The organism is Rothia sp. ZJ1223 (assembly GCF_016900985.1).
Classification (GTDB): Bacteria; Actinomycetota; Actinomycetes; order Actinomycetales; family Micrococcaceae; genus Rothia.
On the sequence record NZ_JAFEUT010000005.1, the window covers coordinates 114,367 to 172,037 of the forward strand.

The 57,671-nt window shown below is 55.4% G+C and carries 52 protein-coding genes and 1 tRNA gene (2 of these 53 only partly in view); 16 read left to right on the forward strand and 37 right to left on the reverse strand.

The annotated features are described in order from the left end of the window. The 12 genes from JTP09_RS07970 to JTP09_RS08025 all read right to left on the reverse strand — a co-directional run. Window positions 1-941 carry the 5' portion of a hypothetical protein gene (locus JTP09_RS07970; protein ID WP_204877924.1) on the reverse strand. Its footprint begins 121 nt before the window's first position, so the window shows 941 of its 1,062 coding nt (coding positions 1-941); the start codon lies at window positions 939-941; the stop codon falls past the left edge of the window. A 60-nt stretch (window positions 942-1,001) separates the two neighbouring features. Continuing rightward, window positions 1,002-1,598 (reverse strand): hypothetical protein, encoded by a 597-nt coding sequence (locus JTP09_RS07975; RefSeq protein WP_204877925.1) that lies wholly within the window; start codon window positions 1,596-1,598, stop codon window positions 1,002-1,004. Between the two features lie 299 nt (window positions 1,599-1,897). Continuing rightward, a complete protein-coding gene (gene ccsB, locus JTP09_RS07980; protein ID WP_239479080.1) occupies window positions 1,898-2,947 on the reverse strand; it encodes a c-type cytochrome biogenesis protein CcsB in 1,050 nt (349 codons plus the stop codon). A gap of 23 nt (window positions 2,948-2,970) precedes the next feature. After that, the gene (locus tag JTP09_RS07985) at window positions 2,971-4,581 is read right to left on the reverse strand and encodes a cytochrome c biogenesis protein ResB (protein ID WP_204877926.1); all 1,611 of its coding nucleotides are present in this window, start codon (window positions 4,579-4,581) and stop codon (window positions 2,971-2,973) included. Between the two features lie 10 nt (window positions 4,582-4,591). Continuing rightward, window positions 4,592-5,338, reverse strand: a complete 747-nt coding sequence (locus tag JTP09_RS07990) for a cytochrome c biogenesis CcdA family protein (RefSeq protein WP_204877927.1) — start codon at window positions 5,336-5,338, stop codon at window positions 4,592-4,594. After that, window positions 5,331-5,933 carry a TlpA disulfide reductase family protein gene (locus JTP09_RS07995; protein ID WP_204877928.1) on the reverse strand — a complete coding sequence of 201 codons (603 nt, stop codon included), beginning with the start codon at window positions 5,931-5,933 and terminating at the stop codon, window positions 5,331-5,333. Before JTP09_RS07995 ends, JTP09_RS07990 begins: the two co-directional genes overlap by 8 nt. Window positions 5,934-5,993: 60 nt before the next feature. Beyond that, window positions 5,994-6,665 (reverse strand): histidine phosphatase family protein, encoded by a 672-nt coding sequence (locus JTP09_RS08000; RefSeq protein ID WP_204877929.1) that lies wholly within the window; start codon window positions 6,663-6,665, stop codon window positions 5,994-5,996. A 20-nt stretch (window positions 6,666-6,685) separates the two neighbouring features. Further along, on the reverse strand, window positions 6,686-6,952 hold the full coding sequence (locus JTP09_RS08005) for a glutaredoxin family protein (protein WP_204877930.1): 267 nt from the start codon (window positions 6,950-6,952) through the stop codon (window positions 6,686-6,688). Window positions 6,953-7,078: 126 nt separating this feature from the next. Beyond that, window positions 7,079-7,177: a 30S ribosomal protein bS22 gene (locus tag JTP09_RS08010; protein ID WP_005504750.1), complete on the reverse strand. Its 99-nt coding sequence runs from the start codon at window positions 7,175-7,177 to the stop codon at window positions 7,079-7,081. A 403-nt stretch (window positions 7,178-7,580) separates the two neighbouring features. Then, complete coding sequence (locus JTP09_RS08015; protein WP_204877931.1) at window positions 7,581-9,566, reverse strand: FadR/GntR family transcriptional regulator; 1,986 nt, start codon at window positions 9,564-9,566, stop codon at window positions 7,581-7,583. A gap of 36 nt (window positions 9,567-9,602) precedes the next feature. After that, window positions 9,603-10,904, reverse strand: coding sequence for a helix-turn-helix transcriptional regulator (locus JTP09_RS08020; RefSeq protein WP_204877932.1), 1,302 nt, complete (start codon window positions 10,902-10,904; stop codon window positions 9,603-9,605). A gap of 249 nt (window positions 10,905-11,153) precedes the next feature. Beyond that, on the reverse strand, window positions 11,154-12,347 hold the full coding sequence (locus JTP09_RS08025; protein WP_239479081.1) for an acetoin utilization protein AcuC: 1,194 nt from the start codon (window positions 12,345-12,347) through the stop codon (window positions 11,154-11,156). 143 nt (window positions 12,348-12,490) lie between these two features. Here JTP09_RS08025 and JTP09_RS08030 point away from each other — a divergent pair, with 143 nt between their 5' ends. Further along, on the forward strand, window positions 12,491-13,885 hold the full coding sequence (locus JTP09_RS08030) for a TrkH family potassium uptake protein (RefSeq protein ID WP_204877933.1): 1,395 nt from the start codon (window positions 12,491-12,493) through the stop codon (window positions 13,883-13,885). Next, window positions 13,878-14,549, forward strand: coding sequence for a TrkA family potassium uptake protein (locus JTP09_RS08035; protein ID WP_204877934.1), 672 nt, complete (start codon window positions 13,878-13,880; stop codon window positions 14,547-14,549). Before JTP09_RS08030 ends, JTP09_RS08035 begins: the two co-directional genes overlap by 8 nt. Window positions 14,550-14,632: 83 nt before the next feature. Here JTP09_RS08035 and proC read toward each other — a convergent pair whose 3' ends face one another. The 5 genes from proC to JTP09_RS08060 all read right to left on the reverse strand — a co-directional run bounded on the left by proC (window position 14,633) and on the right by JTP09_RS08060 (window position 21,476). Next, window positions 14,633-15,466: a pyrroline-5-carboxylate reductase gene (gene proC / locus JTP09_RS08040; protein ID WP_204877935.1), complete on the reverse strand. Its 834-nt coding sequence runs from the start codon at window positions 15,464-15,466 to the stop codon at window positions 14,633-14,635. 42 nt (window positions 15,467-15,508) lie between these two features. After that, window positions 15,509-16,318: a sugar phosphate isomerase/epimerase gene (locus tag JTP09_RS08045; protein ID WP_204877936.1), complete on the reverse strand. Its 810-nt coding sequence runs from the start codon at window positions 16,316-16,318 to the stop codon at window positions 15,509-15,511. A 108-nt stretch (window positions 16,319-16,426) separates the two neighbouring features. Then, window positions 16,427-19,216, reverse strand: coding sequence for a type I DNA topoisomerase (topA, locus tag JTP09_RS08050; RefSeq protein WP_204877937.1), 2,790 nt, complete (start codon window positions 19,214-19,216; stop codon window positions 16,427-16,429). Between the two features lie 143 nt (window positions 19,217-19,359). Further along, window positions 19,360-19,803 carry a pyridoxamine 5'-phosphate oxidase family protein gene (locus JTP09_RS08055; protein ID WP_204877938.1) on the reverse strand — a complete coding sequence of 148 codons (444 nt, stop codon included), beginning with the start codon at window positions 19,801-19,803 and terminating at the stop codon, window positions 19,360-19,362. A 5-nt stretch (window positions 19,804-19,808) separates the two neighbouring features. Next, window positions 19,809-21,476, reverse strand: coding sequence for a methyltransferase (locus JTP09_RS08060; RefSeq protein WP_370592538.1), 1,668 nt, complete (start codon window positions 21,474-21,476; stop codon window positions 19,809-19,811). A 234-nt stretch (window positions 21,477-21,710) separates the two neighbouring features. On the opposite strand from JTP09_RS08060, the gene JTP09_RS08065 reads away from it, so the two are divergent. Continuing rightward, window positions 21,711-21,851: a hypothetical protein gene (locus JTP09_RS08065; protein WP_204877940.1), complete on the forward strand. Its 141-nt coding sequence runs from the start codon at window positions 21,711-21,713 to the stop codon at window positions 21,849-21,851. A 73-nt stretch (window positions 21,852-21,924) separates the two neighbouring features. On the opposite strand, the gene JTP09_RS08070 is transcribed toward JTP09_RS08065, so the two are convergent. The 3 genes from JTP09_RS08070 to JTP09_RS08080 form a co-directional block, all read right to left on the reverse strand. Continuing rightward, window positions 21,925-22,821, reverse strand: a complete 897-nt coding sequence (locus tag JTP09_RS08070; RefSeq protein WP_204877941.1) for a rhodanese-related sulfurtransferase — start codon at window positions 22,819-22,821, stop codon at window positions 21,925-21,927. A gap of 202 nt (window positions 22,822-23,023) precedes the next feature. Beyond that, window positions 23,024-23,512, reverse strand: coding sequence for a GyrI-like domain-containing protein (locus JTP09_RS08075; protein WP_204877942.1), 489 nt, complete (start codon window positions 23,510-23,512; stop codon window positions 23,024-23,026). Window positions 23,513-23,636: 124 nt separating this feature from the next. Next, a complete protein-coding gene (locus tag JTP09_RS08080) occupies window positions 23,637-24,092 on the reverse strand; it encodes a pyridoxamine 5'-phosphate oxidase family protein (protein WP_204877943.1) in 456 nt (151 codons plus the stop codon). Between the two features lie 137 nt (window positions 24,093-24,229). On the opposite strand from JTP09_RS08080, the gene JTP09_RS08085 reads away from it, so the two are divergent. After that, window positions 24,230-26,686, forward strand: coding sequence for a DEAD/DEAH box helicase (locus JTP09_RS08085; RefSeq protein ID WP_204877944.1), 2,457 nt, complete (start codon window positions 24,230-24,232; stop codon window positions 26,684-26,686). Window positions 26,687-26,735: 49 nt separating this feature from the next. Here JTP09_RS08085 and JTP09_RS08090 read toward each other — a convergent pair whose 3' ends face one another. From JTP09_RS08090 to JTP09_RS08120, 7 genes are all read right to left on the reverse strand, one after another. Continuing rightward, entirely contained in the window at window positions 26,736-27,101 is a 366-nt protein-coding gene (locus tag JTP09_RS08090; protein WP_204877945.1) for an Rv3654c family TadE-like protein, read from the reverse strand. Further along, window positions 27,091-27,399, reverse strand: coding sequence for a hypothetical protein (locus JTP09_RS08095; RefSeq protein ID WP_204877946.1), 309 nt, complete (start codon window positions 27,397-27,399; stop codon window positions 27,091-27,093). The genes JTP09_RS08090 and JTP09_RS08095 overlap by 11 nt, the downstream gene beginning before the upstream one ends. Before the next feature lie 35 nt (window positions 27,400-27,434). Then, window positions 27,435-27,863, reverse strand: coding sequence for a TadE family type IV pilus minor pilin (locus tag JTP09_RS08100; protein WP_240333985.1), 429 nt, complete (start codon window positions 27,861-27,863; stop codon window positions 27,435-27,437). A gap of 107 nt (window positions 27,864-27,970) precedes the next feature. Then, the gene (locus JTP09_RS08105; protein WP_370592539.1) at window positions 27,971-28,219 is read right to left on the reverse strand and encodes a DUF4244 domain-containing protein; all 249 of its coding nucleotides are present in this window, start codon (window positions 28,217-28,219) and stop codon (window positions 27,971-27,973) included. A 269-nt stretch (window positions 28,220-28,488) separates the two neighbouring features. Next, on the reverse strand, window positions 28,489-29,040 hold the full coding sequence (locus JTP09_RS08110; RefSeq protein WP_204877947.1) for a type II secretion system F family protein: 552 nt from the start codon (window positions 29,038-29,040) through the stop codon (window positions 28,489-28,491). A gap of 13 nt (window positions 29,041-29,053) precedes the next feature. Further along, window positions 29,054-29,764: a hypothetical protein gene (locus JTP09_RS08115; RefSeq protein ID WP_204877948.1), complete on the reverse strand. Its 711-nt coding sequence runs from the start codon at window positions 29,762-29,764 to the stop codon at window positions 29,054-29,056. Then, a complete protein-coding gene (locus tag JTP09_RS08120) occupies window positions 29,758-31,182 on the reverse strand; it encodes a CpaF family protein (protein ID WP_204877949.1) in 1,425 nt (474 codons plus the stop codon). The genes JTP09_RS08115 and JTP09_RS08120 overlap by 7 nt, the downstream gene beginning before the upstream one ends. A gap of 153 nt (window positions 31,183-31,335) precedes the next feature. Between JTP09_RS08120 and JTP09_RS08125 the strand changes: the two genes are divergently transcribed. After that, window positions 31,336-33,108 (forward strand): bifunctional 3'-5' exonuclease/DNA polymerase, encoded by a 1,773-nt coding sequence (locus tag JTP09_RS08125; RefSeq protein ID WP_204877950.1) that lies wholly within the window; start codon window positions 31,336-31,338, stop codon window positions 33,106-33,108. Window positions 33,109-33,143: 35 nt separating this feature from the next. Here JTP09_RS08125 and JTP09_RS08130 read toward each other — a convergent pair whose 3' ends face one another. Both JTP09_RS08130 and nth read right to left on the reverse strand, forming a co-directional pair. Further along, window positions 33,144-33,962, reverse strand: coding sequence for a CoA pyrophosphatase (locus JTP09_RS08130; protein WP_239479082.1), 819 nt, complete (start codon window positions 33,960-33,962; stop codon window positions 33,144-33,146). Next, window positions 33,952-34,878 (reverse strand): endonuclease III, encoded by a 927-nt coding sequence (gene nth / locus JTP09_RS08135; RefSeq protein WP_204877951.1) that lies wholly within the window; start codon window positions 34,876-34,878, stop codon window positions 33,952-33,954. The genes JTP09_RS08130 and nth overlap by 11 nt, the downstream gene beginning before the upstream one ends. 156 nt (window positions 34,879-35,034) lie before the next feature. On the opposite strand from nth, the gene acs reads away from it, so the two are divergent. Both acs and aroQ read left to right on the forward strand, forming a co-directional pair. Continuing rightward, window positions 35,035-36,978 (forward strand): acetate--CoA ligase, encoded by a 1,944-nt coding sequence (acs, locus tag JTP09_RS08140; protein ID WP_204877952.1) that lies wholly within the window; start codon window positions 35,035-35,037, stop codon window positions 36,976-36,978. Between the two features lie 173 nt (window positions 36,979-37,151). Further along, window positions 37,152-37,589, forward strand: coding sequence for a type II 3-dehydroquinate dehydratase (gene aroQ, locus JTP09_RS08145; protein ID WP_204877953.1), 438 nt, complete (start codon window positions 37,152-37,154; stop codon window positions 37,587-37,589). 29 nt (window positions 37,590-37,618) lie between these two features. Here the strand turns inward: aroQ and JTP09_RS08150 are convergent, their stop codons facing one another. After that, complete coding sequence (locus JTP09_RS08150; RefSeq protein WP_204877954.1) at window positions 37,619-38,806, reverse strand: MarP family serine protease; 1,188 nt, start codon at window positions 38,804-38,806, stop codon at window positions 37,619-37,621. Window positions 38,807-39,077: 271 nt separating this feature from the next. Between JTP09_RS08150 and JTP09_RS08155 the strand changes: the two genes are divergently transcribed. After that, window positions 39,078-39,755: a Crp/Fnr family transcriptional regulator gene (locus tag JTP09_RS08155; protein ID WP_168614842.1), complete on the forward strand. Its 678-nt coding sequence runs from the start codon at window positions 39,078-39,080 to the stop codon at window positions 39,753-39,755. Between the two features lie 91 nt (window positions 39,756-39,846). On the opposite strand, the gene JTP09_RS08160 is transcribed toward JTP09_RS08155, so the two are convergent. The 3 genes from JTP09_RS08160 to JTP09_RS08170 form a co-directional block, all read right to left on the reverse strand. Beyond that, on the reverse strand, window positions 39,847-40,836 hold the full coding sequence (locus JTP09_RS08160) for an NUDIX hydrolase (protein ID WP_204877955.1): 990 nt from the start codon (window positions 40,834-40,836) through the stop codon (window positions 39,847-39,849). Continuing rightward, window positions 40,829-41,308 (reverse strand): RidA family protein, encoded by a 480-nt coding sequence (locus JTP09_RS08165; RefSeq protein ID WP_204877956.1) that lies wholly within the window; start codon window positions 41,306-41,308, stop codon window positions 40,829-40,831. The genes JTP09_RS08160 and JTP09_RS08165 overlap by 8 nt, the downstream gene beginning before the upstream one ends. 99 nt (window positions 41,309-41,407) lie before the next feature. After that, complete coding sequence (locus JTP09_RS08170; protein WP_204877957.1) at window positions 41,408-41,605, reverse strand: hypothetical protein; 198 nt, start codon at window positions 41,603-41,605, stop codon at window positions 41,408-41,410. A 171-nt stretch (window positions 41,606-41,776) separates the two neighbouring features. Between JTP09_RS08170 and JTP09_RS08175 the strand changes: the two genes are divergently transcribed. The 6 genes from JTP09_RS08175 to JTP09_RS08200 all read left to right on the forward strand — a co-directional run bounded on the left by JTP09_RS08175 (window position 41,777) and on the right by JTP09_RS08200 (window position 51,898). Further along, the gene (locus tag JTP09_RS08175; protein WP_204877958.1) at window positions 41,777-43,900 is read left to right on the forward strand and encodes a transglycosylase domain-containing protein; all 2,124 of its coding nucleotides are present in this window, start codon (window positions 41,777-41,779) and stop codon (window positions 43,898-43,900) included. 2 nt (window positions 43,901-43,902) lie between these two features. After that, window positions 43,903-44,850 (forward strand): metallophosphoesterase, encoded by a 948-nt coding sequence (locus JTP09_RS08180; RefSeq protein ID WP_204877959.1) that lies wholly within the window; start codon window positions 43,903-43,905, stop codon window positions 44,848-44,850. A 189-nt stretch (window positions 44,851-45,039) separates the two neighbouring features. Next, window positions 45,040-46,878, forward strand: coding sequence for an ABC transporter ATP-binding protein (locus tag JTP09_RS08185; RefSeq protein WP_204877960.1), 1,839 nt, complete (start codon window positions 45,040-45,042; stop codon window positions 46,876-46,878). Window positions 46,879-46,884: 6 nt separating this feature from the next. Continuing rightward, window positions 46,885-48,690 (forward strand): ABC transporter ATP-binding protein, encoded by a 1,806-nt coding sequence (locus JTP09_RS08190; protein WP_370592540.1) that lies wholly within the window; start codon window positions 46,885-46,887, stop codon window positions 48,688-48,690. Between the two features lie 89 nt (window positions 48,691-48,779). Continuing rightward, entirely contained in the window at window positions 48,780-51,686 is a 2,907-nt protein-coding gene (locus JTP09_RS08195) for an FAD-binding and (Fe-S)-binding domain-containing protein (RefSeq protein WP_204877961.1), read from the forward strand. 135 nt (window positions 51,687-51,821) lie between these two features. After that, window positions 51,822-51,898 (forward strand) — tRNA-Pro (locus tag JTP09_RS08200). An 84-nt stretch (window positions 51,899-51,982) separates the two neighbouring features. On the opposite strand, the gene JTP09_RS08205 is transcribed toward JTP09_RS08200, so the two are convergent. Both JTP09_RS08205 and JTP09_RS08210 read right to left on the reverse strand, forming a co-directional pair. Next, entirely contained in the window at window positions 51,983-52,393 is a 411-nt protein-coding gene (locus JTP09_RS08205; protein WP_204877962.1) for a low molecular weight phosphatase family protein, read from the reverse strand. Further along, window positions 52,390-52,692 carry a metalloregulator ArsR/SmtB family transcription factor gene (locus JTP09_RS08210; protein ID WP_239479083.1) on the reverse strand — a complete coding sequence of 101 codons (303 nt, stop codon included), beginning with the start codon at window positions 52,690-52,692 and terminating at the stop codon, window positions 52,390-52,392. Before JTP09_RS08210 ends, JTP09_RS08205 begins: the two co-directional genes overlap by 4 nt. Window positions 52,693-52,839: 147 nt before the next feature. On the opposite strand from JTP09_RS08210, the gene arsB reads away from it, so the two are divergent. Beyond that, window positions 52,840-53,916, forward strand: coding sequence for an ACR3 family arsenite efflux transporter (gene arsB / locus JTP09_RS08215; RefSeq protein WP_370592541.1), 1,077 nt, complete (start codon window positions 52,840-52,842; stop codon window positions 53,914-53,916). An 87-nt stretch (window positions 53,917-54,003) separates the two neighbouring features. Here the strand turns inward: arsB and JTP09_RS08220 are convergent, their stop codons facing one another. Then, window positions 54,004-56,136 (reverse strand): MMPL family transporter, encoded by a 2,133-nt coding sequence (locus tag JTP09_RS08220; protein ID WP_204877964.1) that lies wholly within the window; start codon window positions 56,134-56,136, stop codon window positions 54,004-54,006. Window positions 56,137-56,230: 94 nt separating this feature from the next. Then, window positions 56,231-57,238, reverse strand: coding sequence for a hypothetical protein (locus JTP09_RS08225; RefSeq protein WP_204877965.1), 1,008 nt, complete (start codon window positions 57,236-57,238; stop codon window positions 56,231-56,233). 312 nt (window positions 57,239-57,550) lie between these two features. Between JTP09_RS08225 and JTP09_RS08230 the strand changes: the two genes are divergently transcribed. After that, window positions 57,551-57,671, forward strand: the 5' portion of a protein-coding gene (locus tag JTP09_RS08230) for a hypothetical protein (RefSeq protein ID WP_204877966.1). It continues 65 nt past the right edge of the window; 121 of the gene's 186 nt are visible here — the first part of the coding sequence; its start codon is at window positions 57,551-57,553; its stop codon lies beyond the right edge, outside the window.

Consider the following 57,671-nt stretch of genomic DNA (forward strand, 5'->3'; position numbering starts at 1 on the left):
AGCACTGCAAATCCGTAAACAACGGTGCAAAGCAGTAACTGCCAGAAGTTTCGGAAAGGTTTGACCGTCGCATCTGCGGGCACTACTCTAGCAGCAGAGTAGGGGCTACCCATGAGTTCGTGGAGGGTCATCTTCTCACTGCGCGCATTCTGGGTGTACTGCGCAACGAGGGCACGGGCGTCCTTAAAGCTTTTCTTGTGGTGGAAGCTAAGGTAAGCAGTAAAATCTTCTGCCCAGCGCTTATCGTCGGGTTCTCCCCCACTGGCGCCGCGGTGGAAGATGCTGAGGCGGACGCGACGCGTACCGATGGATAAGCCTAGAGCAAGTATTCCTACGCCCAGCCATAGAAGAGGGTTAACACCGTCCCCCGCGAAGACTTTTTGCACCGAGGCATTCAAAAGAAGCAGAGCAAGAGGTAACCCTAGGGTCATGAAGGCAAAGACCAAACCCACGAGACCTGCAAGTGGGTAAGCAATATAGCGCAGCAACCGCTCATACACGGTAGCTGCCCCATGAGTTGCAAGGGCAATATACACAGGGATAGCGAGAACAAGGGGTGAGGTAGCTGTGAAGTACACGGCGTCACCATCGATCAAGCCTATGACGAACAAACCCACATATAACAGTGCCGTACAAAAGAAAAGAGTACTCAGTACATTATCGGTGTATCCTGGTGCCCGTTCACGTAAGTAGTTTTCTTTGGTCTTACCTTGACTGAGCTGATAATGTGCCCAGGACACGGGGTCTCCCGCCTCTTGCGCGACGACACCACCGCGATCTCGGACGTCATCGATAACCTCTCGGCACAACCGCTGAGCGACAGAGATGCGAACATTGTAGGCACTCAAAATCCCGAAGGCTTCTTTAACCCACTGCTGCCCGGTGGTGCCACCGCCAGCTTCTTTCATCTCGTTCATCAACACAGTACCAGGGGTTTTCATTTTTGATCCTTCCTGTACGTTCTGGTGAATACTATCGGGGCGATTGCCGGTCGCAGCGTGTTAGAAACTGCGCTGGGCTTCTACTGCCTGGAGCATTTGCCGGTTCTTGTCAGCTTCTGAGGTGTCGGGGTATTTCTTCGAAAAAAGATAAAGGCCGATTGCGGCAGTCACGGCAAGTACGATATTCCACACGAGGATGCTACCGGGAAGGTTAATCTGCTGAAACAGCTTCATCCACAGCGCGAAAAGGACGATTCCTACCGCTAACATACCGATGAACGCGCCTACTCCTGCGACAAAACCGTGGCGGTGCCCTACCCGGTGCATTGCGGAGATGACGCCGGTGGTCACCGCTCCAGCAATAAAGGGTAGACCGATGAAAGAGGTCGGCAACCCTTCCTCACCGACGAGAAACCCCAAAAGGGCGAAACACAGGGTCAGGGCAATACCCATGGTCAGGCTCATTTGTATAAAGTGCCGGGCGTTGTAGGTCTCTGCGGGGGGTTCAAAAGCGCCAAGATCGTTTTCTCGTAGTTCGCGCACCTTACGCGCGGCAAAGTCTTCAGCAGAGCCGTGCAACTCTTGAGCGCTCTGATGGGTACGGGAAATATCATGAGCCACATCGACCAGTTCCAGGGCTTCCCGCTGGGGTTTCACTTTGGCATCGACCGCCAAGAGCCACAGCACCCTATCGGCCTACGCTTGATCGGCAACTCCGCCGCCTGCGTCCTCGAAAAGACGGTGGATGACCTACCCCGGTGCTTCTACTACGCTACTCATCTCTGCCTCTCTTCAGACCACTCCATTGAATTCTGCGTCACACTATTCTATCAAGCGCCCCCCCTGTCTGCAACCTGTCCACTTTTTGTGCGGGCACAGAGTGCCTTCAAAGACAACAAAAAAGCGGGGTTTTCAAGACTTTAGAAACTAAAGCTTGAGAACCCCGCTCAGAACTTTTACAGACCCGAGTAGGAATGCAAACCGTCAAAGAAAGTGTTAACAATCGTGAAGTTGAAAATCACGCAGAGATAACCCGCAATGGAGAGCCAGGCTGAAGGGTTACCCGTCCACCCGCGCGTACCACGAGCATGCAAGTAGGCGGCATAGACTACCCAGATAATGAAGCTCCACACCTCTTTAGTGTCCCAGCCCCAGTAGCGTCCCCAGGCAACCTCAGCCCAGATAGCCCCGGCAGCCACGGTGAAGGTCCACATCACAAAGCCCACCGCATTGAGCCTAAACGAGAAGTTCTCCAGTGCCTGGGCGCTGGGCACCAGACGCATAAATGCCCAACCGGTCTGCCCGGTTTCAAGAATCTGACGTTCACGGCGATCCTGAATCAACTGCAAAATCGCCATCGCAAAAGTCAGCGTAAAAATAGCTGATGCCAGCACGGCAATAGACACGTGAATAACCAGCCAGTAGGTGCGCAGGGCAGGAATCAAGTGACCAACCGGCGTCGGGTACACCACAGCGGCAACGGTCATCATCAAAGTGGTCAGACCAGCCACGAGAGTACCCACAAAACGCAGGTCACGGAAAATCAAAACGCCCAAAAAAATCACGGACACCAAAAAAGCACCGGTGGTCAAGAATTCATACATATTACCCCAGGGCACGCGGTTTGCCGCAAACGCACGGGAAAGAACACCACCTGCGTGAATGAGTGCGGCAAGGGTCATCAGCGCCACCGCTACACGAGCAGCAGGTCGGCGTTCACCGGTGTAACGCATCTCAGAATCAGCAACATGATGCTTGAGTTTCTGCGCGTCTTTGCCCCGGTAGCCAGCGCCGCGAGCGCCAGTACCCTGCTCCACGCCAGAAACGCGAGCGACCTTAGGTGCGTTACCGGCAGCTACAAGCTCCGGCTCCTGCTCTGCTGTCTGAGACCCGCGGGAATTAACCGCAAGATCCCAGGCAAAAGCAACAAAAGCTAAGGTGTAGGCAAATGCCGCGACCACCATAAGAATGTCGCTCCATTGAGCGAGCGTCTGGTTAATTTCCATTGTGACTCGTTTCCATCAACGTCTTAGTGAGCGGTATCCGCAAATTCTAGGTTCCAGGTCTCAGCGAAGAGCTCTGTCAGTTTGTCGGCTTCAGTGGCAAGACGCGGGTCTTCGCCTCGCGCCAGCAAACCGTATTCAATGGTGAGACCATCGGCGGTGTCTTGGGCACGTACCCACACGCGGCGGCGGGGTATGAACAGTGACGCGATGAGGCTGAAGAATACCACGATCACTGAGCCTAGCACTATCATCTTGCCCGGATCATAGTGGATGTCCATACCAACATACCGTTTGACGCCTTGGAAGGTGACCGTGCCGCGCCCGTCGGGTAGGGTAGCCTGGGTATTCTGTGAATCCAGAATGATGCCGTTGCCCATTGCCATCGTGTTGAGCGGTTTCATTTGGGTGGTATCTACTACGTACACGTTCTGTGGGGTGCCGTCGTCCAGCCCTAGATCACCGTAGTAGCTCTGCAAGACCAGCATGGGGTTAGCCGGGGCTGGGTCGGCTGAGTAGGGTGGCGCTCCTTCTTCTTGAACGCCGGTGGGCAAGAACATGCCAATGAAGGCAAGCTGGTCTGGCTTCGTATCCGGCACCTTAAGAACGATGGACGAGGTGTAGTTACGGTCGCCGCCGAACAACCCCACAACCGGTCCTTCAAAGGTAATGTTGCCGTCGCCGTCCCTGACGGTGATGATGGGCGCGTACCCGTTACCGATTAGGTAGTGGCTGGCACCGTTGAAGCGCACGGGCTCATTGACCTTCAGCACCTGCTCGTAGGGTTCTTCCCCGTTGCCGGGGTTGATGGTCATGGATGCCGAGTAGTCGTAGTCCTGACCGTAGGTTGCACTATCAACCTGGCGGTCGTAGGTGACATCGAGTTCGTTGAGAGTCATCGAGTAGGGAGTGAGCCAGTCAGGGTTGTAGTTCGTGCCGGGGGTAAACAGGTCGTAGCTAATCAGCGAGTTCACGTGGGTGTCGCCCTCTACCATGATGCGCTGACCGTAGTAGCCAAAGAGTGACCCCACGGCGACGCCCACAAGCACACCGATCATCGCGGTGTGGAAGAGAATGTTGCCGACCTCGCGCAGGTAGCCACGTTCAGCGCCCACAGATGCATTTTCACCTGCGGTGGCGGGGCGTTCTTCAACCCGGTAGCCGCGCTTTTTGAGGATCTGTGCTGCATCCTGAATTGCTTGGTGTGCCGTCAGCTCGCTGTGCCCCTGAGGTAGCACAATCGTGCGGTACTGCGGCATGCGCGAAAGATTCTTGGGAGTTCGGGCGGGCGGACGCTTCATCGCCGCATAATGCTGAACAGCACGCGGCAGCACACAGCCTACCAAAGAAATAAACAGCAAAATGTAAATAGCCGAGAACCACGCCGATGAGAACACATCAAAAAGCTGAATTTTATCGGCAATCGGGCCCCAGGTGGGGTGCGCCTTGATGTAGTCGTTAACAGCACCGGGGTTCTGAATGCGCTGAGGAAAAACTGACCCGGGCACAGCGGCAACAGCCACCATGAGCAGCAAGAACATGGCGGTGTTCATTTTAGTGAGCTGGGCCCACGCCCAGCGCAGCATGCCGCTAACTCCGAGGGCAGCTGGCTCCGAGCGTTTTTCTTCGGTAGACATGGGTTCCTTACTAGATGGGCAGTTCATAGACGGGCAGTACGGATTGGGTCCACGAGATGAATGCCGTCCAGGCACCGGTGGCAATCAACAAACCAATGATAAGAAGCATAATACCGCCGCCGCGTTGGAGCGCTAACCTGTGCTTTTTAGCCCATCCCATCGTGTTGACGCCGCGGCTAAGACCCAGCGCAACCACCATAAATGGAATACCCAGTCCCAGGCAGTAAGCAAGGGTCAGCGCTATAGCTTTAGCGTTTCCGGCACCGGTGGTGTACACCAGGGTTTGCACTGCGGCAAAGGTCGGGCCAATACACGGTGCCCAGCCCAGCCCGAAAGTCACGCCCAAGATGGGTGCGCCCCATAAACCTGCCGGTGGTTTGCGGTGAATCTTGCGTTCGGTCTGAAAGGGGGCAAAGCGTCCCATAAAGACCAGACCCATCAGCATAACCAGCCCACCGAGCACCAGATTAACCCAGCCTTGCCCGCGCAACCAGGCGGCGGTGCCCAACTGCGCTAAAACGGCGGAAAGAAGCACAAAAATCAGTGAGAAACCCAGAATAAACAGACCAATACCGGCGACTACTCGCCAGGTACGGCTGCGTCCCCCGGCACCGGTTAGACCTGCGACGTACCCCAGATAGCCGGGCACCAAAGGCAACACGCACGGGGAGGCAAAAGAAACCAACCCCGCGAGCGCTGCCAGCGGAAGGGCGACCCACAAAGAGCCGTCCAAAATAATGCTTCCGAAACTATTCACTCAGCAGATCCTGCATCATGGTCTTCATAATGGAAGGGTCAATTTCGCCCAGGACGCGCGCGGCGACTCTCCCTTCAGCATCAAGTAACAAGGTGGTGGGTACTGCCTGGGCGGGAACAGTCTTGCTCAGTGCTAGCAGAACCTTGCCATTGAGATCTTTCATGGAGGAGTAGGGCACCTCGAAGTTACGTTCAAAAGCCTCAGCGGTGCCTTTTTCGTCGCGAACGTTCACCCCCCAGAACTCGATATCTTCACCGAAGGTTTTGTGAAGGTCATTGAGGTGGGGCGCTTCAGCGCGACAGGGGGCGCATCCTGCGTACCAGAAGTTCAACAGAGCAGGCTTACCGCGCAGGGATTCAGCGGTGAGTTCTCCTCCATCGAAGAGTTCACCGGTGAAGTTCACGGGTTCAGAGCGGTCTGCAACCGCCCATTCGGTGACCGAACCGTCGCCCGCTACATAGCCCTTGTCGTCGCCAGCATTAGCCTGGGCAGCTAAATCATCGTTGCTGCTCGAGCACCCCGCCAGCACAAAGGCAGCGGCGGCAACAGACAAAGACAAGCCCTGCCTGCGAGTAACAATAGATGAATAACGCATAGCTTCTCTTTCAACAGCTAGAGGAATACTTGATAGTAGAAATAAATGGTTACTTTTGCATTATGAACCCGGTAGCTGAATAACTCCTGAGTACAGAGCTGCTGCGGGTTCGGTGTAGCTCACGGTGGGCGTTGAACCGGTCAGCGGATCAAAGGTAAAACTGGTAATGGAGGCAAGGTTACACTGGCGCGTGCGCGGGTCGTGGGGGTAGGCTTTGCCTTCGGCTGAAAGGCGGGTGAGCCAAATCGGTAGCTGGTGCGACACGATAATAGCTTCAGCGCCCTCACCCCCGAGTTCGTAGGCTTTCGCCCCGGTATCGCGAACCGCAGCCACCATGCGCTCTACCTGCTTAGCGTAAGATTCGCCCCATGACGGACGCAGGGGGTTAAGCAGGTACCGCCAGTGGCGAGGCTGGGTGGCAAGTTCAGAGGGGCTCACGTGCATGCCCTCAAAGTAATTAGCCGCCTCAATCACTCGCTCGTCATGGTGAGCTTCCAACCCCAGTAGCTCAGTGATGGGCGCAGCCGATTCCTGGGTGCGAGTCAGCGGAGAACACGCCAAGTACACAATGTTCGCGCCGGCATCAGTCCGGCGCTTAAACTCCTCGGCGCTAGCCCTCACCATCTGCTGCCCTTTTTCAGACAGGTGATAGTTGGGCAGGCGACCGTACACAATCCGCTCGGGGTTGTGTACCTCACCGTGACGCATCAGATGAACAGTAACAAAAGCCATCTTTACTCCCTCAAAAATCTTTACGCCCCACCGGCGAGCTTGCTCAAGGCTCGGCTCAGCCGTTTGGGGTTAATCTGCCAAAAATCGTGAACTCTACCGTTAATTTTCAGCACCGGAATTTCTACCGCGTGCTGCTGCCTCAAATCAGGGTGATCTTCGATGTTCACCTCGGTAAAAGTCAGCCCGAAATCAGCCGCAACCTTACCCACGGTGGCACGCGCGTCCTCACACAAATGACACCCCGGCTTAGTCAGCAGCTCAAGCTCAATGTTTTTGGCAGTATTCATACTCTCAATCCTAGAGGTTCACTCACCCACTACTCAACGCCGGTGGGCTATTGAGCATAAGCAAACGGGCCCCGCGCCAGGTGCTGGTATGCACGAAGGAGCGGAGCCCGCTAAAGCTCAAGAAATTTACTTCTTGTTACGACGCTGGTGGCGAGTCTTGCGAAGCAGCTTGCGGTGCTTCTTCTTTGACATACGCTTACGGCGCTTCTTGATAACTGAACCCATTGGATTCACCTCACTTATTAAATAGATACCCGGCCAGAAACCTCACGCACTTTCAACGGTACGGATATTCTGGTAGCTACCCGGGTGCGTTTATACCGGTATAGACGCTCAAACAAACAACCGTTGAGCTTGGCATGTGAAGATGCAAGATCAACGGCCGTTAAACGTTCTCATAATAGATTACAAGCAAGAGACTGCTTTTGAGTAATCGTCGACCGCTTTCGCCCCGGTTATTGCTCACATTTACCGCCTGACAGCTCGGTGAGGACTGTTTGTCTTGGGCTAAGGGACGTCCGACAGTAAAATGCCCCAGGGTGCCTGTGGTAGCAGGCAATCGGCAGTCACGGTGGTCGCTGCCAAGCTCCCATGAGACTGCCGTCAGCAACCTAACCGGGGTCAAAGATTAACGCTTACGTTTTTTCTTTTTCTTCCCCTTATTTTTCGATAAGGTAGCACCTTTACCTGCAATCGGCGATTTAGCCGAAGAAGGCGAAGAATCCGATACAGGTTCGTCCGCTAAGCTTGGCTCAGGCTCGTGGTGGTTTGGTTGATCTTCAACTGAAGCTACCTGCTGCTGTACCTCGGATGAGGGTTCACTCGCTGTAACTGCCCCGGAGGTTTCTGTATCAGTTACCTCGTGCTGATTTTCCTCAGAGGCATCAGCTACCGAAGCTGTGGAGTCGGTGTTCACGCCCCACCCAAAGAACCGCTTAATTTTTGAGGTTCGCTGGGACGCTTGTGGCTGGGTATCAGCGTGCTCTGACGTGCTGTCAGGCTCCACCGGTCTCTGTATCAAAGACGTCTCATGCAAGGGTTCTACGGGGCTGGTTTCCTGTTCCTGAGTAGCCGGTGCTGATAGCTGGGCATCGGGCATAACAGCTGGTTCCGGGGCAGTTTCACATGGCTTTTGGGCAGCTGCGCCCAAGATTTCAGGGGAACTTTCCGTAGCCCTCTGATTCTTCTCTGACTCGGGAGTGCTCTCTGCATCCTCAGCCGAAGCCGAGCGGTTTTTGCGACGCCACGAGAAAAACCCGCGCTGATGCTCGGTGTTCTCACGCTGTTTGTGCTGTTCCATGAGTTCCGCCGATGACGGCAAATGGGCGCTGGGGCGCGGTTTCGCGCGCAAAATATTATCCGTATCTGCCCCGTTTGACTGCTGCGACGCCGGAGCTACCTGACCACCAATTATACCGGTGGGCTGGCTCTTACGCGCCACAGGTTTAATGACAGTCGCGTGAACCGGAGTACTTACCGTACCGCTGCGACGACGCCCCGGTTTGTCGGCACGAACCACCAGTAGCTCATCAGTATTAGTGGTGAGCTCCCCCGGAATCTTTCGCGACTCCACTGCATTAGCTTCGCGCTGAGGTAGCTCTCGGTTTTCTTCGGATTCCAAGGTGGACGCCTCCGCCACGACTCCCGGGCCAAGCTGCTGGGTTTCGCCCCGGTCAGAAACAGCGGCGCTGTAAGCGGCATCAGGTTCAGCCCCATCGGGTGCGTCTTGACCCTCGGAGAGGGGCTCGGACGTTTCATCCGCTGCATCACCGAGTGGGATAGCAACGGGTTCAATAGAATTCAAGGCTTCAATGAGGTCCGGTGAAACCGAGAACCCCGGATCTTTGGGAAACAGCTCAGTGTCATCAACCGTTACCGGCTCCAAAGAAGACACCGGATCTTCTTCAACCTCAGGAATGCGCGGGGCATCCAAATCAATGCCCGCCTCTTCATATTCGCTACGAATCTGAGCGCGCACCAACGTAGCAGCCAGACCATTATCGCCAAACTCAATAGCGTCAAGAGCCGCACGGTGCTCAGAACGCAAACGGGCAGTAGTTGCACTCCATAACCCGCTGGTACCAGCAATCGACATCAAATAGTCAAAAAGCCCCGGACGCAAAGCGCCCATCAACCCGCTCATCAACCCATTACCGCTAGCGCGCACTAACGCCACATGAAAGGCAACCTCAAGCTCATAAAACTCCCCCAACCCAATATTGGGTTCCTGCATAGCCTCAAGCACCTCATGAGCCTCAGCGAATGCCGGGTGCTGCGCGTCCGCGTTCTCAGCTGCCCACCCCTCAATCAGCATGCGTGCCTGCACTAAATCACGCACCGGGTACTTCGCTTGGGCAGTATGCAACCGCAAAGCTGGGGCTGCCGAAGCTACCGGATCCTCCACCAACTGCGAAATGATGGTCTTTTTACGCCCCTCATACAGGCGAACAATTCCCATATCTTCAAGGTGCTTCAGACCCTCACGAGCAGCTGAATGGGTAAGCCCAGTTGCCGTAGCGATAGTACGGTCATCGGGAAGATCCTGCCCCAGACGAAGATTACCCTCGAAAAGCTCTTTTTCAAGCCAGGTCAAAATGATGCTGTGTGCAGTCATAACTTATTTCTTCTAGAAAATTGAGTAGAAAATGATTTAGCGCGAACGGCGACGACGCAGACGACTGAAGGCGCTCAACAATCCCTTAGGTTCATCATCGGGCGTGACAACCTCGTAGTCGGGGACAAAATCATCAGGGGTCTCGGGGTTTTCTGTCGCTTCTGCCACCTGAGGTACTGATTCGACACCCCCGTCATCGCGCAAAACGACAGTGAGCGAATCATCTGCAGGAGCAATAGACTGACGCAGAGCACCTACATTGTAGAGATCAGCCTCGGCTTCAGAAGCCAATTCATCATCGAGTGAGCCATCGGAAGACTGACTAGCATCATGCCTCGCACTACCGGTCAGAGTAGAATCGTGCTGCACAGTTTTACCCCGGTACTGGTCATACTGGGGTGCGGTTGCCTTCGTCTCACCCTCCTGCGTTAGCTGACGCGGAGCAAGCGTTGCAGGAGCCTCCTCCGGGCTGGGCATGTCAGCTTGTTCCTCAACCCACTCACCACTATCGGCAGCCGGTGCATCATCAGCAGCTTTAACGGGAACAGGAGTAAAAGGTGTCATCGGTGAGAAATAGACCGCGCCCTGAGATGGCTCGGTCTCCCCCAGTTCTACGCTCTTGCTTACAGGCTGATCAGTGGTTTCTATTTGTTCAGCGCTTGTGAGGGACTCCGCAATGTTCTCCGCAACCGATGAAATCACGTCCTCGTCCAGTTCGCCTACCTGCGGTACAGTTGCAGGATCAGTTGATGCTTCACCCTTTTCGACACTGATCTCTGGGTCAGGTTCCGACTCAACCTGCGTCTGCGCGAGCACAGCTTGGTTTTCTTCACCAGCAGTATCAGCACCCTCTCTACCCTGCTCTACCGTTGCGGCGTCCTGGTCTGCGCTCGCATCAGCGTCTTCAAGCATCGGCTCGGTTTCTTCAACGGAGGTCTCCGCCTGCTCTTGGGGCTGAGGAGACTGCGTTTTCTCGTCTTCTGCCCCGGACCGAGCTTCAGAGGCTGCCAGCGATACCACGCCGGGTGCCACAGCATGAGTGGCTTCGGCACCCGCAAAAGAGCCGGGAGTGCGACCGGCGATTTTATTAAGAGTCTCGATCCACAGTGTCACCTTCGACAGCGGTTCGGGGGTTAAGGAATAAAGACGCTTTTGCCCCTGTGCGCGGGTAGTCACCAAACCTGCAGTACGCAACACTTTCAGGTGCTTAGAAACTGTAGGTTGGCTGACTCCGAGTTCTTCAACCAGTGTGCCGACGGGGGTTTCGCCGCTGGCTAGAACACGCAGAATTTGTCGTCGCGTGGGGTCAGCGATAACAGCAAATACGTCATCAATCATGCTCACAATCTTACATATATGCGCTCACGTATATAAATCAACACCACAGGATAAACCTAAATTAGAAAAACTTATGCACACTCTGCAACCGGTAGAGGCTTTCTCCCCCTCTGCACAATACAACGGCAGACCTTATCAGCCTTGATAAGACCCCCATAATGTAAAGCTCACCAGTACATATAACGACTAATCAATATATGCCCATCTCGGTCATTGAGTAACAGGCCGGCAGCGCACTACCACAATTTTTTAGTCATACCAGGGGTCAAGACCCCAGTGCGGGAACACCTCTTTACGGGTTGCCATAATGGTGCGATCCACCGGATCTGCCGGGTCGAAACCCAGCTCCCAGTTACTCCACCACAAATCGACCTCATCGCCCATCAACGCAGGCACCTGCGTCCCGTACTTAGCCAACATGTACTGTTGCCAACGCCCAGGAACCGGAGTATCCACCGGCAACGGATTACCGGCAACCACCGCCATCAGATGCGTCCACGAACGGGGCACCACATCGTAAAGGTTATAGCCCCCACCGCCAGTTGCAATCCAACGGTCTTCGCACAGCTCATGAGCCAGCGCCGACACCATCATGGCAACCTGCCGTTGCGCGTCCACTGAAATTTTCAGGTGCGACATATCGTCACGAAAATGCGAATCGCACCCGTGCTGGCTAACAATGGTCTCAGGGCGGAACTCCCGAACCAGCGGCTCCACCACGGCATTGAAGGTTCTCAGCCAACCCGAGTCACCGGCATCTGCAGGCAGGGCAACATTCACGCTGGTACCCGATGCTAGACCGTCAGGGCCCACCTCATTAGCAAAACCGGTGCCGGGAAACAGGGTCATTCCTGTCTCATGCATCGACACGGTCATCACCCGAGGATCATCCCAAAAAATACTCTGGGTACCATCACCGTGGTGAGCATCCACATCAATGTAGGCAACACGTTTGACGCCCTGCTCTAACAGGCGGGCAATAGCAACCGCACAATCGTTATACACGCAAAAACCACTCGCTTTATCCCGTGAGGCGTGGTGCATACCGCCACCAAAGTTCACGATGTGAAGCTTTCCCGCAAGAATCAGATCAGCAGCCCGGTAGCTGCCCCCAGCAAGACGAGCGGACGCGTCATGAATGCCCTCGTATGCCGGAGTGTCTTCCGTGCCCAGGCCGCATTCGGGCAAGTGCAAGGTGGGGTCTTCACTGACCCTTTTCACCGCATCAATAAAAGACGGCGAATGCGCCAGTTCTAGCTGCCGATCGCTAGCAACCTCAGGAATTTCGATATCCACCTGAGGCAAATCGAAGATGCCAAGATCACGAGCAAGACGCGCCGTAGCGTCCAAACGCGAGGGATTCATGGGGTGGTAGTCGCCAAAGTAGTAGGCTGTCATCGCAGCATCCCACATCACCGTAGTGGGAACAGGGGTCAGGCTCATAGCACCCCACCTTCTAAAGTAATTACCGTCACAACCTAATTAGACCACGTTAAAGCATTTCTACCCAGTAAATCGCACTAATATGACTTGACGGGCTGCAATACAAAAACGTACCCCTTACATATTTTCGTGAAGGAGGTGCAATGGGCATCAAGAACCTTGCGACCAGCTCTGCCCCTACCCTGCCCGATAAAATTCGCACCCTCATTGATAGAACGGTAGGGTCTTCCCCCTCCCGCGTTGCAATCTCAGCCTTCCTGCTGGTCATCATTTTCTTCTCCCTTATGCTCTACACCCCCCTCGCTTCCCGCAACGGGCAGTCTATAGAGTTTCACCACGCAGTCTTTACCGCCACCAGCACCGTCACCGTCACCGGTCTCACGACCGTACCAACCGGCGTACAATGGTCTTTCTTCGGGCAGCTCATGATTCTGCTCGCCTTCCAAGTGGGTGGTCTCGGAACCCTCACAATGACCTCCCTGCTAGCGATAGCAGTGGGTCGCAAAATGGGTCTGCGTTCCAAAATGATTGCCCAAGAGGCAATGAACATCGGACGCCTGGGAGAAGTTGGCTCCATTCTGCGCACCGTAGCGGTCACCTCCATTTCACTAGAATCCACTATCGCCGTTATCCTCACCCCGCGTTTTTGGTTACTGGGCGAGAGCTTCTGGGAGGGAGTGTGGCACGGAATCTTCTACGCAGTCTCAGCCTTCAATAACGCCGGCTTTACCCCGCACACCGACGGCATTGTGCCCTACGGCCACGACCTGTGGATTCTGCTCCCCCTCTGTTTAGGCGTGTTTGTGGGCGCGCTGGGCTTTCCCGTTATTCTGACCCTCCAGCGCAATCTCTGGCATTTCAAGCTCTGGAACCTCACCACCAAACTCACTCTGATTGGTACAACATCCCTACTCTTTGTGGGCATGTTCGCCTGGGGTTTTTTTGAGTGGAATAACCCCGCCACCATTGGAGCCGAAAATATCGGGGACAAAACTCTGCACGCCTTCTTCGCCTCAGTGATGACCCGCTCTGGCGGTTTCAATCTGGTAGATATGTCGCAGATAAACCCCATTACCCTGCTACTGACCGACGTGCTCATGTTCATCGGCGGCGGTAGCGCATCCACCGCAGGCGGCGTCAAAATCACCACCTTCTGCGTGGTACTTCTAGCAATCCTCGCCGAAGCACGCGGCGACCAGCACGTTATCGCCTTTACCCGCACCATCCCCGATTCGGTACTTCGCATCGCCATCTCAGTCATCTCGATGAGTACACTCTTCATCTTCTTAGGGTGCGCGGCTCTGGTCTACATCACCGATGAGTCCTTTGACAGGGTACTGTTTGAAGTAATCTCCGCCTACGCAACCTGCGGACTCTCAGTAGGACTCTCCGCCGAACTACCACCTGCCGGAACCTACATCCTCGCCCTGCTCATGTTCGTTGGACGCATCGGCACCAACACCGTTGCCACCGGTCTCGCCCTGCGTTCACGCCGCCGACTCTACAAGTACCCCGAAGAAAGGCCCATCATTGGCTGATACTCGCATCGACCACAACGCCCCCGTACTTGTCATTGGTTTAGGACGCTTTGGCACCGCCACCGCCGCCCAGCTACGCGCCCAGAATAAAGAAGTGCTCGCCATTGAAAAAGATCCCGTGCTCGTGCAGAAGTGGGCGGGTTTGCTCACTCACGTTGTCGAGGCGGACGCCACCGACATTGATGCGCTGCGTCAGTTGGGTGCCGCTGACTTCACATCAGCGGTGGTGGGTGTGGGCACCTCAGTAGAGGCGTCAGTGCTGATCACAGCCAATCTGGTGGATCTGGGTATCGAACGTATCTGGGCAAAAGCTATTACACCTTCACACGGTAAGATTCTTTCGCGCATTGGCGCCCACCACGTTATATTCCCCGAGGCAGATGCGGGCAAACGCGCCGCGCACCTGGTCTCCGGACGCCTGCTGGATTACATCGAATTCGACGACGATTTTGCCATCGTCAAAATGCATCCGCCCAAAGAAACTCAGGGGTTCACCCTTGCCGAGTCGAACGTCCGCTCAAAGTACGGTGTTTCAGTGGTGGGTGTGAAGTCCCCCGGTGAAGACTTCACCTACGCTACCCCCGATACTAAGGTGACCTCCCGCGACCTGCTCATCGTCTCGGGTCAAGTCGATTTGATCGAGCGATTCGCAATGAGACCCTAGCCCACCTCTTCTTTAACGCCGAAATCCTGTTTTCTTGTCGAGATCCTGTTATATAACAGGATCTCAGGGGGTATTGGGTGGTGTTACTTGCTGAACTCTTCGGTCATCTGCGCCGAACGGGTAGCACAGGCATTCATCGCTGTTTCGGTCAGCTCAAATTGACCCCCGTTGATGAAGGCTGAAACGGCGCGTTCTGTGGTGCCGTTGGGGCTCATCACCGCCTTACGCAGTGACTCTGCATCGGGGTTTTTCTCGAGCATGGCACCGGCACCAGAGACGGTGGCGGCGGCAAGTTCCTGAGCGGTTTTTTCATCAAGACCCAGCTTCACACCGGCAGCAGTCATGGTTTCAGCCAGCAGGTAGGCATATGCCGGGCCAGAACCCGAGACAGCCACTACCGCATCCATCTGATCTTCTGCAACGTCGATAACACGGCCCACGCTGCTGAGAATCTCAGCCGCCAGTTCGCCTTGGGCATCGGTCACCGTTGCACCGTACGATACAGCCAGCACGCCCTGCCCCACCTGTGAGGGAGTATTGGGCATACAGCGAACCGCCGGCTGACCGGTGGGAAGGGCGCGCTCCATAGCATCTAGATTAATGCCGGCAGCCACAGAAATTACCACGGCATCCGCTGACAGATGCGGCGAGATTTCCTGGGCAAGCTCTACAATGCCGTAGGGCTTGACGCCCAAGAGCACCACGTCCGCGCCCTCAACCGCCCGGGCGTTGGCGTCCTCGACGCTCTCACCCGCCAGCACGGTAATGCCATCAAGTTCAGTGGCAAGGGCGGACGCGCTTTCTTGCGAGCGAGTGGTGGCACGCACCTGCGCGGGGTCAAAACCGCTGGCGAGCAATCCGCGCAGAATCGCGCCGTTCATAGAGCCAGTGCCGCAAAAAGCTACGGTAGGTGACATAGTGATAATTCCTTTCAAGTTCAGCTCTTGTATTCCGCTTCTTTACGGTTGGGAGTTACCGAGGTGTCGGTGGGCGAATTCTAGGGTTTCGGTGAGGATTGCATAGCAACGATCGAGGTTAGCGGTTTTTCCGGTGGAGACTTCTGCAACTACCGTGCCGTCCCAGTTGGTATCGCGTAAGTAGTTAAGGGTTTCAGCCACCTTCTGGTTACCGTGCCCCGGTACTAGGTGTTCATCCATGAGTTTGTCGCCCGAGCCGTCCGTGAGGTGAACATGCCCCAAGCGTGAACCCATTTTTTTGACCATCTCAAGCGAATCTGCCCCCGAAGCCGCCGCGTGCGAGAAATCCCAGGTCATCCACTGATAATCAAAACGGGTCGGATCCCAGTGCGGGGCATACATCTCTATAGATTTACCCTTGAACGACCAGGGGTACATGTTCTCTACCGCGATCTTCACGCCCTCTTGCTCAGAGACTACCCGCACGCCCTCTACAAAATTCTTAGCGTAGGTTTTTTGCCATCTGAAAGGTGGATGGGCAACAATGACATCCGCTCCCACGGCGCGCGTCATCCTAGCTGCCATCTGCATTTTGTTCCAGGCACGTCCCCACACCTGCTGGGTCAGTAACAGGGTGGGTGCGTGAATAGCTGAGATAGGTTTCTGGTGCTTCTGCACAAGATCCAACAAATCCTGAGGCTCCTGGCTCAGGGCATTGCCGGTAATCATAACCTCAACACTGTCGTACCCTAAATCAACGGCTGCCTGAAAGGTTTCAGGCACGCCCAGCGGGAACAGGCAGGAGGTCGAAAGCCCCACAGGAATTTTGTTCTGTACAGCGTCCTTACTCATCACGTATTCCACCTATCTTCAGTCATCGCTCAATCCCCACGTTTGCCCGCTACACTCGACGCCTGAGCACTGGGCACTGGGCAAAACGCTAGAGATTACCCGTGAAAGCTACGAGGTCTTCTTAGCTGCTGGCTTTTTAGCGGCAGGTTTCTTTGCCGTAGTCTTCTTTGCCGCGGTCTTGCGTTTCACCGGCCCTTTAGCGCGCTTTTCAGCGAGCAGTTCCACAGCGCGTTCGTGAGTCAGCGACTCAATGGTTTCACTGCGGGGAACAGTAATATTAGTAGCCCCGTCCGTAATGTAGGGACCAAAACGACCGTCCTTGACCACAATCTTCTTCTCAGAAACCGGATCAACACCAAGCTCAGCCAGAGGTGGCTTGGCGGTTCCGCGTCCGGGCTGCTTGGGCTGGGAGTAGATCTCCAGTGCCTGTTCAAGAGTCAGCGAGAAAATCTGGTCTTCGCTCTCCAGCGAGCGCGAATCAGTGCCCTTCTTGAGGTAAGGGCCGAAGCGGCCGTTCTGCGCAGTAATTTCGGTGCCTTCGGCGTCCATACCCAGTACACGCGGTAAGGTCATGAGTTTCAGAGCGTCTTCGAGGCTCACTGTTGCCAAGTCCATTGACTTGAAGAGTGATGCGGTGCGCGGTTTTACTGCCTTGGGCTTCTTCTTTGGCTTGGCGCGACCGTTCTTGTAGTACTCGGTGGGCTGGGCGTCCATCCATGCCTGGATTTCTTCCTCACTCATTTCGGGAATAATTTCGGTGACGTAGGGGCCAAAGCGACCGTCACGTGCCACAATGGTGCGGCCGGTTTCGGGGTCGATACCCAGCTCGCGACCGTCAGATTTACCCTTTTCGATCAATTCGGTAGCAGTCTCAGCGGTCAGCTCATCGGGTGCCATATCAGCAGGAACATTCGCGCGAACGGGGTCGGTGATTTCACCGGTTTCTGTATCGATTCCCCCGCCGGTTTCAAGGTAGGGGCCGAATTTTCCGACGCGCAGGTTAATGCCGTCTGCGATTTCGATGGAGTTAATAGCGCGCGCGTCGATATCGCCCAGGTTATCAACGATGGGCTTCAGACCGCGCTTCTCACCGCCACCGAAGTAGAAGTCGTTAAGCCATGCGGTACGTGCTTCTTCGCCGCGGGCAATACGGTCGAGGTCTTCTTCCATCTCCGCGGTGAACTCGTAATCCACGTACTTTGAGAAGTGCTCTTCAAGCAGACGCACCACTGAGAAGGCAGTCCACGAGGGCACTAGGGCACCGCCGCGGACGCTGACGTAACCGCGGTCCATGATAGTTGAGATCGTTGCTGCGTAGGTGGAGGGGCGACCGATGCCCAGCTCATCCAGCACCTTCACCAGGGACGCTTCGGTGTAGCGCGGGGGCGGGCTGGTCTGGTGAGAGGCAGCTTCAATGTCGCTACCGGTGAGCACGTCGCCCTCGTTCATCTGAGGCAGGCGTTTCTCTTCGTTCTTTGCGTCCTTCTTCACCGCGTCCTCGCCACGTGAGGCGTCCTTGCCCTCTTCGTAGGCAGCCAAGAAACCGCGGAAGGTGATTACGGTACCCGATGCGCTAAACTCGGCATCGCGTCCATCAGTTGCAGCACCGCCCACCTTAGTGGAGGCGGTTGAGCCCTTAGCGTCAGCCATCTGGGAGGCAACGGTGCGCTTCCAAATCAGCTCGTAGAGGCGGAACTCATCGGCGGTCAGAGTAGATTTGACCTGGGCGGGGGTACGGAAGGAGTCGCCTGCGGGGCGGATTGCCTCGTGCGCCTCCTGCGCGTTCTTCGACTTTGACGCATACACGCGAGGCTTATCGGGCACATACTCAGCACCGTAAAGCTCATTCGCCTGGGTACGCGCAGCGTTCACCGCCTGATTTGACAGTGCCACCGAGTCGGTACGCATGTAGGTGATGTAACCGTTTTCATACAGACGCTGGGCAACTTGCATAGTGGAGCGCGATGAGAAACGCAGCTTACGCGCTGCCTCCTGCTGCAAGGTTGAGGTTGTAAAAGGCGCAGCCGGACGGCGGGTGTAAGGCTTAGTTTCCACCGAACGCACGGTGAAGGATGCGCCCTCAAGACCGCTTGCCAAAGAGGTAGCGGCAGCTTCATCCAGGTGGGCGACCTTACCGTTTGAGGCAGCTTTGAGAGTGCCATCATCATCAAAATCTTTACCTGATGCAACACGCGCACCATCAACGGCTGACAGTTTAGCGCTGAAAGATTCGCCGCTATTCGCTGCAAAGATTCCTGATAGATCCCAGTAGTTAGCGGAACGGAACGCCATGCGCTCACGCTCTCGCTCAACGACCAGGCGGGTAGCAACGGACTGCACACGTCCGGCTGACAAACCGCGAGATACCTTGCGCCAGAGCACCGGAGAAATCTCGTAGCCGTAGAGGCGGTCAAGTACACGGCGGGTCTCCTGCGCATCGACCATGTGACTGTCAATCTCGCGGAGCTCACCAAAGGCACGCTCAATAGCTTCCTTAGTGATTTCAGGGAAAGTCAGACGGTAGACGGGTACCTTCGGTTTAAGTACCTCCAGCAGGTGCCAGGCAATAGCCTCACCCTCCCTATCGCCATCGGTTGCCAGATAGAGCGCGTCCGCCTCTTTGAGTTTACGCTTGAGTTCGGCGACCTTTTTCTTCTTATCGGTGTTCACCACGTAGTAGGGGGTGAACTGGTTTTCAAGGTCAACCGCGAACTTACCCACCGGAGACTTCTTCAGTTCTTCGGGCAGTTCTGAGGGCTGAGGGAGGTCACGGATATGCCCCATAGAAGATTCAACCTCATAGGCATCACCGAGATAACCGCTAATGGTTTTCACCTTTGACGGGGATTCCACAATCAAGAGGGATTTACCATGGGTGGTCTTAGCCTTTGCTGGCACACTGCTCCTTGAAAAGTACGTCGATAGTAGAGTGGTTTGACTATATGCCTCAACAATAGCGCACCGATTGCCGTGAGTATTGACCAGTACGGTTTGCGCGCTACCTCAATGTTGATTTTTGCTCGCTGGGTTCTTGCCCGTTGTTAGTGGGCGGACGCGTCCGGGGCACCTTCTAGACGGCGGTAGGGCGCCATGAACATGTGGGTGCCGTTCATATCCGTCGGCTCAATTTCTACCCAATGGGATTCGCTGGTGGGCGCTAGGAGATCCAGGTGGAGAGCATCCGCACGCAGGGTCTCGCTGCCCTCGCTGAGCCAGTGGGCATAGCCAGCCAAGGTTACCCACCGTTTAGAGGTCTCCGTCGTCTCATCAACTTCAAAGGAGACGTTGCGGGTCACCATCACCGATGAGAACTTCTCGCCATCGGTGGTACGAAAGTAGATTTTACGGTGGGCTACAGCGTAGGACACCGGGTAGATGTCAATGACAGTGCCGTTAACAACTGCCACTCTGCCCACCCGATGGTTGCCCAACAGCTGCCAGCATTCGTCCTCGGTGAGCGGGTGCAGTGAGTCGTGTTCGGTCATGGGCATTAGTCTATGCTTGTTTCACAGACGATGAGGAATCCATCGCGCACGAGCTCTCTCACATGACCCATGAGCTGACGCTGAGGACTCTCGGGGCTAGTTGCTTCTGGCCACTCAAGAATACTTACCAGCGCATTAACAATCTGCCCCACCGCAAGCTCACCGTCACAAGCACCCACAAAACCGCTGGTTTCGCTGGTCTCAACGACTGTACGACGCAAACCCGCCCCCTGCCGCAAGATAATGACGCTAGGATGCTCCGCCCCAGGGGTGCTGTGACGCTCCTCGGTGACATCGTCAGCGACCACCAAATGCAAGCCCGCTAAATCTTCCTCTGTGCAGGCAGCTAGCTGGTCGTGACGTGCTACTGATTCGGTCAGCCAGCCTGCCACAGGTTGCTGAATCGGGTAGGTGATTTCCTCAAAACGCCGCACCAAAATATTCTGCTGCGGGTTCTGTTCTTGCGCCCTCAGACTGCTAGCTACGGGTCGGCGCAACCACACCATACCAAACCCAATCGCCTCTACCCCGCGGGCAGAAAAATCCTTGAGATAGTTCACATAGGAACTCTCGAAAAGCTGCCGGTCGCTATTCTCACTGGCATCTTTCAGCCAGGTCTCGGCGTACTGCTCAGGAGTCAGTACTTCACGCTGAATAAACCACGCCTCAGTCTCATCACCAACCCACTGCTGCAACCGGGCAGACCAGCCCTCTGAACCCGCGTCCACGGGAATTTCCCAGTTACCCAGCATCTGCGCGCGTCCGCCCTCTGTCAACACTGTGGGTAGAGTTTTGACCAGGGTAGAGACAATACCGTCGCCCGCCAGACCACCATCGCGGTAGGTGTACTGATCTTCGGGGCTTTCAAAAGAAGTGCGGGGAGTAATAACAAACGGCGGGTTCGATACCACCAGATCAAAGGTCTCACCAGTAACAGGCTCCAGCAAAGACCCCAGCCGCAAACTCACCCGCTCTTCAAGGTGCTGCGGATCAATGCCCAGCACCTGCGCGTTCAACAACAGGTTAAAACGGGTAAACGCCAGGGCACGCTGCGAAATGTCAGTTGCCGTCACATGACGGGTGTGACCCAACAAATAGAAAGTCTGAATACCGCACCCGGTACCCAGATCAAGGGCACGGTCAACGGGCGTACGCTCCGTAATCTGCGCTAAGGTCAGCGACGCATGGCCAATACCCAGTACATGATCCTTACGCAAGACGCCAGGACGCTGGTGGGCACCCAAATCAGCTGCCACCCACAGCTCGGTACCGTCATCAGATGAATGCGGACGCAAATCAACGCGTGCCAGCACCTGCTTATCCAGGCGTTCGGCAAGCCCCAAATTTATAAGCCCCTGCACACCAATCTCAGGCAGTGCAGCCTCAAGAGCATCCTCCTCAACACTCTGCCCCAGCAAAAAGAAAGCCACCACGGTCGAGAGATTCTTCTCAGCATCAGTGCTAGTATCAGCCGCTTGAACCTGCTGTAGGCGGTGTACACCGGGCACCACCATATCGCGTGCCATCGCGTCGAAAGCACGCGCACCCAGCAAATCCGCCACGTTCTCATAGGTGTAGGCAACACTCGTCAAAGAACGGTGCAGAGCCTCAAGAACCGCACAATCGTCGCTAACAGGTGCATCATTCACACGGGAAAAATCAGGATTTATCACCCGCCTTATTCTACAGATACACAGGCAAAGGGCATCCACTGCCGTATATTCCAAGCGTCGCAGCCGGTGGCGGGGACGCATCCGCCCCCAGCCTGGTGCGCTTATACCTGCTTGGGCAAAACACCACCAGAAAAACCCACACACCTCAAGCGCAGAGCCACACTTCACGACTCACACCAAATTATTTTTAGTATTTGCAACCATAAACACCCACAAATATGTAAAATTTGTGACATGGCTAATTCAGAAAAAATAGAAGAAATCAAGCAATCAATAGCTGACTGGGAATCAAAGCGCGATTCTGGGATGAACCCGGCAATTGTCGAAGAAATTCTCACCAAGCTCAACGCCGAACTTCAAGAACTCCAAGGCTAAACGCCCTATAAAACATACAAAGCCCCGCTGAATATTTCTATCAGCGGGGCTTTACCTCATCTTTACCTACTACTTACGAGGCAACAGCTACTGCACAACCTTGTGGGCAAATGCGCTTGGCATCATCAGTGGCGCAATCAGGGCACAGCAGAATCAGCTCACGGCAGTTTTCATTGGAGCAGTTCTCAAACTTATTAGAAGGTGCCTGGCAACGCTCACACTGACCGATGGTGACGGTGTCAGGGGTGAACTCCATGTGCATACGCTTATCAAAAACGTACAGGGAGCCCTCCCACAGTTCTTTATCGCCGTACTTTTCGCCGTAACGAACAATGCCGCCATCAATCTGATAAATCTCTTTAAAGCCGCGGTTCTTCATAAGTGCCGAAAGAATCTCACAGCGGATTCCACCGGTGCAGTAGGTAACGACAGGCTTGTCTTTAAGGTCATCATACTTACCCGACTCAATTTCTTTAATGAAGTCGTGAGTAGTACGCACATCGGGAACAATAGCGTTCTTGAACTTACCGATTTTCGCCTCGAAAGCGTTGCGACCGTCGAAGAAGACAACCTCATCACCGCGCTCTTCAACGAGCTGGTTAACTTCTTCAGGCTTCAGATGGACGCCACCACCCACTACGCCGTTCTCATCGACCACAAGCTCATCGGGCGCGCCGAAAGCAACGATCTCATCGCGAGCCTTAACAGAAAGACGCGGGAAGTCCTCAGCACAACCTTCAGACCACTTGAACTCCATCCCCTTAAAACCGGGGTACTGGCGGGTTTCTTTGGTGTACTGCTTGACGGCGTCAATCTCGCCGCCGACAGTACCGTTGATGCCGTGCTTAGAGATAATGATGCGCCCGCGCAAACCCAGCTTCTCGCACAAAGCGCGTTGCCACAGCATAACTGCTGTGGGGTCTGAGATGGGGGCAAACTGGTAATACAAAACAATTCGATTTAGAGCCACAACCACTATTCTAGTCGGTTTCTGGTATATCGAATGCGATGTTAAGTGATATGTAGCAGGCAGTTGGCTCGTGCGTCCGTCGCATTTGGCTCTCCCCTGACCCGGTGACCGCCCTCTGCCCAGGTGAGCAAGTTTAACACGGTCACCCGAGCAGAGTACGGTCACAGGTGAGCAGAACGTGGGCACCGGGGTAGGACGCGAGCTAGAGACCCACGAGCTCTTCCACTGTTTTTTCTGAGACAACACCCACCCAGGCATACATGCGGTAGTCCTGCGCCGTCACATCACCAGGCCCGTAAACTTCAATTGCCACACCGGTAGGTTGCAGAGGTTGGGAAGGAATGTACTGGGTCATCAAATACTCAAACCCGCCCTTGATGACCTCTGCGGCGGGCCCCACCAAGTGCGCGGTTGCGTACATGGACGCAGGAACAATTACCCCGGTCAGCCCCAGCGCCGCAACAGCGGGAATGTTCGGCACCATAAAACCTGCAGTGTAATGAAAACCTCCCGGATCCTCGGTGGGCATACAGAGACCCACTTTCTGCAGTTTTTGGGTCGCTGTCAACTGCTCAGGGGTTAGCTGCTCATTCAACACGTCCCACACACCGGTAAAGTCACTGTCTGCATCAGCTTCTATCGTCAGACCGGCTACCAGAAAGTCTTTGTACTCGATTAAAGTGGCGTCCATCAGTTCATCTTTCATGCAAGGGCTACCCCAAAATAACCAGTCTAACCGCTGCACCACATATTCACTGTACCCACGGTTAAAGGGTAGGTGGCGCCACCCTCGGGTAACGCCACAGCCTTAAAAACTACTTACCTAAAAGGAACTTGCGTCCCACTACCTGATCAGGGGTGATTTCTACAAACTCTAGTTTGGCGGTGTTAATCCACGGCACAATATTGAGTGACTCCGCGCGAGCGATTTCTTCGCTGTCAGTAAGCAGCCGCGCCGTACCAAAAATATTCACCGAATATGCCTCACCGCCACCGATACGATCAAACTGCAAGGTCACTCGGTCATTCAAAATCAGCTGCGTTAGTTTAGAACCCGGTGCGGTTCGAAAATAAATCTTTTGGTCAGCAATCGCCACATTGACCGGCGTAATGTGAATCCTTCCCTCATCGCTGGTACCGATGCGCGCAAAACGCAGGTGCTCAGCGAGCTCCCAAATTTCGCTCTCGGTCAGCGGCTGAGCAGGTTCGCGTCGTTTGGTTTTCTCAAAGTCTTCGGCTCGTTCGCCCTGAATGTTTATCGGAATACTCATATACCCATTGTGCCCCAGCACACAGGTTTTATAAACCATTCCCCAAGGATACAAGCCTATCTTTCATTGTCTGGATGCTGATGACAAAGGAAACCTGCAAGCTTTAAGGCGCAGGGGTGGTAGTGCACAATAGAGCTATGACTTTTTCAGGTGTGCCAGTGACAGACCCTACCCTTGCTGATTTTTTGCAGCGGCTCGGGTTCCACGAGGCACCTCCTGAAATCACCCATGTTCACAAGATTCCTGCCCGCGATGCTGTGACCGTGCCGTGGCCCGAATGGGTTCACCCGCAGGTGGTTGATACTTTTCAGGGCTTAGGTATTGATAAGCCCTACGCCCACCAGGTACACGCGGCGAATCTCGCACAAGCGTCCTCACACAACGCCGCAAACCAGCAGCATCTGATTATTGCTACCGGAACTGCCTCGGGTAAATCCCTTGCCTACCAGATACCAGTGCTGGACGCGATCCACCGCGGGGAGCTAGACCCAGGGATTGGCTTTGACCGCCATAAAGCAACGGTGCTGTACTTCTCGCCCACCAAAGCTCTGGCAGCGGATCAGCTGGCGTCGATAAGGGCGCTGGGGCTGAACACCGTACGTGCTGAAACCTACGACGGTGACACCGATGCAGCAACGCGCCGATGGATTCGTGAGCACGCCAATTTGATTCTGTGCAACCCCGATATGCTGCACTTTGGCATTCTGCCCAACCACCAGCGCTGGGGTTCTTTCTTACGCAAACTACGCTACGTAGTTATTGACGAGGCGCACACCTATCGCGGAGTCTTTGGCGCAAACGTTGCGCTTTTGGTACGGCGTTTGCGGCGAGTGTGCGCGCTCTACGGCTCTTTTCCTGTTTTCATTGGTGCTTCGGCAACCTCGGCGAACCCGCAAGATTCTTTCTCCACCCTTATTGGGGTTGAACAAACCGCTGTACACGCCATTACTAGAGACACCGCCCCACACGGGGAATCCTACGTCGTGCTGTGGGAACCACCGTTCAAACACACGGCAGTTACTGACAAGCTAACGGCGTCTTCCTCATCAGGCTCTGAGGGAAGCGGTGAGAACGGCGCTCCTGTGCGTGTGAGTGTCATTGAGCAGGCATCTGCCATGCTTACTGACTTGGCGGTTGACCGTACCCGCACTATTGCTTTCGTGAAATCCCGGCGTGCCGCCGAAGCTATTGCGCAACGCACCGGCTCTTATCTTGATGAGGTAGAGGTGGGTCTATCTCATCGAGTGCAGGCTTACCGTTCTGGCTACCTTCCTGAAGAGAGGAGAGCACTTGAAGCCGGTATGCGCAGTGGTGAGTTACTTGCCGTTGCCAGCACCAATGCTTTAGAACTCGGTATTGATATTGTCGGTTTTGACGCGGTGTTGGTGGGTGGCTGGCCCGGTACGCGTGCCTCATTTTTTCAGCAAATTGGACGCGCCGGTAGGGCAGGGCAGCAGTCTTTGGCGGTATTTATTGCCAGTGAGGATCCTCTCGATACATATTTGGTGCATCACCCCGACGCTATTTTTAGTAACGGGGTGGAGGCAACTGTCTTTGACCCGACGAATCCATATATTCTTTCGCCTCATCTGTGTGCTGCGGCGGCTGAGCGCCCGTTGCGCCGGGATGAGCTGGAACTTTTTGGTGAGAGCGTGTTGGGCTTGTTGGAGAGGTTGGTGGCGCGCGGGTATCTGCGGGAGCGCGCTTCGGGATGGTTTTGGACCCACCCCGAAAGCGCTGCTGACTTTGTTGATTTGCGCGGGGGCGGCGGTGCTCCCTTGCAGATTATCGAGGTTGAGACGGGGGCTGTGGTGGGTACCATGGGAGTTGCTCAGTCTCACGCCCAAGCCCACCCAGGGGCTATTTATACTCACCAGGGCGTGACCTTCTTAGTAGAGGATCTCGATGAAGAGAACAGCCTTATTGCAGTGACTCGTGCCCACCCCGATTTTTATACGCAGGCACGCGATATTACTGAGGTGACGGTGCTTGTTGATGACGAGACGGACGATTACGGGCAGGTAGCCTTGCATTACGGTAAAGTGCGGGTGCGTAACCAGGTGGTCTCTTATCAGCGCAAGTCACTGGTGGGTCAGGAGGTTTTGGGCGAGGAACCGCTTGACCTTGCCCCGCAGAACCTGATGACCAGTGCCATGTGGATTACTCTGGACCCAACAGTGATGACAGCGGTGGGTGTTGAAAAGAAAGATTTTCCGGGTGCCCTTCATGCTGCTGAGCACGCCATGATTGGTTTGCTGCCGCTGATTGCCACCTGCGACCGGTGGGATATCGGCGGTCTTTCTACTGCCTTACACCTTGATACTGAGATGCCCACTATTTTCGTGTATGACGGGTATCAGGGTGGTTCTGGTTGCGCGGAACGAGGGTTCTTAGCGGCTCGGTTGTGGATGCAAGCAACCTTGGACGCCATTGGAGCATGTGAGTGCGAGACAGGCTGCCCTTCCTGCGTCCAATCCCCCAAATGCGGTAACCGTAATGAGCCTCTTGATAAGGACGCAGCGGCTAAAGTTTTGCGGGCTTTGCTAGAACACACTCGGCCGTCCTATGAGGATGCCCCAGCAGGGGCAAACTAGCACCGTGTTCTGCACTTGGCTTCTGAATTCTGTTGCACAAAGCCGTCTGCTATTTCTTACCGGGTGGTGGACCGGCTCGGGCGATGCCTGCCGCCGGACCCACCCAAGCATAGGCACCGGGTATATCAACCGTTACGCGCACATCTACTGTGCCCGCGCGTCCACCCGGTTGAGCGCAGCCCACCAGAGTCGCCCGATTGGCGGCAGCGATACTGGCAGCAACGGTGCAGGGCTCCCCGGTAGTGAGACCGCGGGCGGTATCTGCTGCGGCGAGAGCAGCCAAATCTGCTGCGGCAAGAGCTCGCTGGTTGGCGCTGGCAACAGTGATTAGCCCTCCGATAACTACTAAAAACACCATCATGAGCGCAATCATCGCAATGGAGGTTACTGTGCCGCTACCTCTCTCACCGCTCATCGACTGCTCCTCTTGCCCCAGGGTTATCTGTGGGCAGTTGTGCGGGGTCTTCGTCATTTGCTTCAAAGAACTGGGCTTCGGCGAATCTCAAAAACTCGTTGGTGCAGTTGACCTGCCGGTGTAGTTCTTGCAACTGCCTGAGCTGATCTTGACTAGCGGTTGGGAGGGCGGACGCGGTCAGCGGCATTAGGGTATCCGGCTGGTTCTCGGTGAGTTGCTGGTGCAGGTATTCGTAGTGAGCGATGATGCGCAGAGCACTGAGATAGTAGGGGTTGTCACAGGGTATCCATCTACTCATGGGTTTATACGCTTTCTTTGGTGGTTCACTGTTATCTAAGGTTTTGAGGTGGAGTATTCAAGAGATGCTGAGGCTTCAGCCCTCTGCTGGAGGTCGCCGAACTGCCCGATAATGCCGGGGGCGGTGGCACTTACGCGTACGATGGTGATGTTTTCGTGGCTGACGGTTTCAACGGTGAAGTCTTCATCGATACCCTGCACCATACGAGTGATGGTTTCAGGGTTCTCACCGCGGGCTGCTGCGCGAGCCCCTATGCGGGCGGCTTCCTCAAGGGCAATATGTTGGGCGCCCACGGCGCATGCACCCAGAATTAAAGCCAGAATCACTACCACCGCCGGCAGCATGACCGCGAACTCTGCGGTGGTAGAACCACGCGCGTCCTCACTTCGCTGCACAGTTTTTCCTGTGGGTTCAACTGCTTGGCACCGGTCACAGGTGATAGTCGCTGCACGCGGGGTCTGCACGGTGCTTTCCTTTCTGCTCGCGATGTTTTTACATCTGCTCTGATGCTCACCGTGCGGTGGCTACCCGTACCTTGTGTGCAGCCACCGCACGACTTTGTGGCAGGGTCTTATGCCCCGGTATTCAAAGCGTTGCGGACAATTCCCATCAACAGTTCATTGACCTCGGGAGACTTCAAGATCGCCACCAGCAAACCGGCAAAACCTACAGCGGCTAACATCACAATCCCATATTCTGCGGTGGTTGCCCCTGCCTCTGGGTCATGAACAATATCGCCTTCAATTACCGGGGAGTGCTGCATGCTTGGTTCGATGGAACGCTCGGCGGTAGTAATTTCAGTGTTCTGGAAGATTCCCACGTAGAGTCACTCCTTCTTTCTTTGGTTCGTGTTATCAACAGTGAGTGAAAGCTCTTGGCTTCCAGCAGCGATTGGTTATCGCTTGGTTCTAGCCTGACCCGCTTCACAGCGAAAAAGAAGAAAAACCCAAAATCTGTGGATAACTCCCCTCCGCACCACTTTAAACGCCGTGATAATCGTGCCTGTGGAAAACACTTTGCCGGTATCCATAGGACGCACCTTGCTAACTTTTCAAAAGCATCGGCAGTTTTAGCGGTAACAGTGGACTCTCAGAAACTTGCCGGTATAAGCGTGACTAATACCGGCAGAACGCCCAAACAGATGAAGGCAGGAAGGGAACACAGCCCTAAAGGAACCACTAATTTGACGCCCAATTTCGCTGCTGCCTGTTCGGCATGGCGGAACTCGCTACGGCGAGCGCGGGCTGCCGCTGCTCTCAAAATTGTTGCGCTGGGTGCGCCCGCTGCGCTTACTGCGTTTAAAGAGTCACGTAGTTTTATCAGCTCCGGTGGTAGATGGTCTGCCCCCTGCCATGCCTGATTCCAGGTCAGCCCCGCGCTAAGGCGTTGGGCAACCGGTGCCATCGTGTTCTCTAGGGCAGGGTCAAGTTCGGTGAGATATGTCAAGGATGCGGGCAGTGAAATACCTGCTTCCTGCATGGTTGCGAGCAGTTCCAGCAGCAGGGCGGCGTCGCAAAAAGAGGACTGTTGGTCAGCAGTATCGGTGGGTTCATCGGTTGGTCTTTTGCGCCGTTCTCGTATTTTCAGTGATAGGGCAGCTAACAGACACAGTAGGCACAGAGCAATGAGTGCAAGATTCATGGCGGGGGCTCCTTTAGAGTTCTAGGCGCTCGGCGCGGGTGACGAGTTTTTGCGTCCACCGCCTGCCGTAGAGTGCAAGCCCGCAGCCTATACCACCCAGTACGAATCCAGGTAGCGAGCCCATTAAAAATCCCAGGGGGTTGGTGCCCATGAGCATTCCCAGCCCCAAGCCCAGCAACGGTAGCCACGAGAGAATAGAGCCCGTTGTTTTAGGGCCTGAGAGAGCCGAGACGCGGGCTTCGAAGGCATCGGTATCGTTTTCACAGTGGGCGGCGAGGTTTTCACACAGTACCTGCAAGGGAGCGCCAGTGCGGGCGCTCATGTGCCAGCACGCAAGAATTTGTTGGGCGCGCAGGCGTGAGTGTGCCCGCTGAAACGGCAGGGTGTTAGTGAGCCCCAGCAGGCTGTAACCAGCACTCATCCGTGTCAGAGCAGCTCGCAAGAAAAGCTCCTGATCAGCACGGGCGTACACTACAGACAGGGGTGCATCTAGTGTCTTTTTGTTAGTGTGCGCGGGCATCTCTCGATACTCAGCATCAGTATCATTCAACAGGTGTTTACACACCGTGGGCAGGGTACAGCCGGTAGCAACCAGTGAGCTCATCACCCACAGCAGTTCAGACCACACCTCCATCTCGTCGGCATCTGCCTCCGCCGACAGCCGAAACTTTGCCCAGTGGTACCGCAGGTAAGAACCCCAACGCTCAAGAAGGTGGGTTAGCATGCTGACACCTCATGTTTGCCCAGGTGTTTGTTCACCGCGTTCCGATCTGATGCGGTGAGCACAGGTTCATCGGTTACTGCACGGTAAAGATCGGCTCCTGCCGGGTACCAGGTCAGAGTGTTTTTATCGTCCACCGTGCAACACGGTTCTGTCACCAGTTGCCCCTGCTTCAGGGTTATAGCGGCAATCTCAGTGATACGCCGAGCGCCGCCGCGTTTCTCACAGTGAATGACGACATCGAGCGCGGTAGCTGCTTGGAGGGAGGTCGCCTCACTACTGAGTCCAGCAAGGGAACCCATGGCAAGCACACGTGCAGGAACTGACGCCGCCGAGTTAGCGTGAAGGGTGGAGCCTGAGCCCGCGTGCCCGGTGTTCATCGCCATCAAAAGATCGGCGATTTCAGCGCCTCGGCACTCTCCGAGAATAAGCCTGTCTGGCCCCATACGCAGCGCCTGCTGAATGAGCTCTTGCAAGCCTACCGCGCCGCGTCCTTCAGCGTTGGCATCCTTGGTAACGAGTCTGACGACGTGCTGGTGATGTGGCTGAAGCTCCGGTGAGTCCTCAAGGGTGACAAGGCGCTCGTGGGCGCCGCTGAGACTCAGCATGGCGTTAAGCAGGGTGGTTTTGCCGCTGCCTGTACCGCCACTGATGAGAAAGTTGGCACGCATTTCTACGAGGTGCCGAAGAACCTGCCCTACAGCAGGCGGGGCATCTACCAGTAGTGTTTCGAGGGTGGGTCGGGTTGCCGGTTGTAGGCGAATAGAGAGCACTGTTGAGTCTGGGGCGAGGGGTGGAAGCACCGCGTGGATGCGTTGCCCGCGGTCATTATAAACGTCGTTAGCTGCTACCGCATCATCCAATCGCGCGCCAGCAGAGGTAATTAGCCGGGTAGCTAGAGTCCGTAGCTGAGCCTCAGAGTCAAAGCGCACGGCAGTTTTTTGTTTGCCGTTTCTACCGTCGATCCACACGTCGCTGGGTGAATTGACGTAAATGTCGGTGATCCCGGGTATATCAAGCAGGGGTTCTAGCAGTCCCAGCCCACTGATTTCGGCTTTAACCCGGTCGAGAATTGCAGGAACGGGGTGCTCAGGCGGGTGGTCGGTTAGGTAATCGCGGGCAGCAGCAAGTGTAAGCGGACAATTGCTTGCCAGTATTCCCTCAATGACAGCCAGCGCTTGTGCCTCAAGGTCGGGGTCGGGTGCCTTTGCGAGAACCTGTTCTTTCGGTACGGGTTCTGAAAATTTTGGTGGGTATTTAGTGGCAAGTTCAGCAAAGGTGTGGGGTATAAGGGGTGACCCCGTGTGCTCGGTAAAAGATCCCCAGCTGTGTGGGGGCACCTCGTCCGTAGGTTGTGGGGAAGGTGGCTTCGGAGCGGCGTCCGTGGGGTACGTTGGCTGGGTGGTTGGTAAGCGGTTCATGCCCATATTTGACGCTACGATCCGGGCCGGTGACAAGTGATAGGTGGTGAACCTGTGGATAAGTGAGGTGACACGCCCGAGTTTCTGAGCGTGTGTCCACAGTGGGCGGTGTTGGGGTTCTGTGCATTCGTCATAAACCGCCATAATAAAACTATGTATATTGTGATTGGTGCCCCTGACACCGCAGATCAGAGCGCTGCCACCGTGATGTGGGAGGCTATCACGTATACGCCTGATGGCAGCGGTACGCGGCGGATTTTTTCCTCCGAGCAGCTACCCGATTTTATACGACTGGTCACCTCAAGCAACCGTTCGCAAACAGTGCGATGGGCGTGGGCTGATACCACTGAGATTTACCCGCTTTTACTCACCGCAGGAGTGAGTGTGGCACGCTGCCACGACCTTCTCTTGGTGCAGCGCATTCTTGCAACGGCTGCCACGCGCCCGCAGAATCAGGTCGACTTCTCACCCACCCACAATCTTGAGCCGCGCCCACAGGCACCTTCTGGGCATCTTCCGCCGGTTGCCCAGATGCTAGGGCAAGATTCCCTGTTCGACACAGCACCGGATAAGTCCCCGGACGCGCGTCCCAGCGCTACGCTGTTAGCAACCGAATTACACGCCCAGCTCACCGCGATAGAAGCAGCGCCCCATGCAGGGCGGCTAAAGCTCTTAGCCGCAGCTGAATCCCAGGGAGCACTTATTGCTGCGGAGATAAAGTTCTTTGGCATGCCCTGGAACCGGCAGATTCACGAGCAACTTCTCACACACACCCTGGGCAATCGCCCCGGTGCCTACGAGCGTCCTTACGAGATGGAAAAGTGCGCGGCGCTCATTGCCCAGCGTCTGGCGGCACCTCAGGTGAATCCTGATTCGCCGGCGAGTTTGCTCAAAGCAATGCACAATGCCGGTATTCGGGTGGAGTCTACCCGCAAATGGCAGTTGGTGGCGTGGGTTGATGTGGCAACAGGCCAAGAAGAACGCTACCGTCGGCAAGAGTTGATTGAGCCAATTCTGCGCTACAAGAAGCTGCACCGGCTGTTCACTGCTAACGGTTGGGCGTGGCTGGATGCGTGGGTGCATGATAACCGTTTCTATCCGTCCTATGAGGTGGGCGGGGTGGTGACCGGCAGGTGGGGTGCTCACGGGGGCGGTGCGATGCAGATTCCTAAGGACGTGCGCCAGGCAGTACAGGCTGAAGCGGGAATGACTCTCCTTGTTGCCGATGCTGCTCAGGTTGAGCCCCGTATTTTGGCGGCAATGAGTGGAGATCAAGCGCTGGCGGTGGCAGCGCGCGGGCGCGATTTGTACGCGGGTATTGCTGAGATTGGTGAGCGTACAGGTTCGCCGTTAGATAGCCGTGACGCGGCAAAGATCGTCATGTTGGGCGCCATGTACGGTGCAACTTCGGGAGATTCAGGAAGGTTGCTGCCGCACTTTCGTAAGCTTTTTCCGCGGGCGATGGAATTTACCGAGGCTGCTGCCTCTGTGGGTGAGCACGGTGGGCAGGTGACTACCTTTTTGGGGCGCACCTCGCCTGCTCCATCCAGCACGTGGTTTGCTACCCAGCGTGATACATCAACGGCGGAGTCTGAACGGCAGGCACAGTCTTTGGCGAAGTCGCAGGGGCGATTTACCCGCAATTTCGTAGTGCAGGGGACGGCTGCGGAATGGGCTTTGTGCTGGATGGGGCAAATGCGTAAGCGCTTGCGCGAAGAGAAACTTTTTGGACATGCCCTTTCAACACGCCTGGTGTATTTCTTGCACGATGAAGTCATGCTCTACGGCCCGCAGCGTGAGGCGAAGGTCTGCGAGCGCATTGTCAGGGAGTCAGCCGAGGACGCGGCAAAGCTGCTCTTCGGGCAGATACCGGTGGATTTTCCGGTCACGGTGGTAGCGACCGATAACTACGCGAAGGCAAAGTAGCGTCGAGCGGGCACGTGTGGGTCATGTTCAGCTCATCAATGACGCACACGTGCCCTCTTGCGGTTCTTGATCGGGGCGGGTTCACTGCGCTGCTGGTCCCAAGGCACCGACCAGCCCAGAGCGTCCAGCACCCTGTCAAGGATCACCCCGGTGAACCCCCAAATTCTAAACGTCTCGCCGTCTTGGGCAACATCAAATGCCGGTGATCGGTGCGTTCGCCCTTGATATGAGATTGTTGCGTACAGGCGATTAGCCGGGTTCACCAAATCAGCAACAGGCACGCGCAACACCAACGATGACTCCTGATGATCAACCACATCAACCGGGCTGGGCTTACACCACCATCCAATGATGGGGCTGACCTGAAAGTTAGAGACAGGCAGCGGTACGTCCTGAATTGCGCCCAAAACCTCAACACCCTCCGGGTCTAACCCTGTCTCTTCAACAGCCTCACGCACCGCCGCAATGTGAGAAACGGGGACGCCATCGCGTTCAGCACGCTCGTAATCCTCAGGGTCAATCTTGCCACCGGGAAAAGCCGGTTGCCCCGCATGAGACCTCATAGAGGAAGCCCTCACCAGCACCAAGACATCCAGATACTCCGCTACGTTCCCCGCCACCCAAGTACGCGCCGGTTCAGCATCTAAAGCACCAAACAAAATCAGTACAGCAGCGCGTCTGCTCACAGCACTATCGACCTCACCCACTTTCCAGCGCTCGCAGTCTGAGAAGTCAGTGACGTCGTGCTGAACCAGGCGCAACAAATCAGCACGCGCCTGCCCCAGCGCGGCACCCTTGGGGTCGGAGGCTGGGTTCTGAGAAACACGATCCGAGTCTTTGGGGTTAAGATCCAAGAGAATACCCTTCTGCTTGTAGTTGCCGGCGGCTATAGCCTTTAAGAAACTTCAGATGCAGGCCTTCTCTTCCCGGTGCCATTTCATATTTCATCAGCTTTCGCGCTTTTATTTCATCGGTCTCGCCTTCACCGTAGGAAGGGCACAAATCGGCAACGGGGCACACACCGCATGCCGGTTTCTGGGCATGGCAGATACGTCTGCCGTGATAAACCAGCCGGTGGGAAAGCTGCGTCCAGTCTTTTTTCTCAAAGAGTGCAGCAACCTCGCGTTCCACTTTTACTGGGTCTTTTTCTATGGTCATGCCCATGCGGCGTGCCAAGCGTCCGAAGTGGGTATCGACCGTTAGTCCCGGTTGATTAAAGGCGTTTCCCAGCACCACAAAGGCTGTTTTGCGCCCCACACCGGCGAGTTTAACCAGTTGCTTCAAGGTAGCCGGAACCTGCCCGTCGCATTCCGTTACAAGCTGCTGGGCGAGCGCTATGATGGAGCGGGTTTTCGCCCGGTAGAACCCCAGAGATTTTATGATGTCTTCAAGGTCTTCTGCGCGGGCGGACGCGAGGGCAGCGGCATCAGGGTAGGCGGTAAAGAGGGTGGGGGTCACCGAGTTGACGCGCACATCGGTGGTTTGGGCTGAAAGCACGGTGGCAACCAACAGCTGAAAGGGGTTCTCGAAGTCTAGTTCGGCAACGGCGTAGGGGTAGGTTTGCCCCAAAATGGTGTTGATTTTCCGTACTCTGCGTTTGCGCCCGATCTCGGTTTCGGGCGAGCGCTGTCTGCGTTTGCGTGCGGCTTCAGCAGTGAAAGCTGGTACGGTGCGAATTTCTATAAGAGCGTGTTCTTGCGGGGTCAAAGAGGGTGTTGACGCCACTGAAGTGGTCGGTGTTGCGCTCGTGGTGGTTGTTGTTTTACCCATAGCTTCAAGCCTACTCGGTGCGTTGAGTGGGGGTGTGCGTCCCAAAAAAATTTCAACACACCGCGCGCATAATATGACACACACCACTATATTAGTTTATGGTTTACTCAACGCATTTTTCATGACACCCATCATAGACGTTGCTCACTTATTACCATGAAAGGTTTCATTATGCCTGAGACTCCCACCTTCGCCCCCAGCGAAGAATTCGCTGCACAGGCGAACGCTACTGCCGATCTTTATACCCATGCCGAAGAAAAAGGCACCGAGTTCTGGGCGGAGCAGGCACGCGAGCTGCTGACCTGGTCAAAGCCCTTTACTGAAACCCTCGACTGGTCTAACCCTCCCTTTGCCAAGTGGTTCAAGGACGGCGAACTCAACGCCTGCTACAACGCTGTAGACCGCCACGTTGAGAACGGTTTGGGTGACCGCGTCGCTATTCACTTTGAGGGCGAACCCGGTGATACCAAAACCTACACCTACGCCCAGCTCAAGGACGAGGTATCCCGCGCAGCTAACGCTTTTGAGGCGCTCGGCGTCACCAAGGGCGACCGCGTCGCCGTATACCTGCCCATGATTGCTGAAGCTGTCATCACCATGCTGGCGTGTGCCCGTATTGGTGCGGTTCACTCCGTTATTTTTGGCGGCTTTTCAGCGGACGCGGTGCGTTCACGTGTTGAGGACGGCGAGGCGAAGCTGGTCGTTACCGCAGACGGCTCTTTCCGCCGTGGCAAGCCCTCCATGCTCAAACCTGCCGTTGACAAGGCACTCTCAGGCAAAACCACCGTTGAAAACGTAGTGGTCGTCAAGCGCAACGGCGAAGACATTGACTGGGTTGAGGGTCGTGACATCTGGTGGCATGAGGCTCTCGACGCTGCCTCCACCGAGCACACCCCCAGCGCCCAGAACGCAGAAGACCCCCTCTTCATTCTCTACACCTCAGGCACCACCGGTAAGCCCAAGGGTATTTTGCACACCACCGGTGGTTACCTCACCCAGGGCGCCTACACTCACAAGAACATCTTTGACCTCAAGCCGGAAACCGATGTGTACTGGTGTACCGCAGACGTTGGGTGGGTCACCGGCCACTCCTATGTTGCTTACGCACCGCTGGTCAATGGCGCTACCCAGGTGATCTACGAGGGTACCCCCGATTCACCGCACCGCGGTCGTTTCTGGGAAATCGTGCAGAAGTACGGCGTTACCATTCTCTACACCTCCCCCACCGCTATTCGCACCATGATGAAGTGGGGCGAGGACATCCCCGGCGAGTACGACCTCTCATCACTGCGCGTGCTGGGCACCGTGGGCGAGGCTATCAACCCCGAGGCGTGGACGTGGTTCCACCGCGTCATTGGCGGCAACAAGTGCCCCATCGTTGATACCTGGTGGCAGACCGAAACCGGCGCAATCATGATTTCTCAGTTACCCGGTGTCACCGTTGCTAAGCCCGGTTCAGCACAGCAGCCGGTACCCGGTATCAAGGTCGATGTGGTGGATGATTTGGGTGACACCCTGGGCAATGAGCAGTCAGGCTTCTTGGTTGTCCGTGAACCTTGGCCTTCTATGGTTCGTACCATCTGGGGTGACGACGAACGCTTTGTTGACACCTACTGGTCACGCTTTGAGTCCATGTACTTTGCAGGTGACGGCGCTAAGCGCGATGCCGATGGCGATGTGTGGGTACTCGGACGCGTCGATGACGTCATGAACGTCTCGGGTCACCGACTCTCCACCCCCGAAATTGAATCTGCTCTGATTACCCACCCCAAGGTGGCAGAAGCAGCGGTCGTGGGTGCGCCCGACGAGACTACCGGTCAGGCAGTCATCGCCTTCGTCATTCTTTCCGATGAAGCAGTGGCAGCAGGCTACGACGAGGCAGCCCTCTCCGAAGAAATCCGTGCTCACGTAGGTGTTGAAATCTCACCGATTGCTAAGCCCAAGAAGGTTCTGATTGTGCCCGAACTGCCCAAGACCCGCTCCGGCAAGATTATGCGCCGTCTGCTCAAGGACGTTGCAGAAAACCGCCCCGTCGGCGACGTCACCACTCTGGCAGATTCCACTGTCATGGACGTCATCGTCGAAAAGTACAAGGGCTAAAAGCTACGCGCGCGAAGACGCATCTAGACTTCATCTGCACCGCTGATAGAACGGTTGACGGGAGTTTGTGGTGAGCTCACCGCACCGACAAGGGGCACGATGAATAACAAAAGGTACCCGGTATCGGCACTAGATACCGGGTACCGCTTTCTTAATATGAAAAACTAAAGGTTATGGCACCCACACTTTTTGTTCTCAACGGCCCCAACCTCAACCTTTTAGGCACCCGCAATCCTGAGGTGTACGGCATCACCACCCTGGCAGATATCGAACAGCAGGTTACCCAGCGCTGCACCGAGCACGGCTTCGATGTTGAATTCTTCCAGTCCAATCACGAGGGCGCCCTGGTTGATGAGATTCAGCGTGCCCGCACCAGGGCTGTTGCTATTATCATCAACCCGGCAGCCTACACCCACACCTCTGTTGCCCTGCATGATGCTCTAGAAGCGGCCGAGCTGCCCGTTGTTGAGGTACACCTGAGTAACATTCACAAGCGCGAGTCATTCCGCCACCACTCTTATATTTCACCGCAAGCAACTGCTGTGATTGCCGGAGCTGGTGCCTATGGTTACACCCTGGCGGTGGACTTTCTCGCCCAGCACCTCGCCTAGACCCAAATTTCTTGGGGGGCTCTTGCCTTTTAGCGCACCTGGCACTGACCGGTAGCTACCGGCTGTGTGTAATTTTCCAAGCCCACCAGCGCATCCTGCAAAACAGAAGCAGGAATAGCATAACCGCTGGTTTTACCCTCTGTTGATGTGGCGAAGATCTGCGCGATTACCTCACCTTTCTCATTGAAGACCGGTCCGCCCGAGCTACCCTGTTCCACCTCAGCTGCTAGCTGATAAACTAAACGTGATTCGCTGGTTTCACCGGTTTTAGCTTCAACGGTACGACTGTAGCCCAAGCCCTGTACGGTTGCCGGACGCGAGTCGAAGGGACCTCCGCCGGGGTACCCCATGAAGGATGCGGGTGTGCCTGAAGGCGCATCACCGCCCAAAGGGAGCGCATCGAGTGGCAGTTCATCAGTGAGCCGTATAAAAGCGACATCGTTAGTTTTGTCGTAGTAAACCACCTCGCCGCGGTAGGTAAACCCACCCCGATCTTGGACGAGCGGTTCGGTCACGCCCGCTACAACGTGGGCATTGGTCGCTACGGTGTTGTCAGCGATGACGAACCCCGACCCCTCTGAGGTGTATCCGCAATGGATTGCAGCTCCTAATACCTGCACCACAGACTGGCTGGCTTCTTCAAGGCTGGCGTTTTCTAACGGTTCGGTGGGCGGGGGCGTCTGCGGGTACATTAGTGATGTAATTTCAGGAATCGAAGCGTTCGCCATGATCTCCGTGCGTACTTCACTGATTTTCTCTTGGACAGCACGGGGTACGTTGCGTTCAAGAGCCACCGCTATTTGTGACTGCCCCAGCGCAGTGGTGATTGCCGGAACGCCCAAGGGTTTGAGCGCAAGGATTATGATGAGCAGCACCAGCGCGCCCACCACTAGATTCAACACGCCACCGAGCAGACGTTCGAGGGAACGAAGCGGCGTTTTATCGCTGAGGTCTCGCAGGGAGCGCCCCAACAAAAAACCGAGCCATTGACCAACCACCAAGCAAAGAATAATGGTGATGATACCGGCAATAATGTGCCATGCCTCAGGCACCTGTTGCACTACCCAGCCGGTGACTGACATTGCCGCAAAGGCGCCAAGAATAAAGCCAGCAAGGTTGCCTAAAGAGATGAAGAAACCTCGCCTAATGCCCGCCAAGAAGTAGAGCAAAAAGATCACGGCTATGGTCGCGTCCAGCCAGGTAAACTCTTGTAACATTAGACTCCTTGCCGGGGGCACCCTATGATGCCCTCTCAGTTCACCCGATAGTAGTGCAGCAAGCGGGGAAAACGCTCACAGCAACCTAAAATTTTAGTCTAGCTCACGGCTGATTTAAGGATAGGGTGATGTAACTATCTCGTTTTTGCGGTAATCTCGATAGTAATTGAAAAAGTCACACTCACCAGAGTGGCTTGAGGCTTACGAGCACCTATCAATCGGTTCGTAACCACAACAAAGGTTTATTAGTAGTTTTATAGGAGAACAACACGTGGATATTGAAGTTCTACGCCGCGCCCCACTGTTTGCACAGCTCGACGATGAAGCATTCGCTGCCCTTACCGAAGACATCACTGAAGTTGACCTGACCCGCGGTGCCACTCTGTTCTACGAGGGCGACCCCGGCGACCAGCTGTACTTTGTAGTGTCAGGCAAAATCAAGCTCGGTCGCACAGCAAGCGACGGACGCGAGAACCTGGTTGCTATTCTCGGCCCCGGTGAAATCTTCGGCGAGATGGCTTTGTTTGACCCCTCACCGCGTTCAACCAGCGCAACCGCTGTGTCAGAGACCCGCCTGGCAGGTGTCAAGCACGAGTCACTGCGCAAGGCAATGGAGAAGTCCCCCAGCATCTCAGCTCAGGTTCTTCAGGCTCTTGCCCGCCGTCTGCGTCGCACCAACGAAAACCTCGCTGACCTGGTCTTCTCAGACGTTCCCGGTCGCGTTGCAAAGGCACTGCTCGACCTAGCTGACCGCTTTGGTCGCCCCGCAACCGACGGTGTGCTCGTTGCCCACGAACTCACCCAGGAAGAGCTGGCTCAGCTCGTTGGCGCCTCACGCGAAACCGTGAACAAGGCACTGGCTGAATTCGTATCACGCGGCTGGATTCGCCTCGAAGCACGCGCGGTCGTTATTCTTGATCTGCAGCGTCTGCGCAACCGTTCACGCTAAAACTCATAGCGTACTAAGAGCACCCTAAAAGAAAGAGGGGCGGTTCATCGCGAACCGTCCCTCTTCTTTTTCCTTGAAGCAGTAATGGTCTCTACCGCGCGGGTTTGGCGGGTGCGTCCTTGACGCTGAGATAGCAGGTGCCATCGGCTGCCATCTTAGTTTCAGGTTTAACCACCTGAACCGAGCGTTTCTTGGAGAGGAAAGCGATGGCACTTGAGCTGTTGTTCATTGCTTCTAGGGCGCACATCACTCCCGGACTCACCAGCTCAGGAAGGGTCTTGCCGACGGTATCGTCCTGCCCCACTTCATCTCCCAGCGCGGTGCTGGTGGTGTTAGAGAGAACCTCACCGACGCTAATCCACCGACCCCAAATCCCTTTGCCTTCTAAGAGGTTAATGCTTTGCCCCACGGGCACAGCAGCCGCAAAGTAGTGCAAATCGTAGCGCTTGTGGAAGAAATCGGGTGAGTGCCAGTGCCCCACAGGCTTGAGCAGGTCAGTACGCATCTTCAGGTTGCGGCTTTCGAGGTAGCCGATGAAATCTTTCTCTTGCTGAGAAATAGCCTGTCGCACGCTCATCATCTCGTGCGCGTTCAGTGACTCAACGGTGCTAACCTCGTTAGTCCCAGCGAGTAAGAGACCGGTTTCTTCAAAAACTTCGCGGATGGCGGTGGTGACGGCGGCACGTGCCAACTGCGGATTGTCGCCACCGGTTTTTTCAGCCCACTGCGTTTCGCTCGGGCCAATCCACTGGTGATGGGCAATATCAGATGCGATAGCTAGACCGCCGGGGAAAGCCAGCCTGCCCATGGGAGATTTCACCCGATACGTCATAAAGGTTTCAATGCCGCTGGCACCGTCGCGTACAAACATCACGGCACCTGCCGCTTTAAGGGTGCAGGGGCCGTGTTCACCGCCCTCTGCTACCCAGGTACGCGCCGCGTCTTGCTGCGATCGAGGCAGTACAAATATGCGTTCAACAGATGCCACAGTCCGCTCGATGCGGGCGGTATCAGTGCTCATCGCCGCAGCCTTCTGGGGCACCGTTTTCAGAGCACCGGTATACAGAGCAGGTTTAGACATACTCAACAATAATTTCAACTTCAACCGGTGAGTCTAAGGGCAACACCGGCACACCAACAGCGCTGCGGGCGTGCTGACCCGCCTCACCGAAAATATCACCCAGCAGCTCAGAAGCCCCGTTAATGACGGCAGGCTGGGCAGTAAACTCAGGGTGCGATGATACAAAACCCACTACTTTAACAATCTTGGTCACGCGGTCAAGATCACCAATCGCAGATTTCACGGCAGCCAAAGCGTTCAAAGCACACATCGCCGCGTACTTTTTAGCGTCATCGGGGTTCACACCACCGGGTTCAGTATGAACCTTGCCAGTTTCTGGCAAAGCCCCATCGATAAAAGGCAATTGACCCGAGGTGTAGACGTACGAACCACTGACAACAGCGGGGACGTAGGACGCTACAGGGGCGGCAACCTGGGGCAGTGTGTAGCCCAGTTCTTTAATACGGTTTTCAACGGTGCTGTTCTGAGTCATAACGCTTTCTCACAATGATTCTGGTACAGGAAGTGTTAAGGGAAAACAACGACCGGTCGCGCTACACGCGAGTCGGCCGTTGAGTTCTATATTTTAGTGTTAGCTTTTCTTACGTTTGAAGTAAGCGATCGGGTTGCCCTGGGTCGGAGCGACCATGTTACCCGCGGGTGCGGCACCGGTTGGCGCAGCACCAGGTAGTACAGTGACAAGTTCCCAGCCGTCTTCGCCCCAGCTATCCAAAATCCGCTTGGTAGCGTGAATCATCAAGGGCACTGTTGCGTATTCCCATTTATCCATGTCTCTAGCCTAAACCCACCGGCACGCGTTTACGAAAACACCCGTGCAAGAGGCGGTAAAACATCGTATTTGTTGCGGGGCGAACTAGGAGGTCTGCCGGTGTGAGCCAGCGGTCTATGAGCGGTCTAATAAAAGACTGTGTTTTTTCCGTTTGGCTTGTAAACTAGAGCAATGGTCTCATCCAAGAAAGTACGTAAAAAGCGTAAGCCCAGTGATTTATTGCAGTTCGTAGCGCTGTCAATCATTGCAGGCTTTATCACTGCCGGTCTGTTGGTTCCGCCCACAGCTGCCGCTGGCATGGCTGCTACCTCATCCATCAACTGGTTCAAGGGACTGCCCGACAATATGTCTGACGGCCCGCTCTCGAAGCCCTCGGTACTGTACGCATCCGACGGTAAAACGGAGCTAGCTACTTTTTACGCTCAGAACCGCACTGAGGTTCCCCTCGATAAAATTTCGCAGCCCATGCAGGACGCGATTATCGCGGTTGAAGACCGTAAGTTCTACGATCACGGTGCTATTTCACCCGTCGGTATTGGACGTGCGCTGGTTAATAATATCCTTCGTCCTAACAACCGTCAGGGCGCTTCCACTCTCACTCAGCAGTACGTGAACAACTTGCTCATTGATACAGCTGAACAGACCGGCGGCGATGCCACCGAAACTTTGGGCGCTAATAAGGGGTATGTTGAGAAAATCATCGAGATGAAACTTGCCATCTCGATGGAAGAAAACAAATCCAAAGACGAAATTCTTGAGGGCTACCTCAACATTGTGAACTTGGGTGGCGCTAACTACGGCGTTGAGGCTGCTGCTTACTACTACTGGGGTATTTCAGCTGCTGAGCTGAACCCCGCTCAGGCAGCGACGCTTGCCGGTATGGTACAGGCACCTAACGTGTACCGCCCCAATAAGAACCCCGAATACTCCAAAGAACGTCGCAACTTAGTGCTGGGCACCATGTTGCGCGATGGGAAAATCACTCAAAAAGAGTATGACAACGCAGTGAACTCAGAGTTGGATCTCGATATTCACACCACCGACTCAGGATGTTCAGCAGCAGGTGTAAACGCCTACTTCTGCAACTACGTGATGTCAGCGCTCTACGGCGATGAATCCTTTGGTGCTACCGAAGAGGACCGCATCAACAGCATTTACCGTGGCGGTTACAAGATTATTTCAACTCTTGATACCCGCGCGCAGGATTCAGCGAAGAAGTCAGTGGAAGCTACCCAGCCCTCTACTAACAATATCGACGATGTGAACGCCGCTCTGGTCTCTGTTGAACCCAAGAACGGCTACATTAAGGCGATGGCGCAGAACAGTGATTATGCTGATGCAAAGGACGATCACTCTACTTCGCTCTACAGCTACAATGTTGATCCCCAGTACGGTGGAACCACCGGATTCCAGCCCGGTTCAACTTTCAAGCCCGTGGTTCTGGCGAACTGGATAGATAAGGGCAAGAGCGTCAATCAGGTGATTGATGGCACCGCTTTGAACTACCCCGCCAGCACCCACTGGAATGCCAAGTGCCTCGACGGTGGAGCTTTCCGGTTCACCGAAAAACCCGAGGGTTTTACCTTCCAGAACGCTGAGGGTGGTTACCGCCAGTGGGGCACAGTTGCTTTCGGTATGAAGAACTCCATTAACTCCTTCCTCTTCCGCATGGTCTTCGAATCTGATTTGTGCGATATCCAAGAGATGGCTGATAAACTGCACGTTCACCAGTGGACGGGCGACACCGCCTACAACCCCAAGATTCTGACATCGAACATCGGTGCCATTGAGGTTTCACCCTTGACTATGGCATCCGCCTACGCGACCTTCGCTAACGACGGTGTCTACTGTGAGCCTATGGCAACCACCAAGGTTGAAAACCGCGACGGTAGCGTGAAGAAAGAGTACAAGCCCGCCTGCTCCGAACAGATTTCAAAGGATGTCGCGAACGGCGTGAACTACGTACTCAAGCAGGTACTGGTCGATGGTTCTGGCTGGCAGCGCGGTATCGGCTTGCCTGATGCTTCAGCAGCTAAAACCGGTACGACCGATAACTCCACCCAGACCTGGATGGTGGGCTACACCAAGGGTCTTTCTACCGCGTCCTGGGTGGGTAACCTCCAAGAGGGTTCCCGTTCACTCAACGGTTTGTCAATCAACGGCCAGCGCAGTGCTTACGTTGATGGCGCAACCTTCGCAGGTACCCAGTGGCAGCGTTACATGAACGAGACCGCTAAACGCTATAACACTGATAAGTTCGCTCAGCCTTCTAATAAGGTGCTGGGTCTAGGCTAAGTATGATCTCATCTTCACCTTCTGCTGTGGCGGTATCTGCTGAACAGCTGGGCAAGGTAGCCGGTGCTACCCTCGCTACAGCTGTTGTTGCGGGTGCCGCCACGGCAGTCTATGCCCGGTATTACGAACTCACCAATTTCACGGTGCGCCACGAAGCGCTACCCGTTTTACCTGCAGGCACCCCAGACTTTAGGATTCTGCATATCTCAGATATGCACATGATTCCGGGGCAACGCACCAAACGTGACTTCATCCATTCGCTGGCGGCGTTAGAACCCAACCTCGTTATCAACACCGGTGACAATCTCTCGCACATGAGCGGGTTACCTGCCCTGATGGATGCGTTGGATCCGCTCTTTGATTTTCCGGGTGTGTACGTGCCGGGTTCTAACTGCTATTTCGCACCGGGCAAAAAGAACCCTTTCCGCTATTTAGTGGGACCCTCTAAGAAACCTGAGAGCGAAAAAGTCGCTACCCTTCCCACCCAAGAAATGCACGATGCTTTTGATAACAGGGGCTGGGTTGACCTCATCAACCGCTATGAAACTCTGAGCATTGATGGGTTGCGTTTGGAGTTCTCGGGGGTTGATGACCCGCACATTGGCTATGACAAGCATCCGGGGTTTGCGCCCACCGCCTTTGATACCGAACCTGCGCCGTTGGTGCGCTTAGGTGTAGCTCACGCACCGTACCTGCGAACCCTGAACCGGTTTGTTGCTGATGGTGCCCAAGCGATCTTTGCCGGTCACACGCACGGTGGTCAGGTATGTTTGCCGGGTGGACGCGCGCTGGTGTCTAACTGCGATTTGCCGCCTGCGCGAGCCAAAGGCTTGAGCTATCAAGGTGGTGTGCCGGTACACGTTTCTGCCGGGTTGGGAACTTCACGCTACGCACAGGTGAGGCTCTTCTGCCCGCCTGAGGCAATTGTGGTGACCCTCACCTCACGCTAGATAGGCAATATTTTCTGCGTAAAATTTGCGTCATGATTTCGCTTGAAGAAATCCTGGCGCGAATTTTTGTGTAAAACCCTGTAGAACTGTAGGTGGAGCCTAATTGTATTCTGGAGGGCTCTATTCCCTGGTGAGAAGGCTGGTAGCTAGCGCGTGCAGAACTTTTTGTTAAAAACAAAGCGTATTGAGGTGCCCTCCCCTACCCCCTTTTCCCGGCAGACCGGCGAATCGCACACCCTTTTTTCTTATCTGCGTCCTATCCGCGCACGGTGGATAGCGGGGCTGACTGTCAGCATCATTATAGTCATCGTGGAGCTGATGATTCCTCAAGTGCTCAGCTTTATTGTCGATGCGATGGTGGGCGGATCACCCACCAGCTCAACGGTGTGGCTAGGCGGTTTAATAGTGCTGGGGGTCGCCGCAGCCCAAGTATCTTTGGTGATGTTGCGCCGCTTCTTATTGGTTGATTCAGCGTCCACTGTTGAGCAGCAGATGCGTTTGAATATTGTGGATAAACTACTGCGTCAGCCCATTTCTTTTCACGACCGTTGGCCCTCGGGGCAGCTTCTGCAGCGCTCAATGGGTGATCTCAATACCTTGCGCCAGTGGATGACTTTCGGTCTGGTTCAGCTCATCTCTGTTGCGGTGATGCTGGTCGTTGGCTCGGTGCTCCTACTGCGAGGGTCTCCCCTGCTCACCCTCATCTACGTGTGCAGTGTACCGCTCATGGTTTTTGTGACCTGGCGGTTTGTTAAAGGGTATCGAGAGCTCACCCGCCAATCTCAAGAGATGGCTGGCGATCTAGCAACCACCGTTGAGGAGTCTGTTCACGGTGTGCGTGTGCTCAAAGCCCTCGGACGCGGTCAGCATGCTCTTGCGGGCTTCGCTGAGGACTCCGCCAGGTTGCGGGATCTTGAGGTGACCCGCTCGCGGTTCATGGGTAAGCTCATGATGCAGAACTCTTTGATTGTCGGTGTCACCTCGCTTATTACCCTGGGGGTTGGCATCAACCAGGTTGCCCACAACCAGCTCAGCGTTGGCGAACTCACCGCTTTCTTTGCAACCACCGCCATTTTGAATGCCCAGGTAGAACGTGCAGGTACACTCATGGGCATCGGGCTGGGCGCTAAGGTCTCCTTAGACCGCCACCGCTCTATCGTGGATACCCCCGATGGAGAAGATATACCCCTGCTCAGCGACTCTAGCCGCAACGAAAGGACGGGGAACGGACGCGCGTCCGCCCCGATGAAACATTCGGTGCAGAGTTCGCAGGCCCCCGCTTCTCTCAGTTTTTCGGGCGTTCGCTTCGCCTACTCCGAAGCGGCACCGGCTGTGCTGACAAACTTTAGCCTAGAGATTGAACCAGGTGAGATTATTGCCCTGGTGGGTGTCACAGGTTCGGGTAAATCAACAGTTTTGCAGCTGGTACCGCGTCTCTATGATGCAACCGCCGGCACCATCTCCATAGACGGGGTTGACGTTAAATCACTCAGCATTCACCAGTTGCGCCAACAAGTTTCTTTCGCTTTTGAAGAGCCTGTATTGTTCTCAGATACGGTGCGTGAGAACGTGTTGCTGGGTGTTGACCGTTCGCGGATGAGCGCCCAAGAGGCGGACGCGCGTTTGCGTCTGGGTCTTGACGTTGCCTCTGCTGATTTTGTGGAGAAACTACCTGAGGGTGTTGATTCTGTGATTGGTGAAGAGGGCATGAACTTATCGGGTGGTCAGCGTCAGCGTCTGTCGCTCGCCCGCGCCATTGCAGCCCAGCCGCGCGTCATGCTCCTTGATGATCCGCTGTCGGCTCTCGACGTTAATACCGAGGAGTTCGTGATGCAGCAGCTGAAAAAGCAGCTGGTGAACTCTACTACCCTGCTGACCGCTCACCGCCCCTCAACCGTTGCCCTTGCCGACCGGGTTGCCGTGATGAAAGAGGGCGCAATTATTGCAGTGGGCACTCCTGCTCATTTGCAATCGCACCCAGAATATCGGGCGTTGATGGCACCCCTTGATGAGAGTAAGGAGGGCTAAAGAACCGTGTCACAGCAACTTGCCGAAGACAAAATTGAGCTCGATGCTTCAGAGAAGAAATTTACCCGCCAGCATTCTATGGCTCTGCTGGTGCGAGTTCTGAAGCCCCTGCGTAAAGAGCTCATGCTCTCTATCATCTACGTGGTAGCGGCGATGGGTCTTAATACCCTGGCGCCCTGGCTGATTGCCTACACGTTGAACAACGCCTTAAACCCCCTGCGTGAGGGCAACTCTCAGCCTATGCTGGTTTCGCTAGCGGTGTTTGGGGCTGCCGTGATTCTTGCCGGTGTCTTTGTGTACCTGAATATTGTGGTGACCACCCGTCTCTCGCAAAAAGCCCTCTATGCCCTACGCCTTGAAATGTTCGATCACGCGCAGAAACTCAGCGTGGGTTTTCACGAGAAATATACTGCCGGACGTGTGATCTCGCGCCTGACTTCAGACCTTGAAACACTCAAGGCTTTTCTCGATTCCGGTCTATCTCAGCTCGCCGCTGCCGCCCTGAGCATGGTTTTCTCTGTGATAGCTCTCTTTGTGATTGAGTGGCGGGCAGGTGTCGGTCTGCTAGTCATGATGGTTCCCGTGGCTCTGCTGACCGTCTGGTTTCAGCGCCGCTCCTCGGTGGCTTTTCGTGCCCAGCGTGTTGAATCAGCCCAGCTTATTGGACGCTTCACAGAGACTTTCGGCAGTATTCGCGCCATCAAAGCCTTCAACAATGAGGCACGCGCCCGCTCGGTCTACGGCGAAAAAGCAGAAGACTACCGTCTGCGCGTCATGGATTCCGTCAAAATCTTTGGTCTCTACCTGCCCTCTCTGCTGGGTGCGGGCACCGTCTTCGTGGCGGTAGTGCTGGTGGTTGGCGGTCACTCTGTGCTTGAGGGAGCCATGCAGGTGGGCACCCTGCTTGCACTGGTTATATATGCCAACCGCATCTTTGAACCGGTCTTTCAAATGTCGCAGTTCTACAACCAGTTACAGTCTGCCGTATCGGCTTTAGAGAAGGTCTCGGGCTTTCTCGCCGAAGTACCCCAGGTTGCCGAACCGGCGCGTCCGGTACAGCGTACCCAGCCTGCTGCGGGTCACCTTGAGTTTAGGGACACGAGTTTTGAGTACCTGCCCGGTCGCCCTGCCTTGCACCCCTTCAACCTGGACATTCCCGCCGGTCAGCAGGTAGCTCTGGTGGGTAAAACCGGTGCCGGTAAATCTACCCTCGCTAAATTGGTGGCACGTTTCTACGATCTCACTGAGGGTTCTTTGACCTTGGACGGGGTTGCTGTGAGTGATCTTGCCGATGAGCAGTTGCGCCGTGAAGTCGTTATGGTGACTCAGGAGGCTTTTCTTTTTACCGGCACTATCTCTGAGAACATTAGGCTGGGCAGACCCGAAGCAACCGACCAAGAAGTTGAGGATGCAGCGCGGGCGGTGGGTGCCCACGGGTTCATCTCGATGATGCCCGAGGGGTACAACACCGACCTTTCAAAGCGCGGTGGTTCGGTCTCAGCCGGTCAGCGTCAGCTCATCTCGTTTGCCCGTGCTTTCTTGGTAGACCCGGCGGTGCTTATTCTCGATGAAGCGACCGCCTCCCTTGATATTCCCTCCGAACGGTTGGTTCAAGCCGGGCTTGAGAAACTGTTGGCGGGGCGCACTTCTCTCGTGATTGCCCACCGTCTCTCAACGGTGCTGACCTCGGACCGTATTCTTGTGATTGATGACGGCACCATCGTCGAAGATGGCTCCCCCACCCAGCTCATTGAGTCCGGCGGACGCTTCGCTCAACTCCACGCGTCCTGGGAAGAATCAATGGCAATCTAGCGAAGATGCGCGAGTTTCATGAAGAGATGAACAACACTAGCAACTCTAAAATAGAGACAATCACACTCGCACGAACAAAGGTGTTTGTTATGTCCGCCGTTGCTGTCTCTGCTACCTCCCTTGACTCACCGCACGCCCACGGGTTGAGCGGTGTCGCCTCAGAGCTTCAATCCCTCTTAGGAGCTGACGCTATCTCGGTCAAAGAAATTGACCGTTTGGCTATTGCCCACGATGCTTCCCACTACCTGCTGGTTCCCGGTGGGGTGCTGCGTCCTCGTTCAGCTGATGATATGGGTGCGATTTTCGCTTCTGCTTCGCGTCATAGGGTTCCACTGACCTTCCGTTCCGGCGGCACCTCGCTTTCAGGGCAGGCAGTCAGCGACGGTTTGATGCTCGATACCCGCCGCAATTTTCGCGACATAGAGGTTCTCGATAGCGGTCGACGGGTGCGGGTGCAGCCCGGAGCGACCGTCATGGCGGTCAACAACATGCTGGCACCCTACGGTTACCGGCTGGGTCCTGACCCCGCGTCCTTGAGTGCCTGCACCATCGGTGGTGTGGTTGCTAACAACTCATCGGGTATGTCGTCGGGTACCGAGTTCAACACCTATAACACCCTCGAATCCCTGGTTTTTGTGCTGCCCTCGGGTACCGTGATTGATACTGCGGACGCAGATGCCGACGCCCAGTTGCGCGCCCAAGAACCCGATATTCACGAGGGTTTGTTACGCCTGCGCCGACGTATTCTTGCAAATCCCGCGTCCGTTGCCACCATCAAGCAGCAGTTCTCGATGAAGAACACCATGGGTTACGGGCTTAACTCTTTTCTCGATTTTGAAACCCCTGTCGAGATTTTGGAGCACCTCTTGGTGGGCTCTGAGGGCACTCTGGCTTTTGTGGCTTCAGCAACCTACCGCACCCTACCTATTCTCACCAATGTTTCAACCGGCCTGCTGGTTTTTGATGACCTCATCACCGCGGCAAAAATGGTGCCCACACTGGTAGAGAACAAGCTCTCTACCGCTGAACTTCTAGATGCTACCTCTATTCGTGTTGCCCAGCGCACCGGTCAGGCAGCTGCTGCGCTTGCAGCGATTGACGTGAAAGACCACGCCTCGGTGCTGGTGGAATTCCAGGGCAACTCTGCTGAGGAGCTCAGGACTTTAGAGGATGCCGCCGCGCCCATGTTCGCGTCCCTGCCCGTGGTGGCGCCCGTTGAAATGACCACCGATTTGAGCGAGCGCAACAAGCTCTGGCAGGCTCGCCGCGGGCTTTATACAACGGTTGCGGGCAACAGACCCTCAGGTACTAATGCTCTGTTAGAGGACGTGGTGGTGCCTGTGGATGTGCTGGGTGAAACCTGCCAGGAGCTGGGTACTCTCTTTGATGTCCACGGCTATGAGGATTCGGTGATTTTCGGTCATGCTAAGGACGGTAACGTTCACTTCATGCTCAATGAAAAGTTTGATGATGCCGATAAGCTGCGTCGCTACGAAGCCTTCACCGAAGACATGGTGGATCTGATTGTAGGACGCCAGGGGTCGCTGAAAGCCGAGCACGGTACAGGTCGCATTATGGCACCTTATATCGAGCGTCAGTTTGGTACCGAACTTTACGAGGTGATGGTTGAAGTCAAGCGCCTGATTGACCCCACAGCCTTGCTCAACCCCGGTGTCATTATTACCGATAATCCCCGCACCTACATTGAGAATCTCAAGGTTGCGCCCGCTGTGGAGCAGGAGGTTGATCGCTGTGTGGAGTGCGGTTACTGTGAGCCGGTATGCCCGTCTAAGGATTTGACGCTGACCCCGCGCCAGCGTATCGTCATGCGCCGCGAGGTTCAGACGGCTGAGGAGCACAATCCAGATCTGGCAAACCGCTTGCGTAAAGATTATGAGTACTACGGCATGGAGACCTGCGCGGTAGATGGTATGTGCTTCACTCGTTGCCCCGTGCTCATTGATACAGGTGATTTGGTGCGGCGTCTGCGTAGTGAGAACCAGAATAAGTTGGTGGCTACGGGGTGGACGATTGCCGCAAAGAACTGGGGCGCGGTGGATGCTGGTGCCGGTGTCGCCTTAGATATCGCTAAGAAGCTACCCTTCCCCGCGGTGAAGGCGGTGACTGATTTCGGGCGTAAGGTCATGGGTGAAGACCTGGTGCCTCAGTATAAGAAGTCGTTGTCAGCTGGTGGTAAACATCGTGTAGCGCACCCTGATGTCCGTGCCGAGATTGTTTTCTTCCCCGCCTGCGTCAACGCCATGTTCGGTGGTGTTGACGGTGACGGCAAGGCTGAGCCGATGAACGCAACGGCTGCTTTTGAACAGTTGTGTGAGCGTGCGGGAGTGCGCTACACAGTGCCCGAGGGTATCTCATCGCTGTGCTGCGGTACTCCCTGGAAGTCTAAGGGGTACACCGACGGCTACTTGCTGATGAGCGATAAAGTTCTGAGCACTCTGTGGAAGGCAACCCGTGGCGGTGAGTTGCCCGTGGTCTGCGATGCGTCCTCGTGTACTGAGGGGCTTGAAGTGATGAAGTCCAAGGTGACAGCTGCCGCTGAAAGTCAGCTGAAGAACGGAGTGCGCGCAGGAGAGGCTGATTTTGCCAAGATTCGCTTTATTGATGCTGTGCAGTTCACCGCTGAGCGTCTGCTACCTGGGCTCACGGTAACGCGTCCGCTGGATTCTGTGGTTTTGCATCCCACCTGCTCAGTCACCCACCTGGGTGTTCAGGCGCAATTTGTGGCACTGGCTCAGGCGATTTCGCCGGACGCAGTAGTACCCGCTAACTGGGGTTGCTGTGGTTATGCCGGTGACCGCGGCATGTTGCATCCCGAGCTCACTGCTTCTGCGACGAAAGCTGAGGCGCGTGAGGTCAATGAGCGTAGCTACTCCGCCTATGTTTCGACCAACCGCACCTGTGAGCAGGGTATGACCGAGGCTACCGGGCACACCTACCAGAACATTCTGCAACTGGTCGAGAAGGCAACCCGCTAGTTCTACCGTTCACCGGGGTAGCTGGGCGGACGCGCGGGTAGGCTCGCGCGTCCGCGTCGAAGATTTTGCGGCGTCCGCGTGGCAGGGTTATACTGGTTGATGTTGCTTTGACGCTTAGCGTCATGAGTTAATAATCGGGATGTGGCGCAGCTTGGTAGCGCGCGTCGTTCGGGACGACGAGGTCGCAGGTTCAAATCCTGTCATCCCGACCAAGCATAAAAGCCCCGCTCACTGTAAAAGTGAGCGGGATTTTTGCTGTATTCGCGTATTCAACCTTCAGGTAGCAGTACTTTGGGTTAGTAGCTTTGTGCCAGTTTCTGCACACGCTCACGGATCTCGTCACGAATCAGGTTCATGCGCTCTTCGCCTTCGATGCCGCGTTCTGAGGGTTCGTCGGTTTCCCAGCGCTCAACCTCAACACCGTCAACCTCGGGAAGTTTCGCCCCGCCCACCACGACTACACGGTCGGCAGCACGCATCGCCTCCTCAGTCAGCTGGGTAGGAGTACCTGCCAACATATCAGCACCAATTTCAGCCAGTGACGTCGCAGCCTGCTGGTTAACAGCCTCCCCCACTGCCGCTTTAGTACCTGCTGACTCCACGGTGAACTTACCCGGCGCTTCAGCTTCTAACAGGGCAGCAGCCATCTGTGACTTGCCCTTGTTGGAATTGCATACGAACAAAATAGTGGGCTTGTGATCGGTCATGGGTGTTCCTTCCAGAGGGTACTAATACATTCTTGGGCGGATGCTGCCACCGAGTAGTGCGCCCAGGTGCCGCGCTGTTCGCGGGCGAGAATACCGGCGTCTACCAGAATCTTGAGGTGGTGCGAGACGGTAGATTGTTTGAGCCCCAGCGGTTCGGTGAGGTCACAAACGCAGACACTTTTTTCAGGTGATGAATCAATGAGATAGACCAGGGTCAGCCGTCGTTCATCGCCGAGAGCCTTGTAGAACTGGGCTTTACGCGCAATATGCTCAACTGGCACCGCAGATTCGGTTGCCATACTGCAACACGATGATGTTCTCATACGCTCACCTCCCGTGAGATGCGGCAAAGATTGCCTTTTCAACAAGATTACACATATATCGATAGATTTCAATATATACTGGCACAGAAAATATCGAAGTTTATCGATGAAAGAAGGTGCGCTGTGAGTGCTCACCCCGCTAACGACACTGACCAGGTGATCGCCAAGTTATCTGTGCTCGACCGCTTTTTACCCCTGTGGATTCTCGCCGCCATGGTTCTGGGCTTGCTACTCGGTCGCTTCTTACCTCAGGTGGGTACAGCGCTGGAGTCCGTTCAGGTCGCCGGAGTTTCTCTGCCCATTGCCTTGGGGCTGTTGGTGATGATGTACCCGGTGCTGGCTAAGATTCGCTACACCGAAACAGGTGAGGTGCTTGCCGATAAAAAACTCATGGTGACCTCGCTGGTCATTAACTGGTTACTGGCACCGGCCTTCATGTTCGCTCTCGCCTGGATTTTCTTGCCTGATTTGCCCGAGTACCGTACCGGTCTGATTATTGTAGGTTTGGCTCGCTGCATTGCGATGGTGCTGATTTGGAATGACCTTGCCTGCGGTGACCGCGAGGCAGCGGCGGTTTTGGTCGCGATCAACTCTATCTTTCAGGTACTCGCTTACGGTGCCCTGGGATGGTTCTACCTACAGGCATTGCCCACCTGGTTGGGGCTACCGACCACCAGCGTCGAGTTCTCACTGACGACGGTTATACTTTCGGTGCTGGTTTTCTTGGGTATTCCCCTGCTGCTGGGCTTTCTCTCACGCGCCGTGGGTGAGAAGACAAAGGGACGCAACTGGTACGAAAACACTTTCGTTCCGGCTCTTAGCCCCTGGGCTCTTTACGGTCTGCTCTTCACCATTGTGGTGCTCTTTGCTTTGCAGGGGGACGCGGTCATCTCTAACCCGCTAGACGTTGCCCGTATTGCGGTGCCGCTGGTGCTCTACTTCTTGGTGACTTTTGCGGCAAGCATGGTGATTGGTTGGGCACTGAAGCTGGGGTATGAAAAGACAACAACTCTCTCATTCACGGCATCAGGTAATAATTTCGAGCTGGCGATTGCGGTGGCTATTGCTACCTTTGGCGCGCAGAGCGGTCAGGCTCTTGCCGGTGTGGTAGGACCTCTCATTGAAGTACCTATTTTGGTGGCACTGGTCTACGTTGCCCTCTGGGCGCGTCAGTTCTTCGCTCCTTCACGCAGCATCTAACTCTTCAATGATTCTTATATACAAGTGGTGCCCCTCAAATTTCTGAGGGGCACCACTTATACCAGTGAGGTCAAAAGGCTTCTACTGTCAAGAGAGCTTTGAGGGCCACCATACTTTCTGACCAATATCCTCAACGAGAGCGGGTATCAGCAGGGCGCGCACCACGGTAGCGTCCAGTAGCACGCCGAAAGCAACGATAAATGCCAGCTGAATCATAAAGACCAGCGGAATCACAGCGAGCGCCGCGAAGGTTGCTGCCAGTACGATACCGGCACTGGTAATCACTCCACCGGTCACGATCAGCCCCTTGCGCATGCCTGCGCGGGTGCCGAGGGTGAGGGATTCTTCGCGCACGCGGGTCATCAAGAAGATAGTGTAGTCGATGCCCAGGGCTACGAGAAAGACGAACCCGTATAGCGGTACTGTTGGATCTGCGCCGGGGAAGCCCAGTATGTGGTTGAATACTATCGCTGAGACGCCCAGGGCTGCTAGGAATGAGAGCACCGTGGCGGCAACCAGTAACAGCGGGGCGGCAATGGAGCGCAACAATAGCATGAGAATCAGGGTGATCACTACCAGGACGGCAGGAATAATAACCTTCAAGTCGCGGGCTGCGCTGGTGTTGCTATCCAGCGCGGTTGCTGTTTCACCGCCCACCAGCGCGTTGGCGTCCACTGACTGCGTGGCGGCGCGAATATCGAGTACGGCTTGTTCCGCCTGAGGTGAGTCGGCAGGGTCGGTGAGGGTAGCTTGCAGCAGTACGTTTCCCTCTACCTGGGTGGGGCTTGCCTGGGCAAAGACCGGGGGCAGGGGGTTAGGTGCGGACGCGCCCACCGGCAGGGTGCCAGAGGGTGAGTCAGCTGCGACCACGGCGAGGGAATCCACTGAATCTAGAGCGTCTAGGCGCTCAGCAGCCGCGTCCAGAGCGTCGGCACTGATAATGATGTTCGCCGGTGATCCTGAGCCACCGGGAAAATGTTCAGCCAGTACCCGTTGTCCGTCGCGTGACTCCGACTGCCCCACGATAATCTCGGACTGGCGAATGCCCTCTGCCTGAAAGGTCAGCGCAAAGCCTGCGCAGACAGCTAGGGCTGCGGCAGTCGCTGCCCAAACGGCTCGGGGTTTGGCAGAAACGAAGTCGGCGACTTTAGCCCAGAGACCACCGGGGCTTTCTCGGTGTTCTTCTTGGTAGCGCGGGCGTACGGGCCAGAAGGCGAAGCGACCTGACAGCGCGAGGGCAGCCGGTAGAAAGGTAAGTGCAGCTGCCATTGAAAGGACGATACCAGTAGCGGCGATCGGCCCCAGTGCCTTATTGGAGGCAAGTGCCGAGAGCAACAGGCAGAGCAAACCCGCAATGACGGTTCCACCGGAGGCAACGATGGGTTCCCAGCTTCCGCGTAGGGCAGCACGGGTTGCATCAAAACGGTTGCGATGTAAGGTGAGTGCCTCACGGTAGCGGGCAACGTAGAGCAGGGAGTAGTCGGTCGCAGAACCCACTACCAGAATGAGCAGAATACCCTGTACCTGACCGTTAATCATGACCCAGCCGGCATTTGCCATATTCCACACTACAAAGATTGCCCCAGAAAGAGCCACCATTGATGTCAGCAGGGCAATAATGGGGATAATGGGTGATCGGTAGACTGCCAGCAGAATCACGAATACCACGGCGAGGGTAACCAGCAGAAGTACCCCGTCAATACCGGCGAAGGCGGCACCCAAAGAGGCGGCGAACCCTGCAGGGCCGGTGATGTAGGAGGTAAGCCCTGCTGGCGGGGTGCTGAGAGTCCTTTCAATAGTCTCTACCCCATCTGCCGGTGCTTCATCTGCGGGTAGGGGCACAATGATTTCTGCTGCACGGGAATCTTCGGAATAAAGCACCGGTGAGGTTTGCCCGTTAGTGGCGCCATCCTCAACAAGTTGGGAGGGCAAAGACTCTAGGTAGGAGCGGTGCTCATCGCTGAGTTCGCTATCCGCTTCAAAAACAAGGATGGCGGGCACGGTATCACCCGCGAAGAAATCACTCTGGCGCTCCACCACCTGAGTTGATTCGGCACTAGCCGGTAGAAAGTCAGTTTGTGAGTTGGTGGAAACCTCAGAAATTTTGCCAAAGTAAGGCCCGCCGATACCGGCTACTGCCAGCCACACCAGCACTAAAATCGCTGAAAGTAAGGCCCGCAGCCAACCCGATTTCTGATGTGTACCGCGCGTAGAGTTCATGTTTTTACCTCTTGTTTCTATCAGCATCTGAGACTAGCAGATACAGCAAGAGCAATGAGAATCTTCAGAGTGTACGCTCCGAGCGGGGTTGAAACTACCCCCTACCGGTCAATAGAGCCATCACCGACTCCAGGGGCCCGCGTCGCAGGGCAGTGTTGCCGAGCAGGCGCGTCCACACCACAGCAAAAAGTACAGCCCCCACCATGCACACAGCAAACACGGGCCACGTTTCAACGGTGGATGCCAGCCCCCAGCGCGGCGCTTGCTTCAGGTAAAAGGCGAGCAGAATAACGTGCAAAACATAGAGACTCAAGGTCATGCGACCGGGGGCAACAAGCGGAAAGAGAAGCACCTCACGGGCTCCCAAAACGCGGGCAAGAACGCAGCACCAGCCCACTACGGCAGCACTCAATGCTGCGTTGAATACGATTTCAAGGTGATCACCGGAGTAGACCAACAAAGACCCGGCGGGACGCGTGTACCAGAAGATACCGCCGACAAGCAGGGTTGAGACCGCAGCAAGAGCAAGATCGCCCCAGATACCCCAGCGTTCCATGCCGCGGGCAATGAGAATACCGAGCAGCGCCCAGCACAGCATCGTAAAGACCCTGTAGTGGCTACCGGCAAACATCCACCCCATAGGGTAAGCGAGTAAAGACCCTTCGACCACCAGCTGCGTATGAATCGGCGCTGCCCACTGCAACACGTAAGGGCTAGCTACAGCGATCACCGCAGCTACACCTGCCAGCGCCCACGAGGGCAGAAAAACAAAGGGCACCACAACTACACTCAGCAACCCCAAGTACTGCAAAATAACGTCATCAACGGGGGCACCGAGATTCAGCAACCACAGCCCCAGCACTATCAAAATGAGTCCGCGCACCACCGAGGACGCGAACAGGAAAGTCCCGCTCATCTGCTGCGATGAAAAATAGGCAGAAGCGCCCAGAAGCAGGGCAAAAAGGGGCATTGCCAGATAATCAGAGAACACCGTTACTGGCTCTGTCCCCACCTCGGGCATCGTGTAGGCAGCAAACATTGCAAAGAGAGCAATGCATCTCGCCACATCAACACCAATAATTCGCCCAGCGCCTTGAGCCACATCAACCACCTACGTCCCTTACTGCGCCACCGGCATCCACCCCCAGGGCAGAAATAACTCCAGATAAACTATCTCATCTTGACACTTATTGCTTCTACCCCTGCAAAGATTATTCGCCCACCACCTCTGCATAGCCCGTGGCACAGTTGATAGAACTCGCAACCAGCCAGTTCGAGCATCACCACACGAGACTCACGCCCATCGCAACAGAAAAAGAGCAATAACAAGCACCGAACCCATTATCCTGGCGAGTGCCTCCAGAGAACTTGGCAATGCTACATTTCAGTTTTCTGGATCGCGCTCGCTGCGCTTTTGGCGCCCCTAGCCTCTGCGCTGACCAAGCCGGCTGATGCTGAATACGGTGATTCGGCATCGGATGGCGATTCCGAAGAGTCAGAAGAAACCGCTAAGACCTCGCGTGATCTGATTGCTG

Excerpts from the sequence above, each read along its gene's own strand:
- JTP09_RS08005 (WP_204877930.1), bottom strand. The coding sequence starts at position 6,952 with ATGAATACTGCCAAAAACATTGAGCTTGAGCTGCTGACTAAGCCGGGG.
- JTP09_RS08090 (WP_204877945.1), bottom strand. The coding sequence starts at position 27,101 with ATGAGCGGTGAGAGAGGTAGCGGCACAGTAACCTCCATTGCGATGATT.
- nth (WP_204877951.1), bottom strand. The coding sequence starts at position 34,878 with ATGGGTAAAACAACAACCACCACGAGCGCAACACCGACCACTTCAGTG.
- JTP09_RS08110 (WP_204877947.1), bottom strand. The coding sequence starts at position 29,040 with ATGAATCTTGCACTCATTGCTCTGTGCCTACTGTGTCTGTTAGCTGCC.
- JTP09_RS08045 (WP_204877936.1), bottom strand. The coding sequence starts at position 16,318 with ATGAGTAAGGACGCTGTACAGAACAAAATTCCTGTGGGGCTTTCGACC.
- proC (WP_204877935.1), bottom strand. The coding sequence starts at position 15,466 with ATGTCACCTACCGTAGCTTTTTGCGGCACTGGCTCTATGAACGGCGCG.
- JTP09_RS08010 (WP_005504750.1), bottom strand. The coding sequence starts at position 7,177 with ATGGGTTCAGTTATCAAGAAGCGCCGTAAGCGTATGTCAAAGAAGAAG.
- JTP09_RS08210 (WP_239479083.1), bottom strand. The coding sequence starts at position 52,692 with ATGGCAACCGAATCTGCGGTGCCAGTTGAGCATATTGCGCGTAAAGCC.
- JTP09_RS07995 (WP_204877928.1), bottom strand. The coding sequence starts at position 5,933 with ATGCGTTATTCATCTATTGTTACTCGCAGGCAGGGCTTGTCTTTGTCT.
- JTP09_RS08120 (WP_204877949.1), bottom strand. The coding sequence starts at position 31,182 with ATGAACCGCTTACCAACCACCCAGCCAACGTACCCCACGGACGCCGCT.
- JTP09_RS08030 (WP_204877933.1), top strand. The coding sequence starts at position 12,491 with ATGGGCATCAAGAACCTTGCGACCAGCTCTGCCCCTACCCTGCCCGAT.
- JTP09_RS08020 (WP_204877932.1), bottom strand. The coding sequence starts at position 10,904 with ATGATTGATGACGTATTTGCTGTTATCGCTGACCCCACGCGACGACAA.
- JTP09_RS08080 (WP_204877943.1), bottom strand. The coding sequence starts at position 24,092 with ATGAGTATTCCGATAAACATTCAGGGCGAACGAGCCGAAGACTTTGAG.
- JTP09_RS08205 (WP_204877962.1), bottom strand. The coding sequence starts at position 52,393 with ATGACCGATCACAAGCCCACTATTTTGTTCGTATGCAATTCCAACAAG.
- ccsB (WP_239479080.1), bottom strand. The coding sequence starts at position 2,947 with ATGGAAATTAACCAGACGCTCGCTCAATGGAGCGACATTCTTATGGTG.
- JTP09_RS08180 (WP_204877959.1), top strand. The coding sequence starts at position 43,903 with ATGATCTCATCTTCACCTTCTGCTGTGGCGGTATCTGCTGAACAGCTG.
- JTP09_RS08220 (WP_204877964.1), bottom strand. The coding sequence starts at position 56,136 with ATGAACTCTACGCGCGGTACACATCAGAAATCGGGTTGGCTGCGGGCC.
- acs (WP_204877952.1), top strand. The coding sequence starts at position 35,035 with ATGAAAGGTTTCATTATGCCTGAGACTCCCACCTTCGCCCCCAGCGAA.
- JTP09_RS08115 (WP_204877948.1), bottom strand. The coding sequence starts at position 29,764 with ATGCTAACCCACCTTCTTGAGCGTTGGGGTTCTTACCTGCGGTACCAC.
- JTP09_RS08195 (WP_204877961.1), top strand. The coding sequence starts at position 48,780 with ATGTCCGCCGTTGCTGTCTCTGCTACCTCCCTTGACTCACCGCACGCC.
- JTP09_RS08160 (WP_204877955.1), bottom strand. The coding sequence starts at position 40,836 with ATGTCTAAACCTGCTCTGTATACCGGTGCTCTGAAAACGGTGCCCCAG.
- JTP09_RS08055 (WP_204877938.1), bottom strand. The coding sequence starts at position 19,803 with ATGACCGAACACGACTCACTGCACCCGCTCACCGAGGACGAATGCTGG.
- JTP09_RS08175 (WP_204877958.1), top strand. The coding sequence starts at position 41,777 with ATGGTCTCATCCAAGAAAGTACGTAAAAAGCGTAAGCCCAGTGATTTA.
- JTP09_RS08065 (WP_204877940.1), top strand. The coding sequence starts at position 21,711 with ATGGCTAATTCAGAAAAAATAGAAGAAATCAAGCAATCAATAGCTGAC.
- JTP09_RS08125 (WP_204877950.1), top strand. The coding sequence starts at position 31,336 with ATGTATATTGTGATTGGTGCCCCTGACACCGCAGATCAGAGCGCTGCC.
- JTP09_RS08150 (WP_204877954.1), bottom strand. The coding sequence starts at position 38,806 with ATGTTACAAGAGTTTACCTGGCTGGACGCGACCATAGCCGTGATCTTT.
- JTP09_RS08165 (WP_204877956.1), bottom strand. The coding sequence starts at position 41,308 with ATGACTCAGAACAGCACCGTTGAAAACCGTATTAAAGAACTGGGCTAC.
- JTP09_RS07985 (WP_204877926.1), bottom strand. The coding sequence starts at position 4,581 with ATGTCTACCGAAGAAAAACGCTCGGAGCCAGCTGCCCTCGGAGTTAGC.
- JTP09_RS08025 (WP_239479081.1), bottom strand. The coding sequence starts at position 12,347 with ATGAGCCTGACCCCTGTTCCCACTACGGTGATGTGGGATGCTGCGATG.
- JTP09_RS08170 (WP_204877957.1), bottom strand. The coding sequence starts at position 41,605 with ATGGATAAATGGGAATACGCAACAGTGCCCTTGATGATTCACGCTACC.
- aroQ (WP_204877953.1), top strand. The coding sequence starts at position 37,152 with ATGGCACCCACACTTTTTGTTCTCAACGGCCCCAACCTCAACCTTTTA.
- JTP09_RS08000 (WP_204877929.1), bottom strand. The coding sequence starts at position 6,665 with ATGGCTTTTGTTACTGTTCATCTGATGCGTCACGGTGAGGTACACAAC.
- JTP09_RS08015 (WP_204877931.1), bottom strand. The coding sequence starts at position 9,566 with ATGACTGCACACAGCATCATTTTGACCTGGCTTGAAAAAGAGCTTTTC.
- JTP09_RS08075 (WP_204877942.1), bottom strand. The coding sequence starts at position 23,512 with ATGGACGCCACTTTAATCGAGTACAAAGACTTTCTGGTAGCCGGTCTG.
- JTP09_RS08095 (WP_204877946.1), bottom strand. The coding sequence starts at position 27,399 with ATGAGTAGATGGATACCCTGTGACAACCCCTACTATCTCAGTGCTCTG.
- JTP09_RS08085 (WP_204877944.1), top strand. The coding sequence starts at position 24,230 with ATGACTTTTTCAGGTGTGCCAGTGACAGACCCTACCCTTGCTGATTTT.